We start from the raw sequence: 57,671 nt of genomic DNA, 5'->3' as shown, positions 1-57,671 counted from the left end.
ACCGCTGTCGAGGCGGATGGCGCAGCCAGGTCCGCGTCGGAGTTCGGCCAGGACCCGCGCGGCGGTCCGTACGCCCTCCTCGGTGTCGTAGGTGTCGACGAGGAAGGTGACGGGGCCGGGGTGGGCGCGCGCGAACGCACGGAACGCCTCCTCCTCGCCGGGGAACGCCTCGATGTAGGAGTGGGCCATGGTGCCCGAAGCGGGGATGCCGAGGGCCACTGCCGCGGCCACGTTGCTCGTGCCCGCGAACCCCACCAGGGCACCCAGCCGGGCCGCCTGCAGGCCCGCCCAGGGGCCGTGCGTGCGCGCAGGGAGAAGTCCACGACCGGCCGTCCGGCCGCGGCCAGGACACAGCGCGCCGCCTTCGAGGCGACCACCGTCTGGTGGCACAGCAGGTTCAGCAGGTACGTCTCCACGAGCTGGGCCTGTGGGATCGGTGCGGTCACCTCCAGCAGCGGCTCACCGGCGAACACCACGTGGCCCTCGGGTACGGCGCGCACTTCGCCGTCGAAGGAGAGGCCGAGGAGAGGTTCGAGATCCTGGACAGGACGGTGCAGGGCCTCGGCGAACTCCTCGATGTCCTCCCGTCCCACGCGGAAGTGACCCAGGAAGTCCAGGGCGGACTCCAGGCCCGCGGCAACCAGGAAGCCCCGGCCGGGTGGAAGATCGCGTGCGAAGAGGCTGAAGCTGGCCGGGGCCCGCATGTCCTCCCGGAGGTAGGACATGGCCATGGTCACTTCGTAGAGGTCGGTGGTGGTGACGTCGGACATGGTGATCGCCGCCGAGTGTCTTGGTTCCTTGATTTCCAGTCTGGCCGCGGCGGTTCGGGACGAAAGGGACCTCAGGTCCCGAGACGTGGGCTGTTCGGCCTCGGCGACGGCATCCTCGGAGATCCGGCACGGGAACCGGCGCCGAACCGGCGGCGGACGGGGCCCCTGGGAGCCGCCGTCGGCGGGTGGATGCGCGGCATGCTCAGGAGCCGCCGTGGCCCGCGGCCCAGCGGCGCCGCACCGCTTCTTCGTGCTCCGCCTCCTCCAACGCCAGCTCCGTTACGGCCAGTGTGTTCCGCAGCCGAGGGATCCAGTGCCGGCGCAGGGCACGGACCCGCTGCCGAGTCCGAGCGGCCTCGGCGGCCAAGAGCTCGGCGGCTGCCTGGTGGGCCGCGAGTTCCGCCGCGGCACGGGCCGCGGCACGATAGGCCGTCTCGGCGTGCGCGAGGGCGGTGTTGGACGGCGTCTGTTCCCACGGGGAGCGGACGGGGTCCGTCCAGCTGACCGCTGCCGGGTGGCGTACGCCCATCAGCGCGCCCCACTGGACGTCTACGCGCGCCCGTTCCACCGGCGCCGCCTCGGCCAGCGCGCGTTCGCCGCCGAGCAGCATTCCTCGCACCAGCCAGGTTTCCGCTTCGGCCAGCCCCTGTCGCCACGCCTCGCCCGCCTCCTCGGCCGCTTGGCGTGCCGTGTGTTCCCGGTCCAGCAGGAGCTGGAGCTTGCGGTCCAGGAGGTCCGCTCCGCGAACCGCGGTGGCGAGACTCCGACGCAGCCGCAGGCGCCCGGCCCGGCCCGCCGGAATCCGGTGGCCCCGCGGGCTCACGGTGCCCCCTGGTCCTGCGGCGGAGCATGGGCGTCGAGCAGGTCGGCCGGCAGCATGCCGAGCTGGCTGCGCGGCAGGGTCAGCAGCACCTCCCAGGCCCGGTCCAGCGAGTCGTCCAGCGACCGGTTCTCGTCAGTCCCCTGCGCGAGGAACCGGTGCCGGAAAGCGTCCTCCAGGTCCAGGTGGCGCAGATCGGTCGGACTGAGCGCGGAGCGTCCGATCAGGTCGGCGAGCTCTCTCACCTGCCGGGACCGGGCCAGCGCGGCGATCAACTGCGCCGCGACGGCGGGATGGTCCGCGCGGGTGCGTCCCGCTCCGGTTCCCTTGCGCATCAGCCGCGACAGCGAGGCCAGCGGATCCACGGGCGGATACGGCCCTGCCGCCTGCGCCTCGGCGGACAGCACGATCTGCCCTTCCGTGATGTAGCCGGTGAGGTCCGGGACGGGATGGGTGATGTCGCCCGCGGGCATGGTGAGCACCGGCAGGACGGTCACCGACCCCGGCCGCCCTCTGATGCGGCCACAGCGTTCGTAGAGGGATGCGAGGTCGCTGTAGAGGTACCCGGGATAGGCCCGGCGGGCCGGAATCTCGCCACGCGCGGCGGACACCTCGCGCAGCGCCTCCGCGTAGGCCGTCATGTCCGTCATGACCACCAGGACGTGACGGCCCTCGGTGAACGCGAGGTGCTCGGCCACGGTCAGGGCGAGTCGCGGGGTGAGCAGCCGTTCGATCACCGGGTCGTCCGCGGTGTTGAGGAACAGGACCAGTTCCCTGGCGGCCGAGCGGGCCGCCAGCCCTTCGCGGACGAACGCCGCGTCGGCGTGGGTGAGCCCCATGCCGGCGAACACGACGGCGAACGGCTCCCCTCCACACGTCGCCTGGGCCGCGATCTGCACGGCCAGTTCCAGGTGTGGCAGCCCGGCCGCCGAGAACACCGGCAGCTTCTGGCCCCGCACCAGGGTGGTGAGCACGTCCACGGCCGCCACACCGGTGAGTACTGCCTCGTTCGGTGGTTCCCGGCGTACCGGGTTGATCGGCGCGCCGCCGACCTCCGCGTACGAGCCGCCCAGTACCGGTGGCCCGGCGTCGGCCGGTTCGCCCCGGCCGTTGCACACCCGTCCCAGCCAGCCGGTCCCGACCGGGATCCGCAGCGGCGTCCCGGAGAAGGCGACGCGGGTGCCGGTGCGGTTCATACCGGCCGTGCCCTCCAGGACCTGCACTGTCGCGATGTCGCGGTCCACTTCCAGGACCAGGCCGTGCCGTGGCTCACCGGAGTCGAGGACGATCGTGGCGAACTCGTCCCAGCCGACCCCGCTCACTCCCTCGACGAACAGGAGGGGACCGCGCAGATCCCGCACCCGCGTGTACTCGATGCCCGCAGCGCCGGTCACGCCGCCTCCTTGAGCCGGGTCAACACGGTGTCGCGGGCCGCGGCCACCGGAGCGGTCTCAGCGGGCCCCGCCGTCTCGCGCGCCCGCAGCAGAGGGGTGAAGTCGACCGCTTCGACGGCGTCTGCGGGAACGCCGGAGTCCACCAGTTCCAGGCAGCGGTCGATGATCGTGAGCACGGCCTCCACCAGGGCCGCCGTCTTCTCGGGGGCGCTGTAGGCGTCCGCTGGGGACAGTGCGTTCTGCTGGATCGCGGCCTCGCGCAGCAGCCGTCCGGCGAGCACACTGATCCGTTCCCGGGGCGGCAGCGCCGTGATGCCGACCAGTTCGACGAGGTCGCCGAGCCGGTCCGCCTCCGCCAGCTGCCGCGCCACACGTCCACGCCGCTCGGCCCACTCGGCGTCACCGGCCTGCGCATGGGCGGCGGCCAGCGTGGTGGCGTCCCGGGAGAAGGACTCCGACCAGGACACAGCCGGATAGTGGCGTGCGTAGGCGAGATCGCGGTCCAGGCTCCACAGGCAGCGCACGAAGCGCTCGGTGTGTGCGGTGACGGGCTCGGTGCGGTCGTCGCCCGGTGGAGACACCGCGCCGATCACCGTGACCGAGCCGGTCGCGCCGCCGAGGGTGCGCACGGCGGCGGCCCGCTCGTAGAACGCGGCCAGTTGCGAGGCGAGCCCCGCCGGATAGCCTTCCTCGGCGGGGAGCTCGCCCATACGGGAGGCGAACTCGCGCAGCGCCTCCGCCCAGCGGGAGGTCGAGTCGGCGATCAGAACGACGTCGAGGCCCATGTCGCGGAAGTACTCGGCGACCGTCGCGCCCGTGTGCACCCCGGCTTCGCGGGCCATCATCGGCATGTTGGACGTGTTGGCGATCGTCACGGTCCGTTCGGCCAGACGGCCCCCGGTACGCGGATCGGTCAGCTCCTCCAGCTCCTCGATGACGTCCGCCATCTCGTTGCCGCGTTCGCCGCAGCCGACGTAGACGATGACGTCGGCGTCGCACCACTTGGCGATCTGCTGCAGCAGCATGGTCTTGCCGGTGCCGAAGCCGCCGGGCACGGCCACGGTGCTGCCGCGTGCCACCGGGAAGAGCAGGTCGACGGCCCGCTGCCCGGTGTCGAGGGGCACATCCGCCGGCAACCGCCGGGCGATCGGTCGCGGTCTGCGCACCGGCCAGGACTGCGCCATCCGCACCTCCCGGCCGTCCACCACGGCGAGCACGTCGGCCGGGCGATGATCGCCCCCCGCCGCGATCCAGGTCACCTCACCCGACAGGTCCGGGGGCACCAGGAGCCGCAGCGGCACGCCCGCACCGATCTCCCCGAGGACGTCACCGGCCGCAGCCGACGCTCCCGCAGCCACCCGCGGTGTGAACGACCAGGTGCGCCGGTCCGCCTCGTCCGTCGTCGGTCCGCTCGCCGTGAGCAGGTCGCCGACGGCGGCCAGAGGGCGCAGCAGCCCGTCGAAGACGCCGCCGAGCAGATCCGGTGCGAGCCGCACTGACAGGGGGCGGCCCTGAGGCTCCGCCGGATGTCCGGGTGCGAGTCCGCCGGTGTACTCGTAGGCCTCGACGGTGGCCGTGTCGCCGTGGACGGCGACCACCTCGCCCGGCAGCCGGGTGGCACCCAGCACGACCAGGTCGTGCATGGCCACCGCAGGCGGGCAAGTGATCTCCACGAGGGGGCCGGCGACACGGAGGATCCGTGGGCGTTCCGCGTCGTTCGAAGGGGTGCCGGGCGTGATCCGCGGAAGCACGCGCCTGCCCGACGGGTCCGGCGAAGGGGTGCCGGAGGTGGTCATGCCGGCTCCCACAGCGTCTCGGCCCGGGCACCCAGCCGGTCCAGAGCGCGATCGGCAAGGGCGTCCGCCGACAGGTCGACCCGGCGGCCGGGCACCTCGGCCGTCACCCCGCCCTCCGTTGCCGCCGTGATCCTTGCCTGCGGGCCCAGCAGTTCGCGTGCCGCCTCCGCGCAGCGGCGCCGCAGAGACGCGTCCTCCGTCAACTCCCTTCGGACACCCGCGCGGACCGCGGCTCCGAGTGCCGTGTAGACCTCGGCCCTGGCCGCCAGTTCTGCCGCCCAGGCGTCCTGGACCGCCCGCACCCGTTCCCGAGCCGCCTCGGCGGCACCGTCGGCTCTGCCGAGGTCCCGGGCCCGTGCGAGCACCGCGTCGGCCGTCGCACGGGCTGAGCGCAGGGTTTCCTCCGCGTCGGCCCGAGCGCGGCTGCGCACGGCGTCCGCGGAGGCCCGTGCCGCGCGCAGCAGTTCGGCGCGTACGGGGCTCAGTGCGTCCACGGGCGCGGTCATCCGGGCATCACCACCGTCAGCGGCCGGGACGGGGCCGGCGCCGTGGCCGCGCCGCCCAGCGCTGCGGCGGCCTCGGCCGTGAGGATCACGAGGCCCACCGTTCGGGGCAGCGTCCGCCAGGCACGGCGGACGGCGTCCGGATCCTCGGCGACGAGCACGTCGACCCCCGCCAGCGCCAGACCGGACACGCTGGTCCGTGTGCCGATGGCGGCCACGGTAGCCATCGTCATGCCTTTCCGATCAGCAGGATCGCGACCACCAGCCCGTACACCGCGATGCCTTCCGCCAGACCGACGATCACCATCGCCCGGCCGAACATCTCCGGCCGCTCGCTCAGCGCGGCCAGCGCCGCGGCGCCCGTGTAGGCGACGGCGATCGCGGCTCCTATCGACGCGCCGGCCACCGCGATGGCCGCCCCGATCAAGGCGGATCCGTTGACCCCACCGGACGCGGCGGCCTGCGCCGAGGCCTGTGCCGGACCCGCCAGCGCGGTGGCCAGGACGACGAGCGCGCCGCCCAGGAGGGCGAGATTCGTGGCCAGCAGCCAGCGGAAGGCGTGTCTGGTCCGGCGCCGCCGCAGCAGCCGGACGGCGCCGAACACCCCGGCCAGGACCGGGAGGACGATCAGCCAGGTGAGCATGGGATCACCTTCGTAGCGGGGTCGGCAGGCTCCGCCGGGGGAACGTGCCAGGGACGGAACGGTCGGCCCTCCGCCTCGAAGAGCCGCGAGAAGAGTTCGTAGAACTCCAGCCGCAGCGCCTGCACACCGGCCACCAGGGCTTCCAGGCCGAAGGTCACGGCCGTGCCGACGACGAACAGGAGGGCGGCGCCCACGACTCCGGCGGCGCCGCGGCCGGCCAGGCCGGTGGTACCGCGCCACACCAGGTCGGCGAGCGCGGCATGGGTCAGGCCGAACGCGGCCAGTCGGGCGAAGGAGAGTGTGTTGGAGCCGGTCCGTACGACGACGTCGAACAGCCGCACCACCGTCTCGGCGAGTCCCGCGCCCCCGCCCGCGGTGGCCCGGAACAGGCCGAAGCCCACCAGCGCCAGCCCGGTCACGGCAAGAGCTGCTCCGGCGACGGCCGGAACCTGCCGATGCAGGACCAGTCCCGCCGCGGCCAGAACGAGGCCCAGATAGAAGAGCAGCCCGGCACAGCCGGACGCCGAGTACAGCGCCGAGCCCCAGCCGCCCTCACGCACCCGGTTCACCGCCCCGGCGGCGTGTGCGAGGGCCAGCAGACCAGCACCGAACACCACGGCGGCGGCCAGCAGGCGCGCAGGACTCTCCAGGGGGCTCAGCCACAGCACCGGCAGCAGGCCCGTCGGCCCGAAGAACTCGCCGTAGGCGGCTCCCGCCACCATGGAAGCGACGCCCGCACCCGCGAGGAACGGCCACAACCGGCTCAGCCCGGCCAGCCGGCGCGGCCACCCGAGGCGCAACGCGACCGCGCCGAGGACCAGCAGCGCCCCGTGCCCCACGTCGCCGAACATGATCCCGAACATCGCGATGTAAGCGAGGCCCGCCGGCCATGAGGGATCGACGTCTGCGTAGGCGGGTGTCCCGTACGTGACCACCAGCGGGGTGAAGGAGGCGGCCCGGCCCGGGCGCAGGAGCGTCGGCGGATCGGTTCCGGGTGGGGACGGCAGCGGCAGCAGCGCGCCTCCCGCAGCGGCCAGGCGTCCGGCGACGCGGGGTACCTCGGCGGCCGGGCACCACCCGGCGAGCGCGGCTATCCCTCCCTGCCGTACGGCGCCCTCCGCGCGCTCCTCCAACTGGGCCTCGCCCGCCAGCAGTGGGACGTCCGCACGGCGTTCGAGCAGGTCGAGGTCGGGCGCCTCGGAGGAGAGAACCGCTGTCACGGCGCTTTCAGGGCCGGCTGCCGTGCCCCGTGCCCGCAATCGCCCCAGTCGTGCGGCCGCCGCCCCTGGAGCCGCTTCCTCGGCGCGGTCCAGTTCCACGCAGCCCTCCTCGGCGATGCGCACCAGAGCGTCCCGCAGGGCCGCCTGCGGCACGACCACCGCCACACGGCGCATCCGGACCGGCGTCACCGCCTCAGACCAGGGCATCGAACACCTCCCCGGGCCGTCCCCCGCGCGCCGCCGACTCCAGCGCCGCCCGCACCCGCCACGCGTCCACGGACAGCAGCGCCACCGCACCGACGACCACCCGGGACCCGTACCGCCCCTCACGCACCAACGCCGCGGCGTCAGCCTGCACCGTCCGCCACCAGCGGGCCTCCGCCCGCCACAGCTCACCCGGCTCGTCGATGTCCTGCAGGGCCCAGCCCGCGGACGACGGCAGACGCTCGCGGAACTCCTGGTAGGTGGCGGCGGCCGTCGCCCGCCTCCCGAGCAGCCGCGCCGCATCGTGCAGTACGGGCTCCGGCAGAGAGCGGTGATGTACGAACAGTTCCCGGGCTGCCAGCAGGACAGCGCGTCCCCGGGCCCAGCGGTGCGCGGGCTGTACGGCGACAGCGGTGCGGCGCAGGGCGGCCATCCGCATACCGGTGACCAGGGCCCACGGAGTGTCGCCGCCCGGGTCGCCCCAGGGCGAGGCCGCGAGCGCGGCCCGTATGTCGGCGGGTGTCCCGGCGTGTTCCAGAGTTCGCCAGGCGGTTTCCAGAGCCCCGAGCCTGTAGGGCTCCAGAGCCTCCGAGCGGCGGCCGTCCGGTGCGGGCAGCCGGGAGGCCACGTTGGCGATCTCGAACCCGGCGGCGAGTGGAACCAACAGGCGGGCACCGCCCCGGGGCAGCCAGCCGGCCAGTACCCGCAGGTGCCACAGGAGGGTGGCGGACACCGCCCGCTGGGCCTTACGCACGTCCGTCGCCGTCCGCGTGTGTCTCGCATACGGCGTGGTCGCCAGGCGTTGCAGGGCGTCTTCGAACGTCGGACCACGCGCGATCTCCCGTACCCCGGGGGTGCCCGGACACCGGCCGACGAGGGCCTTCGCGCGCACGGTTCCGGCGACCCATCCGGCACTCATGGCTCTTTCCGCTCCCCGCCCGGCAGGCGCAGGGCGTCGGCCACAGCGAGATCCACCAGGTGGGGCATACGTTCCACGGCCCGTTCGCGGATCGCCGAGGCAGCGCGGTCTCCGGCGGCGCGGAGGGCGTCCGCCACGTGCCGCGCTTCCCGCAGGAGGGGTTCCGCAGCCCGCCGGCGAACCTCGGGAGCGTGCTCCCGCGCGGCGTCCACCATGCGTGCCGCCTCTCGCGCGGCGTTCTGCCGCAGTGCCTCGGCCTCCTGCTCGGCGGCTGCCCGGATCCGCGCCGCCTCCTGCTGGACGTCTGCCAGCCGGGCGAGGGCGGGCTCCAGTTCCGCGGCGCGTTCCGACGTACGGTCGGCGGGCACGCCGGTGGCGGACGCTCCTGGCGTGCCCGCCGGACGGAACCGCTCCAGGAAGTCCCGCAAGCTCATCGGCGGCCTCCTGCCGGTCGGCTGCTCCTCCAGTCTCACGGTTGCCGTTCCGGACCGCACCGGATAGGGCCGTCACGCCGTTCCACCGGGGCCGTTCGGCTCTTGGCACGGGAAGCGAGGGCGCAGGACCGGCTCCGGATCCATGGCAAGGCCCGTGGTGACCTCGCCACCGGCCTGATGACACGTCCCGCGATCACGGTGCTCCCCGGCGCGACCGTTCCCGAGGGGGGCCTGGCTCGCCGCGCCACGGGGACGAGGGCGGTGTCGCGGACCCGCCCGGTGACCGTCACGACACCGTCGTGCACCTCCACCTGGAGGGTCGGCGACGGCGGCGGGAAGAGGCACGAGGCACTCTCGTGCCGCCGGAGGCGGGCCAGGGGCAGGCCGGCCCCTGGCCCGCCTCCGGCTGTCGCATGGCGGAGGGTCGGCCGGTCCCCGAACGGGCCGTGTGGCCCCTGACGCGGCCGGCGCCGCGGCGCCACGCTGGCAGTGGAACCCTCGCACCCGGAGGTGGAGATCATGTCCCGCACCGTCACCCTCGGCCTCGACGACTCGCCCGAAAGCCGGGCCGCTGCCGAGTGGGCGGCTCGCGAAGCCCTGCTGCGTGGTCTGCCCCTGAAGATCGTGCATGTCCAGGAGCCGACGCCCCGGTACACCGCCCGGACCCCGTTGCTGGACCTCGAGCGATACCGGCGCTGGGCGGAGCAGTCGACACACGAGTCCGCGGAGGGGATCCGGCTGCGCCACCCGGGCATCGAAGTGATCACCGAGCAGCTCACGGGGACCGTGGCCGACGTCCTCTGCGAGGCGGCGGGCTTCGCCGAACTGCTGGTCCTGGGATCGCGGGCGCTCGGTGGACTGCAGGGGTTCGTGGTCGGCTCGGTGAGTCTGGGGATCGTGGCCCGTGCCGAGCGTCCGGTGGTGCTGGTGCGCGCGGAGGAACAGGCCGCCGACGAGCACGGGATGGACCCGGTGGGCGTACCGTCCGCCGCCGCGCCGTTCCGTCCGGTCGTGCTGGGCCTCGACATCGATCAGCCGGACGACACGCTGCTGGAATTCGCCTTCGACGCGGCGGCTCGCCGGAAAGCTGCTCTTCGGGCCGTCCACGCCTGGCCCGAACCGCCCACGTCCTTCTACCGCTTCCCCGGTGACGCGGAACTCCACGACACGCTCGAGCGCGGACAGGCCTCCCTGCTGAGCAAGGTGCTGCGTCCGTGGCGGGAGAAGTTCCCGGACGTCGAGGTGATCGAGGCGAGCCGGTGCGGCAGCGCGCCGCAGGTCCTCGCCAATGATTCCCGTGACGCCTCCCTGGTGGTCGTCGGCCGGCGTATCCGCACCGGCTTCTTCGGTGCTCACATCGGCCATGTCACGCACTCGGCCCTGCACCACATCACCGCCCCCGTCGCGGTCGTCGCACACGGCTGAGCCGCCACCCCGAGGAGGCGAACCCATGAAGGCATCACCCGCACGGGCCTTCGGCGAGCCCGCGGACCTCCCGGTCGTCGTCGGCATCGACGGCTCCGAACCGAGCATGAGGGCAGTGGACTGGGCTGCCGACGAGGCGGCGCTTCGCGGGGCGTCACTCCGACTGGTGTACGCCTCGCTCTGGGAGCGCTACGAGGGCATGTCCCTGGCCCACGACCTCGGTAAGCCCTCGGAGGAGGTGATGGCCGAGGACATCGTCGAGACCGCCGAACGGCGTGCCCACCACCGGCAGCCAGGCGTGAAGGTCACCACCGACGTGCTGCCCGAGGAAGCCGGGTACGGCCTGATCCGGGAGACCCACAGCGCCCTCGCCACGGTCCTGGGCTGCCGAGGCCGCAGCGGTGTGACCGAGGCACTGCTCGGCTCCGTGAGCCTCACGGTGGCCGGGCACGCGCACTGCCCGCTGATCGTCGTGCGCGGCAGCCACGACAACCGCTCCGGTGCACGCGGTCGCATAGTCCTGGGGGTGGGCGAGAAACGGGCAGGCTCGGCCGCCGTACGTTTCGCGGTCGAGGAGGCTCTGCTGCGCGAGGTCCCTCTGGAGGCCGTGCGCGCCTGGCGTCGACCGCTGCACGAGCCAGGTGCGCATCCCCTGCTCGTCGGCGAACCGGCCCACCACCAGGAGCAGCGGGCCGCCGAACTGGTGGAGGAGGCACTGCGGGACATCCCGGCCGGCCTGCAGGTGCACCGCCGTACGATCGAGGGCTTTGCCCGCGACGCCCTGCTGGCGGTGTCCCGCGAAGCCGATCTGTTGGTCGTCGGCGCCCGGCGCCGCCAGGGCCACTTCGGGTTCCAGCTCGGCCGCGTCGCCCACGGGGTGCTCCACCACGCGGCCTGCCCGGTGGCCGTGGTACCGGAGCCTTCCTGAACCCTTGAAGACGGCAAGCACGATGTTGATCGCGGACAGCCGGGCGACCGCCTCGGCCACGAGCCCGGACACGGACGCCGGCAGGGCCCATGGGTCCCATCGGCCTCTTGATGCGGCCAGAAGCCGCTGCACCCATGAAAGTGACGTGGCTCCGTCGCACGCCGTCGCGGTATCGAAGCCGCCCTGCCAGGGGCCGGTGAGCCTCTGGCCACGGTCTGAGCAAAGGGCCGGAAGGCCCAAGCGAAACTCCCGCACACCGCCCAGCCTGAACATGCGGGGTGTTTCCCGGCACCGTCCCGGAGTCCGGCCCGCGTCCCTCGTCGTACGCCCCGGACCACTGGTCCCCAGCACACAACAGGGGTGAAGCGCGATGAAAGGCTTCGTCTTCCACGGTCCCGGACATGCCTCCTGGCGGGAACCCGCCGTCAAGGAACCGGCCGACGCGATCGTGAAGGTCGGCGTCGTGACGGCCCGCGGGACCCTCAAGGGTGACGTGCCCGAGGTGCGCGGTGCCGGGCCTCGAGGCGGTCGGCGGAATCCTCGAGGTGGGGAGCGAGGTGTGCACCGTACGCCCCGGGGACCGGGTGCCTGCGCGCCGGAAGTGGTGCCGGGCGGGGAGCAGCACGCTGAAGCAGCCGTTCCCGCGGCCTGATCGAGGAGGATGTGACGGCCATGACCGAACAGACGGGCGCGCATGTCACGACGGAGGCGCCACTGGGCGACCTGGGCCGCCGCCTGGCCACCCAGCGGGCCCGACTCGATCTGACACGCACGCAGACGGCCGCGCGTGCCGGCATGGCCGTCGGCTACCTCCGATACCTGGAAGAGCATCCCGGTGCCGTCCCCGGCCCTGGCGTGCTGCACCGGCTGGCCGAGGCGCTGGAAACCACCGTGACCGAGCTGACCGGCGGTGCGGCCGACGTGCCGTCCGGCCTCGGACGCGCCGCCCGTGACCCCCGCTTCACCGAATTGAGCGCCGGCGAGTGCCAGACCTTGCTGGGGTCCCATGGGGTCGGTCGGCTGGCGGTCCCCACGCCGTCCGGACCGGAGATCGTACCGGTCAACTACAGCATCGTGGATGGTGAGATCGTCTTCCGGACCGCCACCGGCGCCACGCCGGCGCTGGCCGACGGCCGCCAGGTGTGCTTCGAGGTCGACCGCATCGACGACGCGTTCAGCCAGGGCTGGAGTGTCCTGGTGCACGGCGTCGGGCGGTTGGTGCTGAACCCGCGACAGCAGCGCCGGTACGAGGAGAAGGCACACAGCAAGCCATGGGCGGGCGGAAACCGTGATCGGTGGATGCGCATCGACACCGGCATGGTCACGGGACGCAGGATCATGGTGTGAGCGGCTGCTGCTTCATCACGACGGAGGTTGCAGGACGAGTGGCTCGATACTCGTACTGCCTCCGCCGCGTACGTAACCGACGCCGGCCGGTCGTCCGCGCCGCGCCGCCCGTCTCGGTGAGGAGGACGCCGGAGACCAGCTCGGGACGGATGCGCACCGCCTGGTCCATGGGTTCCATCGGCACCCAGGGCTGCAGCAGGCCACGGATGCGCTCCAGTTCAACCGGGTCGGTCACCAGCTGGGCGTACCCGGTGACGACCACGCTCCAGCCGAGATGGGTGTCCGGGTCGATGGCATCGGCCTCGTACGCGACGACGACGCCCGTGCCGCCGGTTTCCTGCGCGTGGGACGTGAGCGCGGCACCCTCGTGGGTGCGGATGACGATGTCCCCGTCGTCCAGGACGTGGTTGACCGGGCGGACGGCGGGCAGAGCCTGCCGGGTGAAGACGATCCTTCCCAGCGACACGCTGCCCAGCAACCGCAGCGCCTCGCCGTGGTCGAGGTCGACGCGCCGATGTGCTCGCATCCCACCGGTTGCCATGACGTGCCTCCCTTCCGCTGCGGGTCGAGCCCGTCCCCTGCCGATGAGGGGACCGTGGCCCCGTCACCTACTGTCACTGGCGTCCATGTCCGCCAGCGCCGCCCGGCCCGCCTCGAGACGGGCCACCGGGACGCGGAACGGCGAGCACGACACGTAGTCCAGGCCGGCCTCGTGGAAGAAGTGGATCGATCCGGGGTCGCCGCCGTGCTCGCCGCAGACACCGGTCTCCAGGTCCGTGCGGGCCGCACGGCCCTCCTCGACGGCGATGTGGACCAGTCGGCCGACCCCCTCCCGGTCGAGCGTCTCGAACGGTGAGGCGGTGAAGACGCCCTTGTCCAGGTAGGCCGAGAAGAACGCGGCCTCCACGTCGTCACGGGAGAAGCCCCACGTGGTCTGGGTGAGGTCGTTGGTGCCGAAGGAGAAGAACTCCGCCTCCTCGGCGATCCGGCCCGCCGTGAGCGCCGCCCGGGGCAGTTCGATCATCGTGCCGACAGGACAGTGGACAGGAGTGCCGGTCTCCGCGCCGACCTCGGCCAGAACGCGGGCCACCTCCTCGCGGGCGAGTCGCAGTTCCTCGACGGCTCCGACGAGCGGCACCATGATCTCCGCATGCGGAGAGCCACCCGCCCGGGTGCGCTCGACGACCGCCTCGGCGATCGCCCGTACCTGCATCGCGACCAGTCCCGGTACCACCAGGCCGAGCCGCACGCCCCGCAGGCCCAGCATCGGGTTCTCCTCGTGCATCCGGTTCACCGCTGCCAGCAACTCCACCTGGTGTGCGTCGGGTTGCCGGCCCGTGGCCTTGGCGGCGGCGATGCGGACGGCCAGGTCGGTGCGGTCGGGCAGGAACTCGTGGAGCGGCGGGTCGAGCAGCCGGACGGTGACCGGGAAGCCGTCCATCGCCTCCAGGATGCCCGTGAAGTCGCGCCGCTGGAGCGGCAGCAGAGCCGCCAGCGCGCGGTCGCGGTCGGCATCCGTTCGGGCGAGGATCATCTCCTCGACCAGTTTGCGCCGCTCGCCGAGGAACATGTGCTCCGTGCGGCACAGCCCGATCCCCTGGGCCCCGAACCTCCGGGCGCGGGCAGCGTCCTCGGGGGTGTCGGCGTTGGCGCGGACCTCCAGGCGCCGAACGGCGTCGGCGTGGTCCAGCACCCGGGCCACCGCGGAGACCACGCCGTCGGCCCGCTCACCGCTCTCCAAGTAGCGCATGGTCGCCGACGCGACCAACGGGACCGCCCCGAGGTACACGTCACCGGTGGAACCGTCCACCGAGATCACGGTGCCCTCCTCGACGGCGCTGCCGTCACGGGCGGTGAAACGCCGCGCCTCCGCGTCGACGGTGATGTCCTGCGCCCCGCACACGCACACCTTGCCCATGCCACGGGCGACGACGGCCGCGTGGCTGGTCTTGCCGCCCCGGCCGGTCAGCACCGCCTGCGCGGCCACCATCCCGGGCAGGTCGTCGGGCGTCGTCTCCTCGCGGACGAGCACGACCTCCTCGCCGGCCGCGGCACGCCGTACGGCCTCCGCGGAGTCGAACACCGCCGCACCCACCGCGGCGCCCGGCGACGCCGGCACACCGCGGACGAGCGTCTCACCGGCGGCAGCGGTGTCGAAGCGCGGGAACATCAGCCGGGCCAACCCGTCACCGCTCACCCGCGCCAGGCACTCGTCGGAACCGATGAGACCTTCCCGCACCAGCTCGGTGGCGATCGCGAAGGCGGCCTCGGCCGTGCGCTTGCCCACCCGGGTCTGCAGCATCCACAGCGTTCCGCGCTCGACGGTGAACTCGATGTCGCACAAGTCGCGGTAGTGCCGCTCCAGTGTCTGCGCGTGATCGCGCAGCTGCCGGTACGAGTGCGGGTCCAGCCGCTCCAGCTCGGCCAGCGGCACGGCGTCCCGCACGCCCGACACGACATCCTCGCCCTGCGCGTTCGGCAGGTAGTCGCCGTACAGACCGGGGCGCCCGGTGGCCGGGTCGCGGGTGAAGGCGACCCCGCTGCCGGAGTCGGGGCCGAGGTTGCCGAACACCATGCGCTGGACGGTGACGGCGGTGCCCAGGTCGTCCGGGATGTGTTCGCGCCGCCGGTACAGCACGGCGCGTTCCGCGTTCCAGGACCGGAACACGGCGAGAATCGCCTGCTGGAGCTGCTCGGCGGGGGACTGGGGGAAGTCGCGGCCGGTCTCGTCCCGGATCAGGTTCTTGTAGGTCCCCACCAGCCATGCGAGGTCGCTCGCGTCGAGATGGAGGTCGTCGGGGGCCCCGCGGGCGTCCTTCAGCTGGGTCATGGCCTCGTCGAACAGGGCCGGATCGACTCCCATCACCGTGCTGCCGTACATCTGGACGAGCCGGCGGTAGGAGTCCCAGGCGAAGCGCTCGCTGCCGGACACCTTGGCCAGGCCGAGCACGGAGTCGTCGTCGAGGCCGATGTCGAGAACCGTCTCCATCATGCCGGGCATGGAGAAACGCGCCCCGGAGCGGACGGACACCAGCAGCGGGTCGTCCCGCTGCCCGAGCGGCCGCCCGGCACCCGTCTCCAGCGCCGAAAGGTGCCGGGAGACCTCCGCCGACATGCCCTCCGGTTCCTCGCCGGTGGCCAGGAACGCGCGGCAGGCTTCGGTGGAGACGATGAACCCCGGCGGTACCGGCAGCCCCAGCCGGGTCATCTCGGCCAGGTTCGCACCCTTGCCACCGAGCAGGTCGGCCAGGTCGCGGCCACCATCCCGGAAGTCGTACACATAACGGGCCATGACGCCACTCCTCGGCTTCGAGCTCTCGCTACCTCCCAGCCTGGGAGGGAGCGGTGCGCCGGGGCAGGTGCCCTCCGTCCCACAACGGTGGGCCGACCGGCCCTGAGGGGTGGGAGCGCGTCCCGTGCCGCCGTAGGAAGACCGTTCCCGGACGCCTGCGACGGCCGCGCTGCGTCAATCGGCACAGGCTGGCTAATGTGGGTAGTGACCGCGACAGTCCGGACTCGTGTGCGAGGGGCATGGAGGCGTGTTGTGGCAAGCGCAGAAGAGCCCCGTGTACGACTGCCGCAGCTGAAGCTGGACGAGCTGCTGGAGGAGCTGCAGGCGCGGATCGCTGCGGCCCGCGGCACCCGGGACCGGGTGCACAGCCTGCTCGGGGCGGTGCTCTCCGTCGGCCGCGAACTCGACCTCGAACAGGCGCTGCACTCCATCGTCGAGGCGGCCGCCGCGCTGGTCGACGCCGAATACGCCGCCCTCGGCGTCATCGGACCCGACGGCAGATCCCTCTCGGCCTTCCTCACCGTCGGGGTGACCGAGGAGCAGATCGCCGAGATCGGTCCCTTCCCCGAGGGCCACGGCATCCTCGGTGAAGTGATCCGGCACCCGGAGCCGCTCCGGCTGGAGAAGATCTCCCAGCATCCGGCCTCGTACGGCTTCCCGGCCCACCACCCACCGATGAACAGCTTCCTGGGTGTGCCGATCCGGGTCCGCGATCAGGATTTCGGCAATCTGTACCTGACCGAGAAGCGCGGGGGAGTGCAGTTCGACGAGGAGGACGAGTCGGTGCTGGCCACGCTGGCCGTGGCGGCCGGCATGGCCATCGACAACGCCCGGCTGTACGAGGAGTCCCGGCTGCGCGAGCGCTGGCTGCTGGCGAACGCCGAGATCACCCACAGCCTGATGTCCGGCAGCGAGCACGCCGAGACGCTGAAACTGATCGCCGAACGGGCCCGCGAGATCATGGGGTCGGCCCTGGCGGCGGTGGCGACGCCCATGGAGGCCACCGACTCCCTCACCGTGGAGATCGCCGTGGGCGTGGACGCGGAGGCACACCGGGGGCTGGTGCTGCCCCTGTCCAGGACCCTCATGGGCCTCGCCTTCTCGGCCGCCGCGCCGGTGACCAGCGACGACGTGCGCCAGGACGAGCGGATCTGCCCAGAACCACCTCGCTTCCAGGGGCTCGGCCCCGCCGTGGCCGTCCCCATCGGCACCGGGGAAGGCGGCGTGCGCGGCGTGGTGCTGGTGGCCCGCGAAGCAGGCGCGCAGGTGTTCTCGGGCAAGGAGACCGAGAAGCTGCAGGGCTTCGCCGCGCAGGCCGCGATCGCGATGGAGCTGGCCGAGCGCCGCAAGGACGCCGAGCGGATCGCGGTGCTCCAGGACCGCGATCGGATCGCCCGGGACCTGCACGACCTCGCTATCCAGCGGCTCTTCGCGACCGGCATGACGCTGCAGAGCGCGGGCCGCTTCATCGAGCATCCCGAGGCCGCCGAGCGGGTGCTGCGGGCCGTGGACGACCTGGACGAGACCATCAAGATCATCCGTTCGGCGATCTTCGGGCTGCGCGCCCGTGCGGGCGCCGCCGACACCGGGCTGAGGGCCCGGGCCGTGGACGTCGTCGGCGAAAAGACCCCGTTGCTGGGTTTCACGCCCAGCGTGCGCATCGAGGGCCTGCTCGACACCGACGTCCCGCCGGAGATCGCCGACCACGTCGTGGCCGTCCTCTCCGAGGCCCTCACCAACATCGCCCGCCATGCCCATGCCGACCGGGCCCAGGTCGCCCTGACGACCGACGGCCGGGAGGTCTCTCTCACGGTCGCGGACAACGGCGTGGGTATCGCGCCCGACGGCCGCCGCAGCGGGCTGCGCAACATCGCCGAACGCGCGGAGCAGTTGGGCGGGCACCTCGACGCGTCCAGCCCCGACGGGGGTGGTGCCACACTGCGCTGGCGGGTGCCCCTGCCCGGTGCATAGGAAAGCGGACCCTCCCTGGTGTGCGGGCGGAGTCCGGCAGTCGGTGTCGAGAGACCACACGGGCAAGGGGGCACAGGGACGGGCCACTCGGGCGATGCCCCGCGACCGCCCGGCGCCACCCATCCGATTCCGTTCGCGGCGCGCCCCGGTGCGGGGCGAGGTCCGGACGGCGGGGTGGCCCACTGAGCGCACACTGCACGTCCACCACGCCCGCGACAGCGCACACACCAGCCGGACGAAGATCTTCCCGGGCTCGAACGAGAGGGCGTCACCCGGCGTCGGAGCCGACGGCGGTAAGCCGGCAGTCCACACCGACGACCCCTTCCACACCCCGGACCAGGCGTGCGGCCAGGGGAATCCGTGCGGCGTCCTCGACGCGACCCGTCAGGGTCGCGACGCCGTCGCCGACGATGATGTGCACCGGTTCGACCGGCGCCGGGAAGAGAACGTCGATGATGTCCCGGCGGATCTCGTCCGCCAGTTCGTTGTCGGGACGCAGGAACACCTTCAGCAGGTCCCCGCGACTGACCACGCCTTCGAGGACGCCCTCGGCATTCACCACGGGCAGCCGTTTGACGTGCCGCAGGGCCATGATCCGCGCCGCCTCGGGAAGCGCGGCGTCTCCATGGACCGTGACGGCGGGGGTGCTCATCAGCTCCTCGGCGGAGACCGCCCCGGCCTTGGCCAGGTCGGGCAGCCGACGCAGCTGGGTGAACCGGTCCGGGTCGCTGTCCCGGAACTCCTCCTTCGGCAGCAGATCGGCCTCGGACACCACTCCGATCACCCGCCCGTCGCCCTCCAGCACGGGAAGGGCACTGACCCTCCACTCCTCCATGCGTTCGACGATGTCCTTGAACAGGGCCTTGCGGCCCACCGCGACGACGGCATGCGTCATCACGTCACTCACCCGGTGCGGCCTGCTCTCCATGCCTTCCTCCCGAAGCCGTTCGGCCGGACGGAGCGGTTGGGCGGTCACAACAGGTCACCGCTGCCGTAGGGGGCGTACAGGTCGAGCAGCCGGACCCGGGTGGCGTGCAGCCGCTGTGCGACCACGCGTCCCACCCACACCGCTATGGCCCGTCCGAACGCGGGATCCGCGGCGCACATCGCACGCACCGCGTCGGCGTCGAACTCCCAGGCCCGCACCGGGGTCATCGCCTCGGCGCCCAGGTGCCAGAGGTGGGGCGGGAAGTGCCAGGACCAGCCGACGAGTTCGCCGTGCCCGAGCGACTCGACGACGGCCGGCCTGCGACCGGGCACGTGCAGATCGAGGGCGACGGTTCCGGTTCGTACGATCCAGAAACGGTCGGCGTGCCGACCCTCCTCGAACAGGCGTGTCCCGGCTTCGAAGGAGGCCTCGCGGGCGAGGTGCATCAGCCGTTCGCGGTACACGGGCTCGAGCGCCGTGCTCATGGTGGTTGCGGAGGTCATGGCACCGGCTCCCTTCATGGACGGTCGGTTCCCAGCGTCCGCGACCTCGGCATCCGGCACCACGGGCCGCCCGGACCCAGCGGTGGGCCCTTCGGCTCATACCGCGCGGGTATCGCCGGGCCGGCGCCCATCCACATGACCGGACGGGAAGGCCCGTCACCCGCTTCTCGCGGATCCCGATTGCGCGGTGCGCGGCTGCCGGCCGCTTCTCCGCGTCTTCTACGGGTCCTTCCCGCCACTACCAGCGCACCACCGAAACCGCCGGCCCACCAGGGCCGATCGGCCCCGATGCGGCGGCTTCGCGCGGAGCCCGCAGTCTGTCCGGGACTACTCACGGACTACTCACGGCGCAGCCAGTCGTCGGCCCTCTGTGCGCGGCCGGTCCGGCGGGCTGTCCGCGCCTGCCGTCGAAGCGGTAGGTGAGGCCGTCGACCACGTCCACGACTCCGCGGTCGTCGGGCCGGTCAGCGCAGTCGGCGCAGGTACGGGTCGTGGGGCCGGCGCGAGACCAGCCGTACGCGAGCGTCGACGGCGGTGACGCCGTGTGGCCCGGCCAGCACAGGGTTGAGGTCGGCCTCCGCCAGCTGGGGAAGATCCGTGGCCATCCGGGAGAGGCGGTGCAGGAGTTGCTCCAGGGCGCCGAGGCCGACGGCAGGGCTGCCGGCATAGCCGAACAGCAGGGGAGAGCAGCGCGGGGAGGTGAGCAGGGCGTGCACGTCGAGGTCGGTGAGCGGGGCGAGCCGGGCGGCGTGGTCGGCGAGCAGTTCGGTCGCGGTACCACCGAGGCCGAACACCACGAGGGGTCCGAAGACCTCGTCCTGGACGACTCCGGCGAACAGTTCGGTGCCGCGTTCGGCGAGCGGCTGGACGACCACTCCGGTCATCCGGTCGCCGAACCGGGTGACCAGATCGCGATGGGCGGCCCTGACCTGTGAACCGTTCTGCAGGTCGAGGTGGACGGCGTGCTGCTCGCTCTTGTGCACCAGACCCGGCCAGTAGGCCTTCATCACGACGCGTCCGTCAGGTCCGGCGAGCCGTTCGGCCGCTGCGACCGCCTCGTTCTCGTCCCGGGCCCACACCCAAGGGATCTGCGGGATGCCGTAGCAGCCCAGGAGCACGGCCGTGGTCCGGGGATCGATGCCAGCCGCCCTCCGGATGGGCCTCCAGGTAGGCAGTGGCCAGGTCCTTCGCGCGTACGGTCGCCACGTCCGGCAGCTCAGGTACCGCGCCCGGCTGCCGGGCGAGCCAGTCGGCGCGGGCCGCGGCGTGGGCCAGGGCGCGGGCGGCGTCCTCGGCGTCGGAGTACGCGGGCAAGGTGGCCCGGCCGGCGGTCGGCAGCAGCTCGACGCGGGCCGCTTGCGCGGGGAGCACCGCGAGGACGGGGCGGGCGAGCGGGCCGGGGGCCGAGGTCAGGGCGCGTACCAGGTCTTCTCCGGTGGCCGTGGCGACCGCCGTGGGGACCAGGCTCACGAGGACGGAGTCGACAGTGCCGTGCCCGGCCAGACGGCGGACGCATGCCTGTAGTTGCTCCTCGCCGACGGCCGCCGTGACGTCCACGGGGTTGGTCGCGGTGGCGCCCTCGGGCAGCAGGGCGCGGAGCTCGTCCACCACGCCGGCGGCGAGCGGCGGGATCACGAGTCCCGCGTCCACGCACGCGTCCGCGGCCAGGACGCCGGCCCCGCCCGCGTTGCTGACGACGGCGACCTTCGTGCCGTGAGGCAGTGGCTGGGCGTGCAAGAGGGCGGCGGTGTCGAGTAGTTCACCGATGGTGCGGGTGGCGGTGATGCCGGCCTGGGTGAACAGGGCCTGCCGGGTCATGGTCGGAGTGGCCGCCGCCGCCGTGTGCGAGGCCGCGGCCCGCCGTCCGGCCTCGGACCGGCCCGCGTCCACGGTCAGCACCGGTATCGCTCGTGCCACCCGGCGGGCGGTGCGCGAGAAGGCGCGGGGATTGCCGAAGGACTCCAGGTGCAGCAGCGCCAGGTCGGTGTGCCCGTCGCTCTCCCACCACTGGAGCATGTCGTTGCCGCTGACGTCGTACTTGTCGCCGAGCGATACGAAGGTCGACACGCCGATGCCGAGCCGGGCCAGCCCGTCCAGCAGCGCGATGCCGACTCCTCCGGACTGTACGGCGACACCGGCTGTGCCGGGCCCGGGGTGGCGGGCGGCGAAGGTGGCGTCCAGGTGGACGTCGTCCTCGGTGTTGGCCAGGCCGAGGCAGTTCGGGCCGGCGAGCCGCATGCCGTGGCGCCGGCACGCGTCCATCAGGGCGTGGCTCTGGTGCGTGTCCAGGCCTGCGGACACCACGAGCAGGGCGCGCACGCCGGCCCGGCCGCACTCCTCGGCCACCTCGGCAACGGCTGCCGCCGGTACGGCGATCACGGCCAGGTCCGGCACCTGCGGCAGCTCTGCGACGGACCGCCAAGCACGCACCCCGGCGATCGCGGCGGCCTCCGGATGCACGGCGAACAGCCGCCCGGCGTAGGAACCGTTGTCGATGTTCCGCAGGACCGCGCGCCCGACCGACCCAGGCCTGCGGCCCGCGCCGATCACCGCGACCGTCCGGGGCCGCAGCAACGGCTGCAGACTGATGACGTCGGCGACCCGGCCCCGGGCGTCGACGGCGCTCAAGTAGGTCTCGTCCTCGGTGAGTTCGACCCTGCAGTGCACCTCGGGTCCCTCGAAGTGACGGGTGACGCGCAGCCCCAGGTCGTGGAAGACCTTCAGCACGTCGTGGTTCTCGGCCAGGGCGTCGGCGCTGAACGCGGTGATGCCCGCCGTCCGCGCGGCGTCCGCGAGGTGTTCCAGCAGGAGGGTGGCCACACCACGGTGATGCCAGCCGTCGGTCACGGCCACCGAGATCTCCGCCGTGCTGCCGTCCGGCAGCACCTCGTACTCGGCCAGCCCCACCAGCCGCCCGTCGTACTCAGCGGTCAGCGCGCGGTACCCGGGGCGGTCGCCTCCGGCCACCCGCTCGGCTGCCTGTCGGGCGGAGGACGGGCTGACGGAGAAGAACCGCAACCACCGGTTCTGCGGGGACATCTCCTCGTACAGCCGCTGCACCGCCGGCCGATCCGCCGGACCCGCCTGCCGTATGCGGACAGTGGTTCCGTCGGCCAGCAGGGCATGCACCGGGGCTTCCTGGATGTCGGTCATCACGAACCCTCCCTCCGGAGGCTCCCGTGTCCAGCGTCCGGCGGCGGGGCCCGGTCGGCACAGGGGCTGACCGGGCACGGGGCGGGCCGAACGGCCCTCCGGGGTGGGGCGGGGCTCCGGCAGACAGTCAGCGGGATCTCACCGGACCAGCGAGAAGTAGCTCTCCTCCTCCTGCGTGAAGTGCAGGCGGAGCACGGTGTGCAGGCCGTAGAGGCAGGCGCGCAGGTCGTCGAGCTGGCCAGGGGACAGGCCGCCTTCGGCGCGCGCCAGCTGCAGGTGGGTGGCGATGCGGCGGGCGAGGCGTTCGATCTCGGTGTGGGCCCGGCTCATGGTGGCCGTGGCCTCCGGGCCGCCGAGAGCGGGGGCGAGGGCGGGGTAGAGCTCGTGCTCCTCGGCGTACTCGTGAGGCAGGAGCCGATCGGTCAGCAGCCGGTGCGCCTCCTCGACGGCCGCGAGAGCCTGCGGGCCGGGGCCGTCGGAGAGGCGGTCAGCCGCGCTGTGCACCGCCTCGAGCACACTCTGAAGGTCGTTGTGTTCCGAGGCGAAGCGTTGGATGAGCGCCTCGGCGGCGGGGGCCAGCGCCGGCTGTGTGGCCCGGTCCGTGCGCAGCGCGCGCAGGGCGTTCAGGATGACCGCCACGTCGATGGCCTCCTGGAGGAGGGCGCCGACGGCGGGTGGCAGCAGGCCGGCGGCGGCTGCGGCCATCGCGGCCAGGGACATCGCCATCCCGCCCAGGGCACTCTGCACGGCGATCCGCCTGGCCCGTACGGCGATGAACACGGCGTCGGCGAGCCGGTCCACGCGATCGGTGGTCAGCACGATGTCGGCGGCTTCCGAGGAGGCGGTGGAGCCGCGGGCACCCATCGCCACACCGATGTCCGCGGCGGCCAGCGCGGGGGCGTCGTTCACACCGTCGCCCACCATGACGGTGACCGCGCGTTCGCGCTCGGCGCGCACGACGGCGACCTTGCCGGCCGGGTCGAGCCCGGCGCGGACGTCGTCCAGACCGAGGACGGCGCCCACCTCGGCCGCCGGCTCCGTGCGGTCTCCCGTCAGCATCAGCAGCCGCTCGATGCCCGCGGCCCGCAGGTGGCGAAGGGTGCGCGGGGCATCGGGGCGGAGGGGATCCCGGAGCAGCACCGCACCTGCCTGGCATCCGTCGACGGTCAGCCAGGCGACGGCCGCGCCGTCGAGAAGCGCCCGGTTGTCCACCACCCTCGTCCAGGCCGGGCGGGCACCGGACGCGTCGATGCGGCCGACGGACACCCGGTGACCGTCCACGGTGCCTGAAGCACCCCGGCCGGGCGTCTCCGTGACATCGGACGGCACTGTCAGGACCAGCTTCCGCTCCTGCGCGGCGCCGACGATCGCCTCGGCCAGGACATGCGGGGAGTACTGGTCCAGCGACCCGGCCAGCCTCAGCACCTCCGCAGGCTGCCACCCCGGTGCGGCGACCACGTCCAGGACGCGAGGGCGGCCGCGGGTGAGGGTGCCGGTCTTGTCGAGCAGCAGGGTGCGGGCCCGGCCCAGGTTCTCCAGGGCGTCGCCGTCACGCATGACGACTCCCAGGCGTGAGGCGCGGGAGATTCCGGAGACGATGGCCACCGGTGCGGCCAGTAGGAGCGGACAGGGGGTGGCGACCACCAGCACCGCTACCGCTCGTACCGCCGAGCCGCTCAGCAGCCAGGCCGCTCCCGCCACCACCAGGGCGAGCGGGAGGAACCAGGCCGCGTAGCGGTCGGCCAGCCGGACCACGGGCGCCGACTCGGCCCCGGCCTGCCTGGCCAGCCGCACGATCCCGGCGTAGGCACTGTCCTGCTCGGCTGCGGTGGCCCGCAGCTCGAAGGCGCCGCCGGCGTTGACCACCCCGCTGCGGACCGTGTCACCCGCCGCCCGTTCGACGTGCAGGGACTCGCCGGTGAGCACGGACTCGTCGAGGCTGGCCGCGGCGCCCTCCACCCGCCCGTCGACCGGGACGACCTCGCCAGGACCCACGACCAGCAGGTCACCCACGGCGACGTCGGCCAGCGGAACCGTGGCGACGCCGCGCGCTGTCCGCAGGCGTGCCGAGCGGGGCGCGTGCTCCAGCAGCGCACGCAGATCGTGCGAGGCCCGCCGCTGGGCGGCCGCCTCCAGGGTCCGCCCGGTGGCCAGCATGAGCGCGATCAGCGCGCCGGCCAGGTATTCGTGGACGGCGAGGGTGCCACCGAGAGCGAGAAGCGCGATCAGGTCGACGCCCGCACGGCCGTGACGAAGTGCGGAGAGCACCCAGCCAGCCGCTGGTAGGACCGCGGCCCATGTACCCAGACTCCACATCAGGCCGGCGAGACCCTCGTCACCGGCGAGCCAGGCAGCACCCCCTGCGGTCAGGGCCGCCGCCGTGACGGCCAGGAAGGCGGGCTCCAGCCGTGCCGAGGCCAAGGCCACGGTGAGAGAGCGCAGCCGTGTGATGAAGGCGGAGCGGTTCATGGCCACCTCTGTCCGTCCGACATTGCTGCCCGAGGCCTGGTCCCCGTCCATCACATCCCGGCGCGCCGGCCCTGCGGCAGGGGACGAACGGCCCTGACACCAGGGCCGTACCAACCCTGTTCGCGCCATCGCGGTCGTCCGATGCGACACGCCCTGAGCACACTCGCACGCGAATGAGGGCCCATCGGCCCCTCGCGTTGGCCTCACCGGCTCATGACGGGCTCGGCGACCCGACCGAACGTAAGGAACGGGCACTTCGAGAACAGCAGGCACCGGGATCATGTTTCCCGGCCTCACGAAGGGGATGAGCCACCCATGTTCTGGTACGTCCACGGCATCGGCGGATGGGGCTGGCTCGCCATGTCGGCCGGCATGATCTTCTTTTGGGCAGCGATCATCGCCTTGGGCGTCCTGCTGTATCGCGCCCTGGCGAGGCCGGGAGGGAGCAGCGACCGTGCCGACGACCGGCCGCTCGAACCCGCCCCTGAGCGGATCCTTGCGGAACGCTTCGCCCGAGGCGATATAGACGAGGACGAGTACCACCGCCGCCTGACCGTCCTGGTGAAAACCACGGGCGGCGTACCTCGCCCCGGCCGGCAGTGATCGGGATGAGGGAGCCGTGGACGAGAGGGCTTCCGTGGACGCCATGACGAACGGTGCGCCGTACTCGATCAATGGGGAAGAGGCGTACGGCGGTGCTGAGGGCGCCGTGAGCCGGGAGCCTTCGGCGTGTACCGATGTGCCGGGAACGCTCGGTGGCCGGCGCGGCGCGATGCCGCCGCTGGTCGGCAGAAGACCGGGTCGGAGGCGACGAGAGGGGACGATCAATGGCCGCGGTCACACTTCTGTGACCCCAGCCGTGCCCGCTGATCGCCGTCGAACCGGCCTGGCCGCAAGCGGGCCTCGGCCTGGCAGGTCCAGCCCGGCCGCACCGCTGGACCTGCCAGGCCGAGGCCGCGGACAGGCGGCGCGGCGACCGTCGTACCTGAGGGACGACTGCGTATCCATGGGAGGACCGACGATGACCGGCAACGGAGTACTCACCCGCAACGAATGGAAGACCGCGCTGGACCGGATCACCGAGGAGCAAAAGGGCGAACACGTCACCATCGAGGTGCTGGACCCGGAGGTCGGGCACCAGTACGAGGCCGAGCGGCTGCCCTTCGCATACCTCACCTATGACCCGAAGGACGACGCGGCGATCGTGGCGGTCGGCGGGCAGTCGGCCCGCTACCCCGTGGTGCTGAGGCACATCATCCCCCACCCCACGGAGATCGACGTCGCGACCGAGGACATCCCCGAACCGGCCGTCCGGATCGTCGCCTCGGACGGCACCATCACACTCATCACCTTCTTCAAGGCCGAGTCGTGATCCACGCCGGGTCCTGAGCCACCGGCCCCGCTGCGCCCGGGCGGGACCCCCGACCGTCGAGGACCTGGCTTCCAGAGCGCGACGGAGTCCTGCCGGGCCAGGGCCGACCGGTGACCTCGCACGACCGCGTGTTCGAAAGCCGGCAGTGGCTCGGCCGCGCCCAGTCCGATGGCGCTGGGCCGGAAGGCGTCGGGCTCGCCTTGCGGCAGCCCGTGCTCCCGCCGCAGCCCGGCAGGTCCGGGACTCGTCGAGGACGATGGGCGTCGGGTGACGGTCTCCGAGCGCCGGCAGGCGAACGTGACGGGCTGCCGCCACTCGGCGTCCCGGTCCAAGGCCTTCCTGCGGCTTGCCCGGGAGAGGTGTGCCGGGCGACGCCACGACCGTTCCCCTCGTTCGGTGGTGCCTCCTCTTCCCGTGCGACGCCGGATGCCGGGCCCCGCGACGCACGAGAGGTCCGCCCGTGCACGCCGGCCTCTCATGAGCCACACGCCGGCCCGCTCACGAGGGCCTCACCGAGGATCACCGCGGAGTCGACATCCTCACCCGGTGCGGCGGACGACGGCGACCGGGCAGTGCGCGTGCTGCACGACCGCCTGACTGACCGAACCGAGGAGCAGCCCGGTGAATCCGCCGAGCCCCCGGGCACCGACGACCACCAGTGCGGCGTTCGCGCTCGCCTCGATCAGTGCCTCACGGGCACCGCCCCGGACCACGACGTGCTCCACCGTGACGTCCGGGTACCTCTCCTGCTGCCCGGCGACTGCTTCGGCCGGCAGGCGCTCCTCGTCGGCCGCGAGGGCGCCCGGGTCCGATCCGTGAGCCGACGGATCAGGCTGCGGGGCCGCCGGCACGCTCGACCGCGTCGACGCATGCAGAGCCACCAGGCCGGTGCCACGAAGGGCGGCTTCCATGAAGGCGAACTCGACGGCGGCTTCCCCGGCCGGTGAGCCGTCGACCCCGAGCAGTACCGGCCCGGTGGCATCGGGGTTTCGCACCACCATGACCGGACAGTGCCCGTGTGCGACAAGCCGGACCGCCGTCGACCCCACCGACAGGCCCGCGAATCCCCCCAGCCCCCGACTGCCGACCGCCACCAGCGCGGCGGCGCGGGACTCGGCCTCCAGCACGGCCAGCGGCTTACCCGCCACCACCGCGTGGCTGACCTCGACATCGGGGGCCACGGAACGGGCATGCTCCAGCGCGTCGTCCATCAGCTGCCCTGCCGCCTCGCGCATCGCTTCCTGAGCCGAAACGGACGTCCACGGACCGAGCGGCGCATAGACGGCCGGCCAGAAGAACGCGTGCACCAGCTTCAGACCACACCCGCGAAGCCGCGCCTCACGCGCCGCGACAGTCACAGCCTCCAGGCTCGAAGGCGAGCCGTCGACTCCCACCACGACCGGCGAGCTCACGGCGAACACCCACCGGCCCGAAGCACGGCGCCGTCGCCGTCACTGCGTCCCGGAGGTCTGGACGCGTCAGGAAGCAGGCACACGTGCACCATGCCGCAGGGTCTGCTGGTCATCATCGGCGACGCCTCCTCAGCCCGTACTGTCCCTGAGGAGACGCTCACTGTCGCAGCGTCGCCTCGTGGGCGGCCCGTGCCGGAGCTCGCAGGCTCAGCCAGGAGCCGTCGACTCCGACCACGATCGGATCAGTCGTCGCCTTCTCCTGGACGGCGCGCTTCACCGGCCCCGTCGTTCGATCCGCGCGGTTCGTTCCTGTGCGTGACGGGTCATGGGAGCTGCTCCGCCAGACGTGGCCGGAAACGGGTGGCCGGCGTTCTCGCTCTCTCTTCCACCGTCGCCCATACGCCCCGCCGAGGCATCTCGGAAGCGCCTTCCGGGCCCCGTCGGCCGGGCAGCGGCCCTCGCAAGCGCGGATACCGTGGATCTCATCGGTTCCCGTCATGGTTCCGTCTCGGTTCCCCCTACGCACACGATGGCGCCCCTGGACGATCCCGGCTCCAGGAGGGTGGTTGCCGTCCGGGCACTCCCGGTCAAGCCGGTCCGGCGGACCAGGGCGGGGCCGTTCCGCCGGCTCCGCGGCCGGACCGGGTTCCGAACCCGTCGGACGTGCGCGTCAGTCGGTTCGCTTGCCGCAGCGCCTGCTGATCGCGCGGCGGAGGGGGGCTGGAAGCGTTCGGCGAGTGCGGTGGACGGTCCGCGTCGTGGCGGTCACCTCGGGGCGTGCCGTGGTGACGGCGTGGTCCTGGGCTCCTGGGTCCGCCTGGCCGCGTTCTCGGCGCAGGACGTCCAGGACGACCGAGCCGTCGACGGTCTCGCGGGCGACCAACTGTTCCGCCAGGCGTTCCAGGGCGGCCCGGTGGCCGCGCAGCAGGGCGACCGCGCGCTGCTCGGCCTGGCGCAGCAGACGCGCGACCTCCTCGTCGACGATGCGCTGGGTCTGCTCCGAGTACGGTGGCCGACCGGGCTCCTCGGTGGTCTCACCGAGGAAGGGCGAGCGGGAGGACGCGTACCCGATCGGGCCGAGTTCGGGGGAGAGGCCGAACTCGCGGACCATACGGGTGGCGATCTGGGTGGCCCCGGCCAGATCGTCGGCGGCTCCCGTGGATCCCTCGCCGAAGGCCACAAGTTCGGCCGCGCGGCCGCCCAGGCGCACCGCCAGCAGGTCGGTCATGTAACTCTCGCTGTACAAGTGGCGCTCTGCCTCGGGGAGTTGCTCGGTGACGCCCAGGGTGACACCGGCCGGCAGGATGGTGACCTTCGCCACCGGGTCGGCGTGCTCGCACAGCGCCGCGACCAGGGCGTGACCCGATTCGTGTACGGCCACGGAATGACGCTCCTCGGGCAGGAGCGCGTTGGAGGACTCCCGGCGTCCGAGCAGCACGCGGTCACGTGCGGCGTCCAGGTCGTGCGGCTCGATCCGGGTGCGGTTGTTCCGGACGGCGTTGATGGCACCCTCGTTGACCAGGTTGGCGAGATCGGCGCCGGAGAATCCGGGCGTGGCGCGCGCCACGGCGTCCAGGCCGACGGTCGAGGCCAGTTCCTTGTCCCGGGCGTGGACGGCAAGGATCGCGGCTCGCTCGGCCTGGTTGGGCAGGGGCACGGTGACCTGGCGGTCGAAGCGGCCGGGCCGCAGCAGGGCCGGGTCGAGGGAGTCGGGCCGGTTGGTGGCGGCGAGGACGACGATGCCGCTGGACTGGTCGAAGCCGTCCATCTCGGACAGCAGCTGGTTCAGGGTCTGCTCGCGCTCGTCGTTGCCGCCCAGCCGGGCCCCGCCGGCGCGACGCGATCCGAGCGCGTCGATCTCGTCGATGAAGATGATCGACGGGGCGCGTTTGCGGGCGTCGCCGAACAGGTCGCGTACCCGGGAGGCGCCTACGCCGACGAACATCTCCACGAACGCGGAGCCGGACACCGACAGGAACGGCACGTCCGCCTCGCCGGCGACCGCCCGCGCGAAGAGCGTCTTGCCGGTACCAGGTGGCCCGATCATGATCACGCCGCGGGGTCCCTTGGCACCAGCGGCCGTGTACCGGTCGGGGTTGCGCAGGAAGTCGACCACTTCGCTGATCTCCTGCTTGACCCCGTCGTAGCCGGCGATGTCGTCGAAGCCGGTGGTGGGACGTTCCGCCTCGATGATCTTCGCGCGCGAGCGTCCGATGGCGCTCAGCCCGCCGGTCACCGACCCCGCGGCCCGGCGCCCCATCCACATGACGAGGCCGATCAGCAACACGAAGGGCAGGAACGTGAAGAGCACGGACGACCACGCCGAGCCTCCACTGCCGCCCTGGCTGGCCTTGATCTGCACGTGGTGGGAGGTCAACTGCTGCTGGAGCTGGGCTCCGGTGCCCAGCGCGGTGGGGAGCTGGGTGGTGAACTTCGTCCCGTCCTTCAGAGTGCCGCTGACCGCTCCTTTGTCGGTGATGTCGACCATCCGCACCTGGCTGGCGCCCACCCTGCCGACGAAGTCGCTGTAGGACAGTGCGCTCACGTGCGGCCCTGACCGCGCGTGCGAGAGCACCAGGACGATCACGAGCGTCGACAGGATCCACCAGAGGATCCACCGCCCGCCGACCGGCTGCGGCTGCCCGGAGGGAGGCGGATGCGGCTCGCGCGGCCGCCCGGAGCCGGCCGGTGGCGTGAGGTGCCGATGCGGCATCCGCACTCGTGTGATCACCAGTCCCACCCCTTCGGGTCGGCACGAACGCCCTGCCGGCCGCGATCCGGTCATTCGCAGGCGACAGGGGGGAATGGCCCCGATGGGGACCGTCCGCTCGGAGCCCGCCCCGACTCGCGGCGGCCGGCCGGCCCGCGACCAGGAGCCGATCGGCACGTCCGCACGTCGTCTCGCCGCGACATCGACGAAGCGCACCGCCGTGCGCGGGCGTCTGGAAGGCCGGGGACTCGGGGTTTCTCTGTGGTCAGGCCGCTCCTGCTGTGCCCATCCTATTCCCGGGCGGGGCGCTCTTCCGAGCTCGAGGGCCTCGGCGCACGGCACGCGTCGGCCACAGGCACGGCGCCGCCGCCGTACGCGGACACTACGGCCGGAACCGGGCCACGGCCGGAGCGGCCCGGGCCATGTGGCCGGCGAACCAGTCACCGGCCAGGTCCGTGACCTTCTCCAGGGCACCGGGTTCCTCGAAGAGGTGGGTGGCGCCGGGGACGACCGCGAGTTCGTTCTCGCAGCGCAGCCTGGCCTGTGCCTCACGGTTGAGACCGAGCACCAGCTGGTCGTGGCCCCCGACGATCAGCAGCGTGGGCGCCGTCACCATCGGGAGCCGTGGTCCGGCCAGATCCGGCCTGCCGCCTCGGGAGACGACGGCGGCGATCCGTGCGTCCGGTTCGGCGGCCGCCCACAGCGCGGCGGCGGCGCCGGTGCTGGCTCCGAAGTAGCCGATGGCCAGGTCCCGGGCCTCGGGCTGCGCGCGCAGCCAGCCGGTGGCGTCCGTGAGCCGGTGGGCGAGCAGGTCCGTGGCGAAGACGTTGGCCCGGTCGGTCTCCTCCGCCTCGGTCAGGAGGTCGAACAGCAGGGTGCCCAGACCCCGCCGGTTCAGGCCGGCCGCGACGAACCGGTTGCGTGGGCTGTGGCGGCTACTGCCACTGCCGTGTGCGAACACCACTATGCCGAGCGCGCCTCGGGGGACCGTGAGCTGTCCCCGCAGCACCAGCGGACCCGCTCGCACACCGGCTTCCCGGTCCTGCGGCAGCGCACGACCCGGTGGAGTGAGGCGGGTGTTCACGGAACGGGCGAGGGCCTCCTCCAGACAGTCGACGACCTCCTCGTCGTCGGTCTGTGAGAAGTCGGCGTAGAACTGCCCGACGGCGTAGAAGTCCCACGGTGTGTGCAGGCACACCAGTTCGTCGGCGTCCGCGCCCAGTCGGGCACTCCAGTCATGCGGTGCCACGGGAACCGCGAGCACGATCCGTGCGGCCCCGCGAGCGCGAGCGATCCGGCAGGCCGCCCGCGCCGTCGAACCCGTGGCCACCCCGTCATCGACGACCAGCACCGTGCGGCCTTCGAGTCCCAGTGGTTCCCGCTCCCCCCGGTACCGCCGGGCGCGGCTCTCCAGCACCTCGCGCTCGCGCGCCTCGACCGCGGCCAGCGTGTCCTGGGTGGCACGGGCGGTGCGCACCACCTCGTCGTTGATCACACGTACGCCGCCTTCGCCGATGGCCCCCATGCCCAGTTCCGGCTGGAACGGCACGCCGAGTTTCCGTACGAGGCAGACGTCCAGCGGTGCGCCGAGTGCCCGGGCCACCTCTGCGGCGACCGGAACCCCTCCGCGGGGCAGCCCCAGCACCACGACGCCGGAACCCCTGAGGTGCTTCAGCCGGGTCGCCAATTGCCGGCCAGCATCCCGGCGATCCACGAAGTACATGATCCGGCCTCCTCGCCCCGGCGGAAAAGTCGTTTCCCGCACACGCTTTCGTCGTGCGACGGCGCCACGCCGTCGCGTCGACGGTCCGGTACCGATGCCACCGCCCCGCCCCGGCGAAGGCCATCGGTCCACCGCCGCCCGTTGCAGCCGAACGGAAGCCGTACCCGCCGAGGACGCGCAGGACGGCGGCACGTCCGGGCCCGGGGGATCCTCGTCCATCGGCTTCCGGCCTCCCTGCGAAGGGGCGACGGGGAAGCTGCGGAACGCCGGTTCCCGTCCGTTCTCAAGGACGTGCCCACAACTGGTCGTGCCGCGGAACGCAGGCGCCGCCGCCGGCCCGCACGGCCTCCACCACCGCCTGGTGCAGACTTCGGCTGCCCTGCTGAGAAGGGCAGGGGACCGGGCTCCCGGTCAGTGTGAACCTCTGGGAGGTGCCGCTGTACAGGACCTCCACGGCGGCCTCCCTGCCGTCCCAGGTGGTATGGACGGTCAGATCCCCGGTGACGATCCCCGCCTCGTCGGTGCGAACGCCTCCCGGCCCCGTGAACACGCCTGTCGTCGTCCATGATGTCAGGGCCATGGTGTCCAGCCTTCCTTCGTGGGTGCGGGAACCTCTTCTTCCGGCGGCCCCCGCTTCGGAGTGCTCCGGGGCCCGCCGGCTCACCGCGGGACGGAGCTGCCGCTCACCACCGGTTCCCGGTGTGTCCGCGGCTGAGGGTGAGACGCCGCGCCACGTCCCGCTTCCTCCTCCGCGAACCGCGTCGCGGCCCGGACGCCTTCGAGGAACGGCGCGGGGAAGACGCGGGTGAAGTTCCCCTCCGCGGCGATCCCGGGGAGGATCTGCAGGTCGCGCGGTCTCGACGACGGACTTCACCGGGTCGACGCGGCGGAGGTGGGCGACCGCGGCCACGCCGATGGAGCCGGTGGAGACGTCACCCCGGGTGATGGCCCGCGGGGACGGGATCGGCATGGTGAGCGTACGCAGGGTGACGTTCCCCATGCGGTCCGCCACGGGGATCACGAACCGGATCCCATGAGGCCGGACGTTGCGCGGTTCGCCGCAGCGGAACACGACACCGCCCTGGTACGGCCGGGCGATCGCTACTCCGAGGTCCGCCACGGGGCCCACCTCCTTGAGGCTCTGGCCTTCATAGTGACCGGCCGGCCTGCGGCCGGGCGGGGGCCGTCCGTCCCGTCGCAGGGGCCGACCGGCCCCCCCCACGCCGAATCCCTACGGTGGTGCCGTCGGTCGGCAGGACGTGCACGGGAGCCTCGAGGATGCCGTTCACCGCGCATCTCCTCCGGGACACGGTGCCTGCGGCCTCCGGCTGGGCGACCGGGACGGACAGGGGCTGACCGGGCTGCACACCGGACCGGCCGGCCCCGCACTCAGGGCCGGTCGCGGGGCCGACGGCGGGCGGCGAGGCCATACGGCCCCATGACAGACGACGTCTGCCGGACCAGCGTGAAAGGGCGGGCGCACCACGCACGCGCCGCCCGTCAGCGCCGCTGCGGCAGCGCGTCGCGCACCCGCGAACCAGCGGGCAGGGCCCCGGCACGAGGAGGCAACCGTGAACGAGCAACCGACGGTGCGCGGTCTGATGGATGCCGCCCCGTACTCGATCAGCGAGGACGAGAGCGTGCTGATGGCCTGGGAGGTCATGGAGAGGGCCGAGCAGCGTCACCTCCCCGTGGTCCGCGGGGACGGCTGCTGCGCCGGGCTCCTGGAGCGCGCCGAACTCGCCGTGGTCTGCGCGGCGGCCGCGGCCACCCTGTCCTCCCGCAGAGTGCGCGATCTCGTGCACGCCCGCCGGACCGTCACGGTCCACCCCGAGGAGTCGGTTCTGCGCGCGGCAGCCGTGATGACGGCCGAGGATCTCGACGCCCTGCCGGTCACGGATCCGCACGGACGGCTGGTCGGGCTGCTCACGGCCCGCGACTACGTCGCCTCCGCCGCTGATCTGCAGGCCCGGGCCGAACCCGTCGGCCCGGGCCCCGCGCGGGCGACCCTGCCCGGGCTGCCGCCCCGCAGCACGGCGTGGCACGGCACGTGAGGAAGCTCCTGAGCACGACCGACCTCACAGGCGACGCGACGGCGTCCCCGGAGCACAGGGGGCCGGCTACTGCCGCTCTCGTCGAAGTCCGGGCATGGGAGGAACAGGTGGTTGAACGTGCCGGGCGGGACGGCCAGGACGCCGATGGCGACCGGGTTCTTCTCCGATGGCCGGTGCACTGCCCACTGGCTAGCATGGGGAATCACTGGTAGCGCATCAGCCGGAGCGAAAGCCCCGCCGTTGGGCGGCTTGGTGCTCGGTCGCCTCCGCGCGACTCGAACCGCTCAGTCTCAACCTCCCGTGCCTGTACGCCTGAGGGCGATGTGGTGGCGGCCGTTCTCGCGCTGATCCGCCGTCAGCGCGTGACGGATGCATTCGTTCCCACGGCCCGGTGGCCACCCGAAACCCACCCTGCCCAGAAGTACGAGCGCGTCGGCGGCATGCGCCGTACGGCCGGGCCGGCGCACACGGAGGACCAGGCAGATGGCTGCGAAAGAGTACAAGCGGGGAACCGCGTTCCCCGGAGTGATCGGCCGTACGGCGGATGAGTCGACGCCCGCGTGGCCGCAGCCCACCCGGGCCGCTCCGGGGTCGCCGAACGTCTTGTTCATCACGCTCGACGACACGGGGTTCGGCCAACTCGGTTGTTACGGCGGCCCCATGACGACACCGAACGTCGATTCGCTGGCCGCGAACGGGTTGCTGTACAGCAACATGCACACGACCGCCCTGTGCTCCCCGTCGCGTTCCTGCATCATCACCGGGCGGAACCACCATGCGAACGCCATGGCACTGGTGACGGAGTTCGCCACCGGGTATCCGGGGTACAACGGCCGCATCCCGTTCGAGAACGGTTTCGTCTCCGAGATGCTCGTCGAGCAGGGCTTCAACACCTACGCGGTCGGCAAGTGGCACCTGGTGCCCTCGGAGTACGAGTCGGCCGCCGGACCGTACGACCGCTGGCCGTTGGGCCGTGGCTTCGACCGCTTCTACGGATTCCTCGGCGGTGACACCAGCCAGTGGTACCCGGACCTGGTCTACGACAACCACCAGATCGAACCCCCCGCCTCACCGGAGGAGGGTTACCACCTGACCCCGGACCTGGTGGACAAGGCCGTCTCGTTCATCGCCGACGCCAAACAGGTCGCCCCGGACAAGCCGTTCTTCCTGTACTTCTGCCCCGGAGCCACGCACGCCCCGCACCATGTGCCGAAGGAGTGGGCGGACCGTTACCGGGGTCGGTTCGACGACGGGTGGGACGCCTACCGCGAGGCCGCCTTCGCCCGGCAGAAGCAGTCGGGGGTGGCGCCGCCCGACGCCCGTCTTTCGCGGCACGACCCGGACGTGCCGCAGTGGGAGTCCCTGTCACCCGACGCCCGGCGTCTCGCCGCGCGGATGATGGAGGTCTACGCCGGGTTCCTGAGCCACACCGATCACCACATCGGGCGCCTGCTGGACTTCCTCAAGGAGACCGGCGAGTTCGACAACACCCTCATCATGCTGGTCTCCGACAACGGCGCCAGCGCCGAAGGCGGCGTCACCGGGACGACCAACGAGGCGCAGTTCTTCAACAACGCCCCCGAACCGCTCGAGGACAGCCTCAGCGCCATCGACGAGATCGGCGGGCCGAACACGTTCAACCACTACCCGTGGGGCTGGACCTGGGCCGGCAACACCCCCTTCCGGCGATGGAAGCGGGAGACCTACCGGGGCGGCGCCAGCGACCCCTTCCTCGTCCACTGGCCCCAGGGCATCAAGGCGCGCGGCGAGGTACGCACCCAGTACGCCCACATCATCGACATGGTCCCCACGGTGCTCGACGTGCTCGGCATCGAAGCCCCGGACACGATCAAGGGCGTGCCCCAGTCACCGATCCACGGCGTCAGCTTCGCCCACACCTTCGACAGCGCGTCCGCGCCGACGCTCCACCACACGCAGTACTTCGAGATGATGGGGCACCGCGCCATCGACCACGACGGCTGGCGAGCGGTCTGTCCCTGGCCCGGTCCCTCGTTCACCGAGGCGGGCAAGCCCTTCGGCACCCCCATCACGGCGGAGACCCTCGGCAGGCTCGACACCGAAGGCTGGGAGCTGTACCACATCGACAAGGACTTCGCCGAGACCAGTGACACGGCGGCCGAGAACCGGGCCAAGCTGATCGAAATGGTCTCCCTGTGGTACGTGGAGGCCGGAAAGTACGGCGTCCTGCCGATCGACGGCAGCGGCACGCAGCGGCTGATGCAGGAACGTCCGCAGATCTTCGCGGAACGCACCAGCTGGACGTTCCGGCCCGGCACCGAGACCCTGCCGGCCGCGGTCGCTCCGCGCGTGCTCAACCGGCCCTTCGCCATCACGGCGGACGCCGAGATCCCCGCAGGCGGTGCCGAGGGCGTGTTCCTCTGCCAGGGCGCCAACGTCGGCGGCTTCACCTTCTACATGAAGGACCGCAAGCTGCACTACGTCCACAACTACCTGCGGCGCGCCCTGTACGGCGTCTCCTCCACCGAGGAGGTCCCCGAGGGCCGCCACGAGCTGCGCGTGGAATTCGAACCGACCGGCGAGCCCGACATCCCGAACGGCAAAGGCGTCCCGGGCCGTGCGCAGTTGTACATCGACCGCCGCCGCGTCGGTGAGGCCGACATCCCGGTCACCACAGCGATCATGTTCAATCCCGGCGGCATGACCTGTGGCGCGAACCCGGGTTCCGCGGTCACGCCCGACTACAAGCCGCCCTTCCGGTTCACCGGCGTGCTGCACACCGTCACCGTAGACCTGTCCGGAGACCTGATCATCGACGCCGACAGCGAGCTGCGGATGCACCTGTCCCGTCAGTAGGGGATCCGCCCGTCCTGGCGAGCGCCCCTCTCGGGGCCGACCACCCGGTTGCACCCCCGGCCTTGTCCCGCACCTGTCCCAGGGGCGAGGCGACCACGCCTCGCGGCCCCTTCCTTCCTCAGGCGGGGTGGGGCCGAATGGGTGACGATGGAGGGGTCCCGATCCGTTCGTGGTGCTCCGTGGGAATCGTGGTGCTCCATGAAAAGAGGTGAGTAGCGTGACATCCTCCTCCGAATTCTCAGGTGCCGTCCCGCCACAGGAGACCCCGTCTCAGCGCGCGACCCCCGGCGGTGAAGTACTGGGCGCCGTGGCGAACTTCGGCTGGCAGTCCCTGTTCACCATCGGTCTGGCGTCAATCGCCCTGGGTGTCGTCATCCTGGCGTGGCCGGGTGAGACGCTGCGGGTGGTGGGCGTACTCTTCGGCGCCTTTCTCCTGGTCAGCGGTGTCTTCCAGCTGGCCGCGGCCTTCGGCGCACATGTACCCGGGCACCTGCGGGCACTGCACTTCGTCACGGGCGCGCTCTGCGTGCTGCTCGGGCTCGTCTGCTTCCGGGGCACCCTGGAATCGATCCTGCTGCTCGCCCTCTGGATCGGATTCGGGTGGCTGCTGCGCGGCATCATGATGACGGCGGCCGCCGCGTCCGCCCCGGACATGCCGGCGCGAGGCTGGCAGATCTTCCTGGGCATCACCACCCTGCTGGCGGGCATCGTGCTGATCGTCCTGCCGTTCGGTTCGATCGCCGCGCTCACCCTGGCGACGGCCATCATGGCGATCGTCCTGGGTGTGATCGAGGTGTTCCACGCCATCCAGTTGCGTGTCGAAGCCGGCCGTCTCACCCGGGGCAGCGCCACCGGGCAACGGCGGTCCCTCTTCCACGCGCACCCTCACCCGCAGCACTGAACCTCGGCGCAGTCGTCAGCAGTACCCGGAGTGCAGCGCACCGCGCCGGGAAGGCCGCGCGAGGTCCAGCTCAACGTCCACCCGGCTCGGGAGGCGGTGGGACGTCCTGTCGGGAACGATGAACTCCCCTCCCGCGGGCCGATCCCCATGTCTCGACCGCCGGCGTCTGGCTCCTGACGCCGGCGGGGAGGGTGGAGACCGGGCGCGCAGGGCCGTGCGAGCTGATGCGGCCGTCGGGACCGCCGGAAGAGACCGGGCGCGGACCGATGAGTTCCTTCGTGACGAGCAGTCATGGACCATGGTTGACGCGCCGCGGCCGCAAGTGCGGCCGAAGCTCGCACCAACCCGCTGGGTACGGGACACGAGACACCGAGGAACCTCAGATGCGCACTCTGATCAGCACTGCCTTCATCTCGCTCGACGGCGTCGTGGAGGCCCCGGGCGGCGAGCCCGGCTACCGGAACTCCGGCTGGACCTTCAAGGACATCGAGTTCCTCCCCGAGGCGTTCGACATCAAGGGCCGGGAGCAGAAGGAAGCCACGGCGATGCTGATGGGCCGGACCAGTTACGAGGCGTTCAGCCCGGTGTGGCCGGACATGGAGGACTTCGCCGACTACAAGGTGATGCCGAAGTACGTCGTCTCCACCACCCTCACCGAGGACGACCTGGTGACAGGCTGGGGCGAGACGACGATCCTGCGCTCGCTGGACGACGTCGCCGCCCTGAAGGAGACCGAGGGCGGCCCCATCATCGTCCACGGCAGCGCCGCCCTGAACCAGAGCCTCTCGGACGCCGGCCTGATCGACCGCTATCACCTGCTCGTCTTCCCGCTCCTGCTCGGAGCGGGCAAGCGCCTGTTCAGCGCCACGGACAAGGACACCCAGAAGCTGAAGCTGGTCGAGCACGAGGCGTACGCCAACGGCCTGCAGAAGAACGTGTTCGACGTCGTCCGCTGACAGGGCTCCCGCATGCGCCCGGCCCCCGCCTCATCGGACACGGCACCGCTCGGAAGATCGATGGTTGACGCGCCGTGCCGCGGGGGCGGGGCTGCCGGGTCTGCCTCCGGATCAGGAGCCGTGCTCCGGCTCGGTCGCCTTCTTCGAGTAGGCGTCGTGCCAGGCGGCCTTGGCCCCGGAGTCGCCGATCCGGTAGACGTCCACGACCGCTCCGACCGCGACGGCCAGCGAGAGCACACCGATGACGATGCGCACCGGCAGGGCGGACCAGCGGGTGCCGCGGCCCTGCCCGGGCCCCGCCGGCGCCTGCCGCCCCGCCCACCAGACGACCGCCGCCAGCACGAACAGGCCCAGGGCCCACGGCAGCAACCCGTCACCGAGCTCGGTGTGCCGCCGTACCAGGGCGTCGTCGCCGACGTGCCGCTCCAGCCATTCGCCGGCGTGCGTGGTCAACGGCACGCTGACCAAGGCCGCGAGGGTGAGGGCCGGGAGCAGTACGCCCAGGCGCCGGGCGGCGGCCGGCCACACCGCGGCCGCCACCAGGGCCAGCGCGGAGAGGGGTATCAGCACGACGACCACATGGACGAGCAGCACATGCGCGGGCAGACCGTTGATCAGATTCATCCGGGGGCTCCTGAGGGGGGATGTCGGGCACGCCAGACTGGCACGGTCACCTCTGAGTCACCTCTCAGTCGATCAAGCTCCCGGCCGTCGCTCCCCGCGCACCGACGCCACGGCGGCGCTTCGGCCGCCCTGTGCGAGGGACCACTGCGAGTGACTTCATCCCGGGCCACACTCGCCGGAGCGGCCCGCGCACGCGCCGTCAGCCGCTTCGCCGCGCGGACTGTCGGGGCAGGCGGACCGTGAAGGTCGTGGAGCCCGGTCCGCTCTCCAGAGCCACGCTTCCCCCGTGGGCCTCGGCAACCGCCGCGACGATCGACAGTCCCAGGCCCGATCCGCCGCCGGAAGCGTCCGGGAAGCGGCGGTGTTCGGCTCGGGTGAAGCGCTCGAAGACGGCCGGCTGGACGTCTCGGGGGACGCCGGGGCCGTCGTCGTGGACGGAGAGCAGGACCGAGCCGGCGTCGATCTCCAGCGTCACCGTGACCTTGGTGCCGGCGGGCGTGTGCAGACGGGCGTTGGCCAGCAGGTTGGCCAGCACCTGCTGGAGGCGGTGGGCATCGCCCGGGACGGTCACCGGATCCTCCGGCAGGTCCAGGGTCCAGCGGTGTCCGGGACCGGCCGCGTGGGCGTCGGTGACCGCGTCCAGGACCAGGCGGGTGAGGTCGACGGGGAGGCGCTCCAGAGGCCGGCCGGCGTCCAGACGGGCGAGCAGCAGCAGGTCGTCGACCATCTCGCCCATGCGGGCGGACTCCGCCGAGATACGGTGCAGGGCCCGGGTGATCTGGGGCGACACCGGGCCCGGGTGCAGAAGTGCCAGCTCGGCGTGGCCCCGCACCGAGGCGACCGGAGTCCGCAGCTCGTGGCTGGCGTCGGCGGCGAAGCGGCGTAGCCGCTCCTCGCCGGCGTGCCGCTTGGCCAGGGCGTCCTCGACATGGCCGAGCATGCGGTCGAAGGCCGCGGCGACCCGCTCGACCTCACTGCCCGGATCGGTGTCCCTGGGGTGCGCCGGCAGCGTGACCTCGCCGCTGGCGAGCGGGAGTTCGCTGACCCGGGTGGCGGTGGCGGCGACCCGGCTGAGCGGCCGCAGCGACCATCGCACCCAGAAGGCCCCGGCGACGCCGGTCACCACGAGAGCGAACCCGAAGACGATGCCGGAGACCGCCTCGAGCCGGTGCACCGTGGCCTGGACCGGCTCCAGCGGCAGGCCGACCATCAGGACGTCTCCGTCCCGGCCGGGGGAGGCGACCACCCGGTAGTCGTCCAGGGCGGAGAGGCCGACGGTGTGAGCTCTGCCGTCGGCCGGCACCCGGGCCAGCCGGCCGGCGTCCTGCGCCGTGAGGTCGACGTCCAGGTCCGCCGCGGGGTCGCCCGACTTGATGAGTCCCTTGTTGGTGATCGTGCCGTTCACCAGGCGGGCGCCGAAGGTGCCGGTGGCCTGATGGCGGGTGTCGCCGTACTCGTCACCGTCGTGGTCGTCCGGCACCCCGCCGTGGTGCTCCAGGCTCTCCGGGAACCGGGTGCCGATCTGGGTGAGCTGTTCGTCCAGGCGCTGGGTGAGGAAGCCGTTCAGCTCGACGACCGCCGCCAGGCCCACGGCCGCGCAGCTCACCGCCAGCAGCACCACCAGGCCGACCGTGAGGCGGGCGCGCAGCGTGCGGGGCCGGGGCAGCGGGCGCAGGCGACCGGGGCGAAACGCGCGGATCACCGGGGCACCGGCTTCAGCACATAGCCCGAACCGCGCACCGTGTGGATCATGGGCTCACGGCCCGCGTCCACCTTCTTGCGCAGGTAGGAGATGTAGAGCTCGACCACGTGAGCCCGGCCGCCGAAGTCGTACGACCACACGCGGTCGAGGATCTGCGCCTTGCTGAGCACGCGGCGCGGGTTGCTCATGAGGAAGCGGAGGAGTTCGAACTCGGTCGGGGACAGTTCGAGCGGCTCGCCGGAGCGGGTCACCTCGTGGGCGTCCTCGTCCATCACGAGGTCGCCCACGACCAGGCGCGGTCCGTCGTCCAGCTGCCGGGCCATGCCCGCGCGGCGCAGCAGGCCGCGCAGCCGGGCCACGACCTCCTCCAGGCTGAAGGGCTTGGTCACGTAGTCGTCGCCGCCCGCCGTGATGCCCGCTATGCGGTCCTCGACCGCGTCCCGCGCGGTGAGGAAGAGCACACACACGTCGGGCTTCACCTCGTGCAGACCACGCAGCACCGTGAAGCCGTCCGTGTCCGGGAGCATCACGTCCAGGACGACGGCGTCGGGCAGCAGCTCGCGCGCCGCGGCCAGCGCCGCGGCGCCGTCACCGGCCGCCCGCACCTCCCAGCTCTCGTAGCGCAGGGCGCCCGTGAGCACCTCCGCGAGGTCGGGGTCGTCGTCGACGACGAGGACACGCAGCGCAGTGCCGTCGGGGCGGGTGAGGGCGGGGCGAACGGTACGAGTGGTGTTCATGGCGTCTCCCAGCATCGCCTGTCCTCCGCGCGCCAGGAGCCGTGCCTCCCTCTCAGTTCTCTCTGAGTCCGCCGGATCGGCTGTCGCTCAAAGCTACCTCAGAGCTTCGGCCCGCACAGTGGCCGGGCAGGAGGCAGCGACCGGCACGAGCAGGACGCGAAGGACACGAAGGGCACGACAAGGATGGGACGGCGATCGATGACCACCGTGGATGCCCGGCGGGCTGACCCGCCCGCACCCGCGACCGTACGGCGCTCCACCGGCGTCCTGGTGCAGGCCGTGCTGTGGGGCGCCGCCGCAGCCGTGCTCGCGCTGTGGTGGACCGACACCGGGTCCGTGTCCGGCACGGCCGGCTGGCTGACCGGCGCCGGGCGGATCGCCGGACTGCTGTGCGGCTACGCCTGCGCGGTGCTGGTCGGCCTGATGGCGCGGGTGCCGCTGCTGGAGAGACGAATCGGCTCCGACCGGGTGGCCCGCTGGCACGCCATGGCCGGCCGGTACACGATCTGCCTGCTCGTCGCGCACGTCGCACTGATCCTCGCCGGGTACGCCGCCCAGGACCGGGCCTCCCTCTGGCACGAGACCGTGGACGTCGTCCTGGACTACCCCGACATGCTCAAGGCGACCGCCGGCACAGTGGTCCTCTTCACGGTCGGCATCACCTCGGCCCGGGCCGCGCGCCGCCGTACCGGCTACGAGTTCTGGTACTACGTCCACCTGCTGACCTACGCGGCCGTCTTCCTCGCCTTCTTCCACCAGTTGACCCTGGGCGAGGAGTTCCACGGCAAGCCGGTCGCCACCGCCGTCTGGTACGCGCTGTACCTGGGCGTCGCGGCCCTCGTGCTGTGGTTCCGGATCCTCGTTCCGGTCCGGCTCAACCGGCGCCACCGGCTGCGCGTGGATTCGGTGCACCGGGAGGCGCGGGGCGTGTACTCGGTCGTCGTACGCGGACAGCACCTGGACGAGCTGGGGGCGCGGCCCGGGCAGTTCTTCCGCTGGCGGTTCCTCGGCGCGGGCCTGGGACGGACGTCGACGCCGTACTCCCTGTCCGCGCCGCCGCGCCCGGACCTGCTGCGGATCACGGTCAAGGCGCTCGGTGACCACAGCGCGGCCGTCGCCCGGCTCCGGCCCGGCACCCGGGTGTGGGCCGAGGGACCGTACGGATCGCTGACCGCCGACCGGGCCACGAGCCACCGCTCCCTGCTGATCGCGGCCGGAGTCGGCGTCACGCCACTGCGCGCGCTGTTCGAGACGCTGCCCGGCGAGGTCGCGCTGCTCTACCGGGCGCACTCCGCCGAGGACCTCGCACTGGGCGGGGAGCTGGAGGCGATCGCCCGCCGGCGGGGCGCACGGGTGCTGTACGCCCTCAACGGCCCAGGCGGGGAGCGCCCGCACATCACGGCGGAGACGCTGCGCACCACATTCCCGGGCCTGCGCGGTCACGACGTCTACCTGTGCGGCCCGCACGGCTTCGCCCAGGACGTGTACGGCGCGCTGCGCGCGGCCGGGGTGCCGGACCGCCGTATCCACCACGAGTCGTTCGAGCTGTGAGGTCACACATATGCACCCGCTGAAGAAGAACCGCCCGCTCCGCCGGATCGTGCTGGCCGGTGCGGCCACGGTCTCCGGGATGGTGCTGCTGCTCTCGCTGAAGCCGCACACCAGTCCGCTGCTCGCGACCACGGACGTCGGATCCCCGACGGCATCGAGCAACTCGGCGCCGCCCAGTGGATCGGGCCGCCCGAGCGGTGCCCCTTCGGGCACGCGGACCGGCTCCCGGACCGCCACCGGCGACACCGTGGAGACCCGCTGGGGACCGGTACGGGTGCGGGTGACGGTCAAGGACGGCAGGCTCACGGACGTCACGGCCGTGGACTACCCGCAGGACAACCCGCGTGACCAGGAGATCAACAGCTACGCCCTGCCCCAGCTGCGGCGCGAGGCCCTGGCCGCGCAGAGCGCCCACATCGACATGGTGTCGGGCGCCACGTACACGAGCACCGGCTACCGGCAGTCGCTCCAGTCCGCACTGGATTCCGCGGGCCTCTGAGCCACGCCCGCTCCACGACGCCCGCTCCACGTGACGTCCGCGCCCGCCTCGTCGCGTCAGCCGCCGCCACCGGGACCGACGGGTGCGGCACCGGGCTGCGCGGGCCGGCCTGCCGGGACCGACGGGTGCGTCACCGGGGCTGCGCGGGCCGGCCTGCCGGGACCGACGGGTCAGCCGTGCGCGGAGGCCGTCCCCCGGTGGCCTTGATCGGGCGGAGTGCCCCCGGCGCGGTGGGAACCAGGCGGGTCGGCTTCGCGCCGGTCCACGGGGGAGTGCATGCCCCGCCGCCGATCCGGGCAGGCAGTCATGGCGGAGCGCTGGCCCGACGCGGTCGTTCGCACCGTCGGACGGGGCAGGCCGGGCACGGGTGTGCGTCGGCGTATACCGACGCGTCGGGAAAACCCGGTGGCCGGCGCGGCGGGATGCCGCCGCCGGTGGGCGGATGCACGGGTCGAGCGCCGACAGGAGGTGGTAACCGATGGCTGCGGTCACACCCCGGGGCATGGGCGACCCCGGACTCTTCACGCCGGACTCCGTGACCTGGCAGCTGCACGGCGACCCCATGATGTGGATCGCCGGCGTCCGCGCGCTCTACCTCCAGGCCCTGCACCCGCGCGCGGTCCGCGGCGTCCTGCAGAACTCCGACTTCCGCCGTGACGCCTGGGGCCGGCTGATGCGCACCGCGAACTTCGTCGGCACGACGACGTACGGCACGACCGACGCCGCCGAACGCGCCGGAGCCCGCGTCCGCAAGATCCACGGCATGCTGACGGCGACCGACCCGGACACCGGCGAGCGGTACGGCGTGGGCGAGCCGGACCTGCTGCTGTGGGTGCACTGCGCGGAGATCGACTCCTATCTGCAGGTCCTGCGCCGCTCCGGCTTCCCGCTCAGTGACGCCCAGGCCGACCGGTACATCGCCGAACACCGGGTCAGCGCCCGGCTGGTGGGCCTCGATCCCCGGACGGTGCCGGCCGACAGGGCGGACCTCGCCGCGTACTTCGAACGGGTCCGGCCCGAACTGGCCGCGGGGCCCGAGGCACGCGAGGTGGACGACTTCCTGCTCCGGCCGCCGGTCCACCCCCTGCTGGTGCCGGCACGCGAGGTGCTGTGGCGGCACGTGGCACACCTGGCGTACGCGGCCCTCCCGCCGTACGCCCACCGGTTGTACGGCAGGCCGGCCCCGGACCCCGCGGTCGTCACCCGCAGACTGCGGGCCACGGGCGTCCTGCTGCGTCGCATCCCCGCGCGCGTCCGCTGGCAGCTCCCGCCCCGGCACATCCTGCGTGCCATGGCGAGGCTCGGCCCGCAAGCGCGCCCCGCACCGCACAAGGCCGTCCCGGGCGTGCCGAAGCCGTCTCCCTGATCCGGCGTCCGGCGGTTTCCGGCCCTGGGCGATCTCTGCCCGGGCCGATCTCTGTGCGGGTCGGCCTCTGGCCGCGACGGATCAGTGCGTGTTACCAAGAACCATGTCTGTCGACGAGGGAACCCGCGCGTACGACGCCGTCATCGTGGGTGGCGGTCACAACGGTCTGGTCGCCGCCGCCTACCTGGCCCGGGCCGGCCGGTCCGTGCTGGTACTGGAACGGCTGGACCACACGGGCGGCGCCGCCGTCTCCACCCGCCCGTTCGCCGGTGTCGACGCCCGGCTGTCGCGCTACTCCTACCTCGTCAGCCTGCTCCCGCGGAAGATCGTCAGCGACCTCGGGCTGGACTTCCGGGTGCGCGGCCGCACCGTCTCCTCGTACACCCCCGTGGAGCGGGAGGGACGGCCGACCGGACTCCTCGTCGGCGGCGGCGAGGAGCGCACCCGGGCGGCGTTCGCCCGGCTGACCGGCGGAGAGCGGGAGTACGGGGCCTGGCAGCGTTTCTACGGCATGACCGGCCGAGTAGCCCAGCGTGTCTTCCCGACACTCACCGAGCCCCTGCCGACCCGCGACGAGCTGCGCCGCCGTATCGACGACGAGACCGCCTGGCGGGAGCTGTTCGAGGAACCGATCGGGGTCGCCGTGGAGAAGCGGTTCAGCGACGACCTGGTCCGGGGCGTCGTCCTCACCGACGCCCTGATCGGCACCTTCGCCGACGCCCACGACCCCGGCCTGGCCCAGAACCGCTGCCTCCTCTACCACGTCATCGGCGGCGGATCCGGTGCCTGGGACGTGCCCGTCGGCGGCATGGGCGCCCTCACCGACGCGCTGGCGGCGGCGGCCCGCTCGGCCGGCGCGGTCGTCGCCACCGGCCACGAGGCGGTCCGCATCGACACCGACGGCCGCACCGCCGAGGTCGCCTACCGCACCGCCGACGGCGAGGGTACGGCCGTCGCCCGGCACGTCCTGGTGAACGCCTCCCCGCGCGAACTGGCCGCCCTGACCGGGGACACCCCGCCCGAGCCCGCCGAGGGAGCCCAGCTCAAGGTCAACATGCTGCTCACCCGGCTCCCCAGGCTCCGCGACCCCGACGCCGACCCCCGCGAGGCCTTCGCCGGCACCTTCCACATCGCCGAGGGCTACGAGCAGCTGGCCACCGCCCACGCCCAGGCCGCCGCCGGTGAACTGCCCGCCGCACCGCCCTCGGAGATCTACTGCCACTCCCTGACCGACCCGACCATCCTCGGCCCCGAGCTCGCCGAGCGCGGCTACCAGACGCTCACCCTCTTCGGACTGCACACCCCCGCCCGGCTCTTCGACCGGGACAACGACGGCGTGCGCGCGGAGCTGCTGAAGTCCACCCTCGCCCAGCTGGACGCCCACCTCGCCGAACCGCTCGCCGACTGCCTGGCCACCGACGCCGACGGCCGCCCGTGCATCGAGGCGAAGACCCCGCTCGACCTCGAACGGGACCTGCGGCTGCCCGGCGGCAACATCTTCCACCGGGCCCTGTCGTGGCCGTACGCCGGGCCGGACACGGGCCGCTGGGGCGTGGAGACCCGGCACACCAACGTCCTGCTGTGCGGCGCGGGAGCGGTACGCGGGGGAGGGGTGAGCGGGGTGCCCGGCCACAACGCGGCGATGGCGGTGCTGGAGCGGGACTGAGCGCCGCCCCTGTCTCGTCAGCGGTGGTCGACCGGGGCCTGTCCGCTGCCGTGTCTCGTCAGTGGTGTCAGGGCGGGACTGTCCGCTGTCGTGTGTCGTCAGTGGTGTCAGGGCGGCCCTGTCCGCTGTCGTGTGTCGTCAGTGGTGTCAGGGCGGCCCTGTCCGCTGCCGTGTCTCGTCAGCGGTGCCGGAGCGGGACTGACCGCTGCCCCCGTCCCGTGCGTGACGGCCGCTCCAGGTCCGCTCAGTCGGCCGAGGGCCGCCAGCCCGCCGCCGTGATGCGCGCCCGGTCCGCCGGGCGTGCCCCGTCGAACAGCACCCGGTCGCCCGCCTCGACGCGCAGTGCGTCGACGTAGACACCCCGGCCGGTGTACAGCCGGTCGGTGGTGTACCGCCAGCGCAGGGCCGGCCTGCCGTCGGCCGGCAGCGGCGCGGTCACCTGGTGCCAGACGCGGCCCGACCAGCCCGTGACCGTGCCCGACGGATGGTCCTGGGCATCCTCGCCGTGCCGGGAGGTGCCGAAGGGGACCGGGTGCCAGGTGGCACCGCCGTCCGTGGTGGACTCCAGCACCAGTACGTCGCTCGTGGGCTCGGTGTCCCACCACAGCTCGCAGCGCAGGCGCGCCCGGCCGGCGGAGGTGTCCAGCGCCGGGAGGGCGAGCGTCGCGTCGGTGGCGTTCACCATGCCCGAGAACCAGGCCGTACGGCCGCGCGCGGGACGCACCGGTACCGCGCGGGCCAGGTTGTTCCCGGCGGCGACCCGCGGTGCGGAACCGGAGCGCCAGGTGCGCACCGGATGCACCGAGTTGCCGAGGACGACCAGGAAGGAGTCGGTCGTGGGGTCGAGTACGAGCGAGGTGCCGGTGAAGCCCGTGTGGCCGGCCGTGCGCGGGGTGGCCAGAGCCCCCATGTACCAGTGCTGGTACAGCTCGAAGCCCAGGCCGTGCTCGTCGCCCGGGAAGGCGGTGTTGAAGTCGGTGAACAGGGTCTGCACCGACTCCGGCCGCAGGACCCGGGTCCGGCCGTAACAGCCGCCGTTGAGCAGCGTGCGGCCGAGGACGGCGAGGTCCCACGCACAGGAGAACACCCCCGCGTGTCCGGCCACTCCGCCGAGGCTGAACGCGTTCTCGTCGTGCACCTCGCCCCACACCAGCCCGCGGTCCAGCCCGGACCACGGCCTGCGCGCGTCCTCGGTGGCCGCGATTCCCGGCTTCCAGGAGGCGGGCGGGTTGTAGCGGGTGCGGCGAAGGCCCAGCGGGCCGGTGATCTCCTCGCGGAGGAGGACGTCGAGGGGGCGGCCCGTGATGCGCTCCAGCACCAGCTGAAGGGAGATCAGGTTCAGGTCCGAATAGAGGTACGCGGAGCCGGGCGGGGTGAGCGGCGCCTCGCTCCAGATGAGCTGCAGCTTCGCCTCGCGCGTCGGCGCGTCGTACAGCGGGATCCACGCGCGGAAGCCCGAAGTGTGGGTGAGGAGTTGACGGATCGTCACGTCCTGCTTGCCGGCGGCGCCGAACTCCGGGAGATAGGCGGCGACCCTCCCCTCCAGCGCCAGCGCGCCCCGCTCCATCTGCTGCACGGCGAGCAGCGAGGTGAACAGTTTGGAGACGGAGGCCAGGTCGAAGACGGTGTCCCGGGTCATCGGGAGCCGGCGGTCGGGCGGCAACTCCACGCCCGTGTCGGTCTTCTCGTCGTAGGCGGAGTAGCGCACCGCCATCCCGATCGGCTCGTGCAGGGCCACCGTGCCGCCGCGTCCGGCGAGCAGGACGGCGCCCGCGTACCAGGGGTGGCTCGGCGAAGGGCCGAGGAACGCCTCGGCGTCCGCGACGAGTTGCCGCAGATGCTCCGCGAGCAGCCCGGCGCGCTCCGGTGTGCCGTGGCGCAGGGTGGGCCGCCCCGAGGCAGGCGTCGCGCCGCCCCCGGAACGTGGGGCGGCCGCACCCGCCGGCAGCGTGCCACCCGGACCCGCCGGCAGCGCGGCGGCCGGGCCTGCGGGCAGTGCGGCGAGGGCCAGGGCGCCGCCCGACGCCAGCGAGCCCGCCATGAGCCGGCGCCGCGTCGGCCCGCTCGCCCCTCCGTCCGTCAGTCCGTCCGTCATCGTGCGGCCTCCCGCCTGAAAGTAACTTCCGGGGCTTGCCCTGTACCGTGAAACTTTCCTGTCAGGCGGAGGGTGTGTCAACGGGGCACGTGAGGTCCGACAGAATCTGACGGACTATCAGAAAAGCTCTTCCGTCGTTCGGGTGACTGCGGCATCCTGCGCCCATGCAGACGGAGCTGAGCAAGCGCCTGGGAATCGAGCACGCCGTCTTCGGCTTCACCCCCTTCCCGGCCGTGGCCGCGGCCATCAGCCGGGCCGGCGGTTTCGGCGTGCTCGGCGCGGTCCGCTACACCGCCCCCGACGACCTCGAGCGCGACCTCGACTGGCTCGACGCGCACGCCGGGGGCCGCCCCTACGGGCTGGACGTGGTCATGCCGGCCAAGCAGGCCGCGGCCACGGGGGACCGGGCGCTGTCCGAGGCGGACGTCGAGGCGATGATCCCCGCGGAACACCGGCGGTTCGTCCGGGACACCCTGGCCGGGTTCGGCGTGCCGGAGCTGGCCGAGGGCGAGGCGTCCGGGTGGCGCATCACCGGCTGGCTGGAGCAGGTCGCCCGCACCCAGCTCGACGTCGCCTTCGGCTACCCGATCCGGCTGCTCGCCAACGCCCTGGGGTCACCGCCCGCCGACGTCGTCGCCCGCGCCCACGACCGGGGCGTCCTGGTGGCCGCTCTCGCGGGCAGCGCCCGGCACGCCCGCAAGCATCAACAGGCGGGCCTCGACGTCGTGGTGGCCCAGGGCTACGAGGCCGGCGGGCACACCGGCGAGATCGCCTCCATGGTGCTCACCCCCGAGGTGGTGGAGGCCCTCGACCCGCTGCCCGTGCTCGCCGCGGGCGGCATCGGCAGCGGCCGGCAGGTGGCGGCCGCCCTCGCCCTCGGTGCCCAAGGTGTGTGGCTGGGCTCCATATGGCTGACCACCACAGAAGCCGATCTCCACTCGCCCGCCCTCACCCGCAAGCTGCTCGCCGCGGGCTCCGGCGACACCGTCCGCTCCCGCGCCCTGACCGGCAAGCCCGCACGCCAGCTCCGAACCGAGTGGACCGACGCCTGGGACGATCCGGCGGGACCCGGCACCCTGCCGATGCCCCTGCAGGGCCTGCTGGTCGCCGACGCGGTCTCCCGCATCCAGAAGTACGAGGTCGAGCCGCTGCTCGGCACCCCCGTCGGCCAGATCGTCGGCCGGATGACCAGCGAACGCAGCGTCCGGGCCGTCTTCGACGACCTCACCCGCGGCTTCGAGGAGGCCGTGGACCGCATCAACCGCATCGCCGGAAGGAGCGGCCAGTCGTGAGCACACCCCCCGCCGGTTTCTGGGCCCAGGCCGCCCAGGACCCCCACCGCACCGTCCTCGTCGCCCCCGACGGGGAGGAATGGACCGCCGGGCGCCTGCACGCCGCCGCCAACCGGCTCGTCCACGGGCTGCGCGCGGCCGGACTGGAGCGCGGCGACGCGTTCGCCGTCGTCCTGCCCAACGGCGTCGAGTTCCTCGCCGCCTACCTCGCCGCCGGCCAGGCCGGTCTCTACCTCGTCCCCGTCAACCACCATCTCGTCGGCCCGGAGATCGCCTGGATCGTCGCCGACTCCGGTGCCAAGGTGCTCATCGCGCACGAGCGGTACGCCGCCGCCGCGCGCGCCGCCGCCGACGAGGCGGGGCTCCCGGCCGGCCACCGCTACGCGGTCGGACCGGCCGACGGCTTCCGGCCGTACGCCCACCTCCTCGACGGACAGCCGGAGTCCGCGCCGGCCGGCCGCGAACTCGGCTGGGTCATGAACTACACCTCCGGTACGACCGGACGCCCGCGCGGCATCCGCCGCCCGCTGTCCGGCCGGCCCCCCGAAGAGGCCCACCTCGGCGGCTTCCTCGGCATCTTCGGCATCAGGCCGTTCGGCGACGGCGTCCACCTGGTCTGCTCCCCGCTCTACCACACGGCCGTGCTGCAGTTCGCCGGCGCGTCCCTGCACATCGGCCACCGCCTGGTGCTGATGGACCGGTGGACGCCCGAGGAGATGCTCCGGCTCATCGACCGCCACCACTGCACGCACACCCATATGGTCCCCACCCAGTTCCACCGCCTGCTGGCTCTCCCGGAGGAGGTGAAGGCGCGCTACGACGTCTCGTCCATGCGGCACGCCATCCACGGCGCCGCCCCCTGCCCGGACCACGTGAAACGGGCCATGATCGACTGGTGGGGGCACAGCGTGGAGGAGTACTACGCGGCCAGCGAAGGCGGCGGCGCCTTCGCCACCGCCGAGGACTGGCTGAAGAAGCCCGGCACCGTCGGCAAGGCCTGGCCCATCAGCGAACTCGCGGTCTTCGACGACGACGGCGAACGGCTGCCGCCCGGCCGGCTCGGTACGGTCTACATGAGGATGAACACCGGCGGCTTCGCCTACCACAAGGACGCGGACAAGACCCGCAGGAACCGGATCGGCGACTTCTTCACCGTCGGCGACCTCGGCTACCTCGACGAGGACGGCTACCTCTTCCTCCGCGACCGCAAGATCGACATGATCATCTCCGGTGGGGTCAACATCTACCCCGCCGAGATCGAGGCCGTGCTCCTGTCCCATCCGGCCGTCGCCGACGCCGCCGTCTTCGGCATCCCGCACGACGACTGGGGCGAGCAGGTCAAGGCCGTCGTCGAACCGGCGCCCGGCCACGAGCCGGGTCCGGCCCTCGCCACCGCCCTCCTCGGCCACTGCGCCGAACGGCTCGCCGGCTACAAGCGGCCCAGGAGCGTCGACTTCGTCGCCGAGATGCCCCGGGACCCCAACGGCAAGCTCTACAAGCGGCGGCTGCGCGCACCCTACTGGGAGGGGCGCACCCGGCAGGTGTGACGGCCGTCCGGGACGCTTGACCGGTACGTCCGGTGGGCCGCAGGATCGGCTGTCATGAAGCAGGCACACGGCAGCACCGTCGACGGGGTCCTGCGGCGCAGTGCCCGGCGCACCCCGGCCCGCGTCGCGGTGGAGTACGGCGAGCGCAGATGGACGTACGAGGAGCTCGACGACGCCGTCTCCCGCGCGGCCGCGGTCCTGCTCGCGCAGGGCCTCACGCCCGGCGACCGGGTCGCCGCCTACGGCCACAACTCCGACGCCTACCTGATCGGTTTCCTCGCCTGCGCCCGCGCGGGCCTGGTCCATGTGCCGGTCAACCAGAACCTCACCGGGGACGACCTGGCCTACATCGTCGGCCAGTCCGGCAGCACGCTGGTGCTCGCCGACCCCGAACTCGCCGGCCGGCTCCCGCACGGCCCACGCGTGCTGCCGCTGCGGAACTCGGCGGGCTCCCTCCTCGACCGGTTGCCGGACGCGCCGCCGTACGACGGACCCGAGCCGCGCACCGAGGACCTGGTGCAGTTGCTGTACACCTCCGGCACGACCGCCCTGCCCAAGGGCGCGATGATGACCCACCGTGCGCTGGTGCACGAGTACTTGAGCGCCATCACCGCGCTCGACCTGAGCGCCGGCGACCGGCCGGTGCACGCGCTGCCGCTGTACCACTCCGCGCAGATGCACGTGTTCCTGCTGCCCTACCTCGCGGTCGGCGCGACCAACGTCGTCCTGGACGCGCCGGACGGGGACCGGCTCTTCGATCTCGTCGAGGCCGGCCGGGTGGACAGCCTGTTCGCGCCGCCGACGGTGTGGATCGGCCTGGCGAACCGGCCCGACTTCGCCACCCGCGACCTGAGCGGCCTGCGCAAGGCGTACTACGGCGCGTCCGTCATGCCCGTGCCCGTCCTGGAGCGGCTGCGCGAACGCCTGCCGGGCCTCGCCTTCTACAACTGCTTCGGCCAGAGCGAGATCGGCCCGCTGGCCACGGTGCTCGGTCCTGACGAACACGAGGGCCGGCTGGACTCGTGCGGCCGGACCGTGCTGTTCGTGGACGCCCGGGTCGTGGACGACAAGGGCGAGAACGTCCCCGACGGTGTGCCGGGCGAAATCGTCTACCGCTCACCGCAGTTGTGCGAGGGCTACTGGGACCGGCCCGAGGAGACGGCCGAGGCGTTCCGGGACGGCTGGTTCCACTCGGGCGACCTCGCGGTGCGCGACGCCGACGGCTACCTCACGGTCGTCGACCGGGTGAAGGACGTCATCAACTCCGGTGGCGTGCTGATCGCCTCCCGCCAGGTCGAGGACGCCCTGTACACGCACGAGGCCGTGGCGGAGGCCGCCGTGGTCGGGCTGCCCGACGAACGGTGGATCGAGATGGTCACGGCGGTCGTCGTCCCGCGCGCCGAGGTGACGGAGGATCAGCTGATCGCCCATGTGAAGGAGAAGCTCGCCGCCTTCAAGGCCCCCAAGCGGGTGCTGTTCGTGGACCGGCTGCCCCGCAACGCCAGCGGGAAGATCCTCAAGCGCGAGCTGCGGGACCGCTTCGGCGGTTAGGCCGTGCGGCGGCTACCGGCCCGTCCACCGGGCCGGACCGCGTCGGCCGGCACCCGCGTCCGGCCGTCAACGGGCGGGCGCGTGGGTGCCGGGGCGCCGACGGGGCCTGCCTGGACGGCCCTTGTGGCAGTGCGTCGTCACCGTGTCACCGGTCTGTGACAACGGTGTCGTGAACCGATGACGCCGGTAACCCCTCGGTACGCAGCCGCTTCTCATGGAGCGAGCACGTACCGGGGAGCCGAGACCGCTTCGGCTTCGACCACCACTGGATAGCAAGGGGCCTTTCATGTCCGGCAACCGTCGCAAGGCATTTCTCGTCTCCGCAGCCCTCGCAGGCAGCGCCCTGCTGCTGACGGCATGTCAGGACTCGGACTCCGGCTCCGCGCCGAGCCCTTCGTCCGCCGCGTCGGACGGCACGGCGGTCACCCCGTCCGGCTCGTCGACCACGGGCAGCACCCAGGGCGGCACGCACGGCGGCGGGAAGGACTCCGCGGGGAAGGACTCCTCCGGGACGGGTTCCGGCGGGCAGGGCACGGCCGCCGGGACCGGCTCCGGCCAGGGCGGCAGGCCCGGCAGGTGCCGCACCGGCGACCTGAAGATCACGGCGACGGACAACACCATCGCCGGCGACCCCGACGGCACCGTCACGGTGCAGCTGCGCAACGGCGGCGGCCGGGACTGCGCGATGTCCGGGTACGCGGGCGTCGACCTGAGGACGAGCGCGGGGTCGCTGTCCGCGCGGCGCACCGGTCAGCGGGCCGACCCGGTCGTGCTCAAGAGCGGGCAGTCGGTGGCCTTCGGCGTCAACTACCCGCTCAACACGTCGGGCGGATCGGGCGTCCGTGTCACGGCGCTGCTGGTGACCCCGCCGAACGAGACGAGGACGGTCACCCTCCGCTGGCCCGGCGCCGGGACGCTGCCCGTCACGGACGGCACCGGCTCCGCGGTGAAGGTCGGTCCGGTCGGCAGCGCCGGGCAGGGCGGCTGACCCGCACGTCCCGCGGCTCACGCGCCGCCGCGGCGGGTCCACCGTCCTGAACGCCGGTCGGGGCGGCTGGACCCGCACGTCCGGGGAAGGCTGACGGGGCTCGGGCGCTACCGCGGGCGCAGGTCCACGATCCTGCGGATCTTGCCCACCGAGCGCTCCAGCGACTCGGGCTCCACGATCTCCACGTCGACGGACACGCCGATGCCGTTCTTGACGGCCGCGACGATGGACCGGGCCGCCTCCGCCCGCACCTCCGGTGTCGCCCCCGCACGGGCCTCGGCCCGGACGGTCAGCGCGTCTAGGCGGCCCTGACGGGTCAGGCGCAGCTGGAAGTGCGGTGCCACACCGGGTGTACGCAGTACGATCTCCTCGATCTGGGTCGGGAACAGGTTGACCCCGCGCAGGATCACCAGGTCGTCGCTGCGGCCGGTGACCTTCTCCATCCGCCGGAACACCCGGGCCGTGCCGGGCAGCAGCCGGGTCAGGTCCCGGGTCCGGTAGCGGACGATCGGCATGGCCTCCTTGGTCAGCGAGGTGAACACCAGCTCGCCCCGCTCGCCCTCCGGCAGCACCTTGCCCGTGATCGGATCGACCACCTCCGGATAGAAGTGGTCCTCCCACACCGTCAGTCCGTCCTTGGTCTCCACACACTCCTGGGCCACACCCGGACCGATCACTTCGGACAGGCCGTAGATGTCCACGGCGTCGATCGCGAACCGCTCCTCGATCTCGCCGCGCATCTGCTCGGTCCACGGCTCGGCCCCGAAGACGCCCACCCGTAGCGAGGTGCCGCGCGGGTCCACGCCCTGCCGTTCGAACTCGTCCAGCAGCGTGAGCATGTACGAGGGGGTCACCATGATGACGGACGGTTCGAGGTCCAGGATCAGCTGCACCTGACGTGCCGTCATGCCGCCGGACGCGGGGACGACCGTACAGCCCAGGCGCTCGGCACCGTAGTGGGCGCCCAGGCCACCGGTGAACAGTCCATAGCCGTAGGCCACATGCACGATGTCACCGGGTCGCCCGCCGGCCGCCCGGATCGACCGGGCCACCATGTCGGCCCACATGGACAGGTCGTTGTCCGTGTAGCCGACCAGGGTGGGGCGTCCCGTGGTGCCGCTGGAGGCGTGCAGTCTGCGGATCCGCTCCCGGGGCACGGCGAACATGCCGTACGGGTAGTTGTCCCGCAGGTCGGCCTTGGCCGTGAACGGGAAACGGGCCAGATCCGCGAGCGAGCGGCAGTCCTCCGGGCGGACGCCGGCCTTGTCGAACGACTCACGGTAGAACGGCACATGGTCGTAGGCGTGCCGCAGCGAGGCGCGCAGCCGCTCCAGCTGGAGCGCGCGCAGCTCCTCCGGCCCGAGCCGTTCGCCCGCGTCGAGCAGCTCCCTCGCATCCGTCATGGAGACGTCTCCCTCGTACGGCCGCACATTCCGGACGACCGATCATTCGGTCGTGCTGTTCGGGGCCAGTAACGCAGGCCACGCGCCCACAGGCAAGAGCGCGCGCAGATTTTCCGGGTGCGGGCCGCCCCCCGAGAGCGGGCGCCGGGGCGGAACGGCCGTGTCCGAGGCCGGAAAACCGTTGCACGCCGGCCGGGGCCGCCCCGATGATCGACCGCATGCCGACCTTCACCGCCGCCGACGGCACCCGGCTCGCCTACCACCTGCGGGGCGAGGGCGAGACCCTGGCCGTCCTGCCCGGCGGCCCGATGCGCGCCTCCGCCTACCTCGGGGACCTCGGCGGGCTGACCGCGCACCGCCGGCTCGCCCTGCTCGACCTGCGGGGCACCGGTGACTCCGCGACGCCGGCGGACGCGGCGACGTACCGCTGCGACCGGATGGTCGAGGACGTGGAAGCCTGGCGCTCCCACATGGGGCTCCAGCGGATGGACCTGCTCGCGCACTCGGCCGGCGCCGCCCTGGCGACCCTGTACGCGGCCCGCTACCCGCAGCGCGTACGGCGGCTCCTGCTCGTCACCCCCAACCCGTCGGCCCTCGGCCTGCGGGCGACCCCGCAGGACCGTCTGGCGGCGGCGGCACTGCGCACGGACGAACCGTGGTTCGCCGACGCGTTCCCCGCCTTCCGGACCTGGCTCGCGGGGGACGCCGACTTCGACGACGTCTTCCTGCCGTTCTTCTACGGCCGCTGGGACGACACCGCCCGGGCGCACGCGGAGGCCGAGGCCGAGCAGACCAACGACGACGCGGGCGCGCACTACTTCGCCGACGGCGCCTTCACCCCGGACGCGACCCGCGCCGCCCTCGCCGCCTTGAGAGCCCCCGTCCTCGTGCACGCGGGCGAAGTCGACGGCGGCCCACGCCCCGACCTCGCCCGGCGTGCCGCCCGGGCCTTCCCCGGCGCCGAGTTCGCGGTCCAGCCCGGCGCCGGACACTACCCGTGGCTGGACGACCCGCAGTGGTTTCTCAGCCGTGCGCTCGCCTTCCTGGACAGGCCCGCGGACCCCGTTCTGCCGTAGGCGTATCGGGCGGCCCGGCAGCGGACCGCGCGGCTAGTGTGCCGGCATGGACACCGCAGCCCCGCACGCCGTCGAGGCGAACGGAATCACCCTGGCCTGTCGCGTCTGGGGCCCGGCGGACGCCCCGCCCGTCGTGCTGCTGCACTGCCGGGGCGCCGACGGCGCGGACTGGACGCAGATCGCCGAACGGCTGGCGGCGCCACCGCGGCCGCGCCGGGTGTACGCCCCGGACCTGCGCGGCCACGGACACAGCGACTGGTCCGGGGACTACTCGGCCCGGACGATGAGCGAAGATGTCCGCGCGCTGCTGGCCGCCCTCGGACTCGGCGGTGCCGACGTCGTGGGGCATTCGCTCGGCGGCCTCGTCGCCTATGTCCTCGCGCAGCGGCATCCCGGTGCCGTGCGCCGTCTGGTGCTGGAGGACGTGTGCGCTCCCGTGCCGCTCGACCCGCCCCGGCCACCCGCCGAACGCCCCGACGGCGAGCTGCCGTTCGACTGGGCGATGGTGCGGGCCACCGACGAAGAGCGCAACGCGCCCGATCCGGTGTGGTGGGAGCACATGGACCGGATCACCATGCCCACGCTGGTCATCGCGGGCGGCCCCACCAGCCTCATCCCGCAGGATCAGGTCGCCCGGCTCGCGGAACTGATCCCGGGCGCCCGGCTGGTCACCCTCGATGCCGGGCATCTCGTCCACGAGGCCCGGCCCGAGGAGTTCCTCGCCGTGCTGGAGGCGTTCCTCGCCGAGTGACAACTCGCGCCGCCTGACGTACGGCAGGGACCATGCCCCGGCAGGCCCGGCAGGCCCGGCAGGCCCGGCAGGCCCGGCAGGCCCGGCAGGCCCGGCAGGCCCGGCAGGCCCGGCAGGCCCGGCAGGCCCGGCAGGCCGGGC

General features: G+C 72.8%; 42 protein-coding genes and 4 pseudogenes (1 of these 46 running past the window's edge). 21 read left to right on the top strand and 25 right to left on the bottom strand.

Features of this window, described 5'->3' with window-relative positions; genetic code table 11:
* The 10 genes and pseudogenes from ABVB68_RS27310 to ABVB68_RS27265 form a co-directional block, all read right to left on the bottom strand.
* Positions 1-770 (bottom strand): annotated as a pseudogene (locus ABVB68_RS27310) (nicotinate phosphoribosyltransferase) (it extends 624 nt beyond the left edge of the window).
* 202 nt (positions 771-972) lie between these two features.
* A complete protein-coding gene (locus ABVB68_RS27305) occupies positions 973-1,593 on the bottom strand; it encodes a V-type ATP synthase subunit D (protein ID WP_353603803.1) in 621 nt (206 codons plus the stop codon).
* Positions 1,590-2,984 (bottom strand): V-type ATP synthase subunit B, encoded by a 1,395-nt coding sequence (locus ABVB68_RS27300; protein WP_353603802.1) that lies wholly within the window; start codon positions 2,982-2,984, stop codon positions 1,590-1,592. The genes ABVB68_RS27305 and ABVB68_RS27300 overlap by 4 nt, the downstream gene beginning before the upstream one ends.
* Complete coding sequence (locus ABVB68_RS27295) at positions 2,981-4,780, bottom strand: V-type ATP synthase subunit A (protein WP_353603801.1); 1,800 nt, start codon at positions 4,778-4,780, stop codon at positions 2,981-2,983. Before ABVB68_RS27295 ends, ABVB68_RS27300 begins: the two co-directional genes overlap by 4 nt.
* Complete coding sequence (locus tag ABVB68_RS27290; RefSeq protein WP_353603800.1) at positions 4,777-5,286, bottom strand: hypothetical protein; 510 nt, start codon at positions 5,284-5,286, stop codon at positions 4,777-4,779. The genes ABVB68_RS27295 and ABVB68_RS27290 overlap by 4 nt, the downstream gene beginning before the upstream one ends.
* On the bottom strand, positions 5,283-5,516 hold the full coding sequence (locus ABVB68_RS27285; protein ID WP_353603799.1) for a V-type ATP synthase subunit F: 234 nt from the start codon (positions 5,514-5,516) through the stop codon (positions 5,283-5,285). Before ABVB68_RS27285 ends, ABVB68_RS27290 begins: the two co-directional genes overlap by 4 nt.
* Complete coding sequence (locus ABVB68_RS27280; protein WP_353603798.1) at positions 5,513-5,926, bottom strand: ATP synthase subunit C; 414 nt, start codon at positions 5,924-5,926, stop codon at positions 5,513-5,515. Before ABVB68_RS27280 ends, ABVB68_RS27285 begins: the two co-directional genes overlap by 4 nt.
* Entirely contained in the window at positions 5,911-7,353 is a 1,443-nt protein-coding gene (locus ABVB68_RS27275; protein ID WP_353603797.1) for a V-type ATPase 116kDa subunit family protein, read from the bottom strand. The genes ABVB68_RS27280 and ABVB68_RS27275 overlap by 16 nt, the downstream gene beginning before the upstream one ends.
* Positions 7,340-8,269 carry a hypothetical protein gene (locus ABVB68_RS27270; protein ID WP_353603796.1) on the bottom strand — a complete coding sequence of 310 codons (930 nt, stop codon included), beginning with the start codon at positions 8,267-8,269 and terminating at the stop codon, positions 7,340-7,342. The genes ABVB68_RS27275 and ABVB68_RS27270 overlap by 14 nt, the downstream gene beginning before the upstream one ends.
* Positions 8,266-8,703 carry a hypothetical protein gene (locus ABVB68_RS27265; protein WP_353603795.1) on the bottom strand — a complete coding sequence of 146 codons (438 nt, stop codon included), beginning with the start codon at positions 8,701-8,703 and terminating at the stop codon, positions 8,266-8,268. The genes ABVB68_RS27270 and ABVB68_RS27265 overlap by 4 nt, the downstream gene beginning before the upstream one ends.
* 519 nt (positions 8,704-9,222) lie before the next feature.
* On the opposite strand from ABVB68_RS27265, the gene ABVB68_RS27260 reads away from it, so the two are divergent.
* The 4 genes and pseudogenes from ABVB68_RS27260 to ABVB68_RS27245 all read left to right on the top strand — a co-directional run bounded on the left by ABVB68_RS27260 (position 9,223) and on the right by ABVB68_RS27245 (position 12,403).
* On the top strand, positions 9,223-10,128 hold the full coding sequence (locus tag ABVB68_RS27260) for a universal stress protein (RefSeq protein ID WP_353603794.1): 906 nt from the start codon (positions 9,223-9,225) through the stop codon (positions 10,126-10,128).
* Positions 10,129-10,153: 25 nt separating this feature from the next.
* Complete coding sequence (locus ABVB68_RS27255) at positions 10,154-11,056, top strand: universal stress protein (RefSeq protein ID WP_353603793.1); 903 nt, start codon at positions 10,154-10,156, stop codon at positions 11,054-11,056.
* A gap of 370 nt (positions 11,057-11,426) precedes the next feature.
* Positions 11,427-11,643, top strand: a pseudogene (locus ABVB68_RS27250) (alcohol dehydrogenase); the annotation flags it as partial.
* An 85-nt stretch (positions 11,644-11,728) separates the two neighbouring features.
* Complete coding sequence (locus ABVB68_RS27245) at positions 11,729-12,403, top strand: helix-turn-helix domain-containing protein (protein ID WP_353603792.1); 675 nt, start codon at positions 11,729-11,731, stop codon at positions 12,401-12,403.
* 97 nt (positions 12,404-12,500) lie between these two features.
* On the opposite strand, the pseudogene ABVB68_RS27240 reads toward ABVB68_RS27245, so the two are convergent.
* Both ABVB68_RS27240 and ppdK read right to left on the bottom strand, forming a co-directional pair.
* A pseudogene (locus tag ABVB68_RS27240) lies at positions 12,501-12,944 on the bottom strand (pyridoxamine 5'-phosphate oxidase family protein); the annotation flags it as partial.
* 63 nt (positions 12,945-13,007) lie between these two features.
* On the bottom strand, positions 13,008-15,695 hold the full coding sequence (gene ppdK, locus ABVB68_RS27235) for a pyruvate, phosphate dikinase (RefSeq protein ID WP_353603791.1): 2,688 nt from the start codon (positions 15,693-15,695) through the stop codon (positions 13,008-13,010).
* 252 nt (positions 15,696-15,947) lie between these two features.
* Between ppdK and ABVB68_RS27230 the strand changes: the two genes are divergently transcribed.
* Entirely contained in the window at positions 15,948-17,666 is a 1,719-nt protein-coding gene (locus ABVB68_RS27230; RefSeq protein WP_353603790.1) for a sensor histidine kinase, read from the top strand.
* A 268-nt stretch (positions 17,667-17,934) separates the two neighbouring features.
* On the opposite strand, the gene ABVB68_RS27225 is transcribed toward ABVB68_RS27230, so the two are convergent.
* The 4 genes and pseudogenes from ABVB68_RS27225 to ABVB68_RS27210 all read right to left on the bottom strand — a co-directional run bounded on the left by ABVB68_RS27225 (position 17,935) and on the right by ABVB68_RS27210 (position 24,719).
* Positions 17,935-18,594 carry a CBS domain-containing protein gene (locus tag ABVB68_RS27225; RefSeq protein WP_353603789.1) on the bottom strand — a complete coding sequence of 220 codons (660 nt, stop codon included), beginning with the start codon at positions 18,592-18,594 and terminating at the stop codon, positions 17,935-17,937.
* Between the two features lie 44 nt (positions 18,595-18,638).
* A complete protein-coding gene (locus ABVB68_RS27220) occupies positions 18,639-19,097 on the bottom strand; it encodes a Crp/Fnr family transcriptional regulator (RefSeq protein WP_353603788.1) in 459 nt (152 codons plus the stop codon).
* Between the two features lie 464 nt (positions 19,098-19,561).
* A pseudogene (locus ABVB68_RS27215) lies at positions 19,562-22,250 on the bottom strand (bifunctional acetate--CoA ligase family protein/GNAT family N-acetyltransferase).
* Positions 22,251-22,388: 138 nt separating this feature from the next.
* Positions 22,389-24,719: a heavy metal translocating P-type ATPase gene (locus ABVB68_RS27210; protein WP_353603787.1), complete on the bottom strand. Its 2,331-nt coding sequence runs from the start codon at positions 24,717-24,719 to the stop codon at positions 22,389-22,391.
* A 315-nt stretch (positions 24,720-25,034) separates the two neighbouring features.
* Between ABVB68_RS27210 and ABVB68_RS27205 the strand changes: the two genes are divergently transcribed.
* The gene (locus ABVB68_RS27205; protein ID WP_353603786.1) at positions 25,035-25,322 is read left to right on the top strand and encodes an SHOCT domain-containing protein; all 288 of its coding nucleotides are present in this window, start codon (positions 25,035-25,037) and stop codon (positions 25,320-25,322) included.
* 418 nt (positions 25,323-25,740) lie between these two features.
* Positions 25,741-26,091: a DUF5335 family protein gene (locus ABVB68_RS27200; RefSeq protein WP_353603785.1), complete on the top strand. Its 351-nt coding sequence runs from the start codon at positions 25,741-25,743 to the stop codon at positions 26,089-26,091.
* A 539-nt stretch (positions 26,092-26,630) separates the two neighbouring features.
* On the opposite strand, the gene ABVB68_RS27195 is transcribed toward ABVB68_RS27200, so the two are convergent.
* From ABVB68_RS27195 to ABVB68_RS27180, 4 genes are all read right to left on the bottom strand, one after another.
* Positions 26,631-27,503 (bottom strand): universal stress protein, encoded by an 873-nt coding sequence (locus tag ABVB68_RS27195; protein WP_353603784.1) that lies wholly within the window; start codon positions 27,501-27,503, stop codon positions 26,631-26,633.
* Between the two features lie 670 nt (positions 27,504-28,173).
* A complete protein-coding gene (gene ftsH / locus ABVB68_RS27190; protein WP_353603783.1) occupies positions 28,174-30,234 on the bottom strand; it encodes an ATP-dependent zinc metalloprotease FtsH in 2,061 nt (686 codons plus the stop codon).
* 361 nt (positions 30,235-30,595) lie between these two features.
* Entirely contained in the window at positions 30,596-31,936 is a 1,341-nt protein-coding gene (locus ABVB68_RS27185; protein ID WP_353603782.1) for a phosphoribosyltransferase family protein, read from the bottom strand.
* A gap of 283 nt (positions 31,937-32,219) precedes the next feature.
* Positions 32,220-32,516 (bottom strand): hypothetical protein, encoded by a 297-nt coding sequence (locus ABVB68_RS27180; RefSeq protein WP_353603781.1) that lies wholly within the window; start codon positions 32,514-32,516, stop codon positions 32,220-32,222.
* 991 nt (positions 32,517-33,507) lie between these two features.
* Between ABVB68_RS27180 and ABVB68_RS27175 the strand changes: the two genes are divergently transcribed.
* From ABVB68_RS27175 to ABVB68_RS27160, 4 genes are all read left to right on the top strand, one after another.
* Positions 33,508-33,990 carry a CBS domain-containing protein gene (locus ABVB68_RS27175; RefSeq protein WP_353603780.1) on the top strand — a complete coding sequence of 161 codons (483 nt, stop codon included), beginning with the start codon at positions 33,508-33,510 and terminating at the stop codon, positions 33,988-33,990.
* Between the two features lie 483 nt (positions 33,991-34,473).
* Positions 34,474-36,825 (top strand): arylsulfatase, encoded by a 2,352-nt coding sequence (locus ABVB68_RS27170; RefSeq protein WP_353603779.1) that lies wholly within the window; start codon positions 34,474-34,476, stop codon positions 36,823-36,825.
* Positions 36,826-37,042: 217 nt separating this feature from the next.
* Positions 37,043-37,726, top strand: a complete 684-nt coding sequence (locus tag ABVB68_RS27165) for an HdeD family acid-resistance protein (RefSeq protein ID WP_353603778.1) — start codon at positions 37,043-37,045, stop codon at positions 37,724-37,726.
* A 383-nt stretch (positions 37,727-38,109) separates the two neighbouring features.
* Entirely contained in the window at positions 38,110-38,682 is a 573-nt protein-coding gene (locus ABVB68_RS27160; protein WP_353603777.1) for a dihydrofolate reductase family protein, read from the top strand.
* A gap of 111 nt (positions 38,683-38,793) precedes the next feature.
* On the opposite strand, the gene ABVB68_RS27155 is transcribed toward ABVB68_RS27160, so the two are convergent.
* From ABVB68_RS27155 to ABVB68_RS27145, 3 genes are all read right to left on the bottom strand, one after another.
* Positions 38,794-39,306: a DUF2231 domain-containing protein gene (locus ABVB68_RS27155; protein WP_353603776.1), complete on the bottom strand. Its 513-nt coding sequence runs from the start codon at positions 39,304-39,306 to the stop codon at positions 38,794-38,796.
* Between the two features lie 199 nt (positions 39,307-39,505).
* A complete protein-coding gene (locus ABVB68_RS27150) occupies positions 39,506-41,008 on the bottom strand; it encodes a sensor histidine kinase (RefSeq protein ID WP_353603775.1) in 1,503 nt (500 codons plus the stop codon).
* The gene (locus ABVB68_RS27145) at positions 41,005-41,745 is read right to left on the bottom strand and encodes a response regulator transcription factor (protein WP_353603774.1); all 741 of its coding nucleotides are present in this window, start codon (positions 41,743-41,745) and stop codon (positions 41,005-41,007) included. The genes ABVB68_RS27150 and ABVB68_RS27145 overlap by 4 nt, the downstream gene beginning before the upstream one ends.
* 198 nt (positions 41,746-41,943) lie before the next feature.
* Between ABVB68_RS27145 and ABVB68_RS27140 the strand changes: the two genes are divergently transcribed.
* The 4 genes from ABVB68_RS27140 (at position 41,944) to ABVB68_RS27125 (ending at position 46,827) form a co-directional block, all read left to right on the top strand.
* Complete coding sequence (locus ABVB68_RS27140) at positions 41,944-43,296, top strand: ferredoxin reductase family protein (RefSeq protein ID WP_353603773.1); 1,353 nt, start codon at positions 41,944-41,946, stop codon at positions 43,294-43,296.
* A 10-nt stretch (positions 43,297-43,306) separates the two neighbouring features.
* On the top strand, positions 43,307-43,795 hold the full coding sequence (locus ABVB68_RS27135; protein ID WP_353603772.1) for an FMN-binding protein: 489 nt from the start codon (positions 43,307-43,309) through the stop codon (positions 43,793-43,795).
* 478 nt (positions 43,796-44,273) lie between these two features.
* Positions 44,274-45,161 (top strand): oxygenase MpaB family protein, encoded by an 888-nt coding sequence (locus tag ABVB68_RS27130; RefSeq protein WP_353603771.1) that lies wholly within the window; start codon positions 44,274-44,276, stop codon positions 45,159-45,161.
* 103 nt (positions 45,162-45,264) lie between these two features.
* Positions 45,265-46,827, top strand: a complete 1,563-nt coding sequence (locus ABVB68_RS27125; RefSeq protein WP_353603770.1) for a phytoene desaturase family protein — start codon at positions 45,265-45,267, stop codon at positions 46,825-46,827.
* 244 nt (positions 46,828-47,071) lie between these two features.
* Here ABVB68_RS27125 and ABVB68_RS27120 read toward each other — a convergent pair whose 3' ends face one another.
* Positions 47,072-48,922, bottom strand: coding sequence for a serine hydrolase domain-containing protein (locus tag ABVB68_RS27120; RefSeq protein WP_353603769.1), 1,851 nt, complete (start codon positions 48,920-48,922; stop codon positions 47,072-47,074).
* 164 nt (positions 48,923-49,086) lie between these two features.
* Between ABVB68_RS27120 and ABVB68_RS27115 the strand changes: the two genes are divergently transcribed.
* The 4 genes from ABVB68_RS27115 (at position 49,087) to ABVB68_RS27100 (ending at position 54,300) form a co-directional block, all read left to right on the top strand.
* Entirely contained in the window at positions 49,087-50,214 is a 1,128-nt protein-coding gene (locus tag ABVB68_RS27115) for an NAD(P)H-dependent flavin oxidoreductase (protein ID WP_353603768.1), read from the top strand.
* Positions 50,211-51,761, top strand: a complete 1,551-nt coding sequence (locus tag ABVB68_RS27110) for an acyl-CoA synthetase (RefSeq protein WP_353603767.1) — start codon at positions 50,211-50,213, stop codon at positions 51,759-51,761. Before ABVB68_RS27115 ends, ABVB68_RS27110 begins: the two co-directional genes overlap by 4 nt.
* Before the next feature lie 54 nt (positions 51,762-51,815).
* Positions 51,816-53,312, top strand: a complete 1,497-nt coding sequence (locus ABVB68_RS27105; RefSeq protein ID WP_353603766.1) for an acyl-CoA synthetase — start codon at positions 51,816-51,818, stop codon at positions 53,310-53,312.
* A 286-nt stretch (positions 53,313-53,598) separates the two neighbouring features.
* The gene (locus ABVB68_RS27100) at positions 53,599-54,300 is read left to right on the top strand and encodes a DUF4232 domain-containing protein (RefSeq protein ID WP_353603765.1); all 702 of its coding nucleotides are present in this window, start codon (positions 53,599-53,601) and stop codon (positions 54,298-54,300) included.
* 107 nt (positions 54,301-54,407) lie between these two features.
* On the opposite strand, the gene paaK is transcribed toward ABVB68_RS27100, so the two are convergent.
* A complete protein-coding gene (gene paaK, locus ABVB68_RS27095; RefSeq protein WP_353603764.1) occupies positions 54,408-55,703 on the bottom strand; it encodes a phenylacetate--CoA ligase PaaK in 1,296 nt (431 codons plus the stop codon).
* A gap of 218 nt (positions 55,704-55,921) precedes the next feature.
* On the opposite strand from paaK, the gene ABVB68_RS27090 reads away from it, so the two are divergent.
* On the top strand, positions 55,922-56,779 hold the full coding sequence (locus ABVB68_RS27090) for an alpha/beta fold hydrolase (protein ID WP_353603763.1): 858 nt from the start codon (positions 55,922-55,924) through the stop codon (positions 56,777-56,779).
* A gap of 46 nt (positions 56,780-56,825) precedes the next feature.
* Complete coding sequence (locus ABVB68_RS27085; protein WP_353603762.1) at positions 56,826-57,530, top strand: alpha/beta fold hydrolase; 705 nt, start codon at positions 56,826-56,828, stop codon at positions 57,528-57,530.
* The last annotated feature ends 141 nt before the right edge of the window (positions 57,531-57,671 follow it).

Origin of the sequence: Streptomyces sp. NPDC096012 (assembly GCF_040426375.1) — a bacterium.
GTDB lineage: Bacteria > Actinomycetota > Actinomycetes > Streptomycetales > Streptomycetaceae > Streptomyces.
Note: the sequence above shows the minus strand (reverse complement) of the source record. Positions and strands in the feature narration are given on the sequence as shown.

Excerpts from the sequence above, each read along its gene's own strand:
- ABVB68_RS27295 (WP_353603801.1), bottom strand. The coding sequence starts at position 4,780 with ATGACCACCTCCGGCACCCCTTCGCCGGACCCGTCGGGCAGGCGCGTG.
- ABVB68_RS27290 (WP_353603800.1), bottom strand. The coding sequence starts at position 5,286 with ATGACCGCGCCCGTGGACGCACTGAGCCCCGTACGCGCCGAACTGCTG.
- ABVB68_RS27285 (WP_353603799.1), bottom strand. The coding sequence starts at position 5,516 with ATGACGATGGCTACCGTGGCCGCCATCGGCACACGGACCAGCGTGTCC.
- ABVB68_RS27280 (WP_353603798.1), bottom strand. The coding sequence starts at position 5,926 with ATGCTCACCTGGCTGATCGTCCTCCCGGTCCTGGCCGGGGTGTTCGGC.
- ABVB68_RS27275 (WP_353603797.1), bottom strand. The coding sequence starts at position 7,353 with ATGCCCTGGTCTGAGGCGGTGACGCCGGTCCGGATGCGCCGTGTGGCG.
- ABVB68_RS27270 (WP_353603796.1), bottom strand. The coding sequence starts at position 8,269 with ATGAGTGCCGGATGGGTCGCCGGAACCGTGCGCGCGAAGGCCCTCGTC.
- ABVB68_RS27265 (WP_353603795.1), bottom strand. The coding sequence starts at position 8,703 with ATGAGCTTGCGGGACTTCCTGGAGCGGTTCCGTCCGGCGGGCACGCCA.
- ABVB68_RS27260 (WP_353603794.1), top strand. The coding sequence starts at position 9,223 with ATGTCCCGCACCGTCACCCTCGGCCTCGACGACTCGCCCGAAAGCCGG.
- ABVB68_RS27255 (WP_353603793.1), top strand. The coding sequence starts at position 10,154 with ATGAAGGCATCACCCGCACGGGCCTTCGGCGAGCCCGCGGACCTCCCG.
- ABVB68_RS27245 (WP_353603792.1), top strand. The coding sequence starts at position 11,729 with ATGACCGAACAGACGGGCGCGCATGTCACGACGGAGGCGCCACTGGGC.
- ppdK (WP_353603791.1), bottom strand. The coding sequence starts at position 15,695 with ATGGCCCGTTATGTGTACGACTTCCGGGATGGTGGCCGCGACCTGGCC.
- ABVB68_RS27225 (WP_353603789.1), bottom strand. The coding sequence starts at position 18,594 with ATGGAGAGCAGGCCGCACCGGGTGAGTGACGTGATGACGCATGCCGTC.
- ABVB68_RS27220 (WP_353603788.1), bottom strand. The coding sequence starts at position 19,097 with ATGACCTCCGCAACCACCATGAGCACGGCGCTCGAGCCCGTGTACCGC.
- ABVB68_RS27210 (WP_353603787.1), bottom strand. The coding sequence starts at position 24,719 with ATGAACCGCTCCGCCTTCATCACACGGCTGCGCTCTCTCACCGTGGCC.
- ABVB68_RS27205 (WP_353603786.1), top strand. The coding sequence starts at position 25,035 with ATGTTCTGGTACGTCCACGGCATCGGCGGATGGGGCTGGCTCGCCATG.
- ABVB68_RS27200 (WP_353603785.1), top strand. The coding sequence starts at position 25,741 with ATGACCGGCAACGGAGTACTCACCCGCAACGAATGGAAGACCGCGCTG.
- ABVB68_RS27185 (WP_353603782.1), bottom strand. The coding sequence starts at position 31,936 with ATGTACTTCGTGGATCGCCGGGATGCTGGCCGGCAATTGGCGACCCGG.
- ABVB68_RS27180 (WP_353603781.1), bottom strand. The coding sequence starts at position 32,516 with ATGGCCCTGACATCATGGACGACGACAGGCGTGTTCACGGGGCCGGGA.
- ABVB68_RS27170 (WP_353603779.1), top strand. The coding sequence starts at position 34,474 with ATGGCTGCGAAAGAGTACAAGCGGGGAACCGCGTTCCCCGGAGTGATC.
- ABVB68_RS27160 (WP_353603777.1), top strand. The coding sequence starts at position 38,110 with ATGCGCACTCTGATCAGCACTGCCTTCATCTCGCTCGACGGCGTCGTG.
- ABVB68_RS27155 (WP_353603776.1), bottom strand. The coding sequence starts at position 39,306 with ATGAATCTGATCAACGGTCTGCCCGCGCATGTGCTGCTCGTCCATGTG.
- ABVB68_RS27145 (WP_353603774.1), bottom strand. The coding sequence starts at position 41,745 with ATGAACACCACTCGTACCGTTCGCCCCGCCCTCACCCGCCCCGACGGC.
- ABVB68_RS27140 (WP_353603773.1), top strand. The coding sequence starts at position 41,944 with ATGACCACCGTGGATGCCCGGCGGGCTGACCCGCCCGCACCCGCGACC.
- ABVB68_RS27135 (WP_353603772.1), top strand. The coding sequence starts at position 43,307 with ATGCACCCGCTGAAGAAGAACCGCCCGCTCCGCCGGATCGTGCTGGCC.
- ABVB68_RS27130 (WP_353603771.1), top strand. The coding sequence starts at position 44,274 with ATGGCTGCGGTCACACCCCGGGGCATGGGCGACCCCGGACTCTTCACG.
- ABVB68_RS27125 (WP_353603770.1), top strand. The coding sequence starts at position 45,265 with ATGTCTGTCGACGAGGGAACCCGCGCGTACGACGCCGTCATCGTGGGT.
- ABVB68_RS27120 (WP_353603769.1), bottom strand. The coding sequence starts at position 48,922 with ATGACGGACGGACTGACGGACGGAGGGGCGAGCGGGCCGACGCGGCGC.
- ABVB68_RS27115 (WP_353603768.1), top strand. The coding sequence starts at position 49,087 with ATGCAGACGGAGCTGAGCAAGCGCCTGGGAATCGAGCACGCCGTCTTC.
- ABVB68_RS27105 (WP_353603766.1), top strand. The coding sequence starts at position 51,816 with ATGAAGCAGGCACACGGCAGCACCGTCGACGGGGTCCTGCGGCGCAGT.
- ABVB68_RS27100 (WP_353603765.1), top strand. The coding sequence starts at position 53,599 with ATGTCCGGCAACCGTCGCAAGGCATTTCTCGTCTCCGCAGCCCTCGCA.
- paaK (WP_353603764.1), bottom strand. The coding sequence starts at position 55,703 with ATGACGGATGCGAGGGAGCTGCTCGACGCGGGCGAACGGCTCGGGCCG.
- ABVB68_RS27090 (WP_353603763.1), top strand. The coding sequence starts at position 55,922 with ATGCCGACCTTCACCGCCGCCGACGGCACCCGGCTCGCCTACCACCTG.
- ABVB68_RS27085 (WP_353603762.1), top strand. The coding sequence starts at position 56,826 with ATGGACACCGCAGCCCCGCACGCCGTCGAGGCGAACGGAATCACCCTG.